Origin of the sequence: Pseudomonas sp. Je.1.5.c, from assembly GCF_051129895.1 — a bacterium.
Lineage (GTDB): Bacteria > Pseudomonadota > Gammaproteobacteria > Pseudomonadales > Pseudomonadaceae > Aquipseudomonas > Aquipseudomonas urmiensis.
On the sequence record NZ_JBCPSP010000020.1, the window covers coordinates 1 to 56548 of the forward strand.

At 62.7% G+C, this 56548-nt stretch carries 49 protein-coding genes and 1 pseudogene (1 of these 50 cut by a window edge); 28 read left to right on the top strand and 22 right to left on the bottom strand.

Annotation, left to right across the window (positions count from 1 at the left end):
• The 4 genes from lnt to AAZU54_RS15575 form a co-directional block, all read right to left on the bottom strand.
• Positions 1 to 1517, bottom strand: a 1517-nt coding sequence (lnt, locus tag AAZU54_RS15560; RefSeq protein ID WP_264236645.1) for an apolipoprotein N-acyltransferase, incomplete at its 3' end; no start/stop codon positions are given.
• An 8-nt stretch (positions 1518 to 1525) separates the two neighbouring features.
• A complete protein-coding gene (locus tag AAZU54_RS15565; RefSeq protein WP_186556679.1) occupies positions 1526 to 2365 on the bottom strand; it encodes an HlyC/CorC family transporter in 840 nt (279 codons plus the stop codon).
• Between the two features lie 5 nt (positions 2366 to 2370).
• Positions 2371 to 2859: an rRNA maturation RNase YbeY gene (gene ybeY, locus AAZU54_RS15570; protein WP_186556680.1), complete on the bottom strand. Its 489-nt coding sequence runs from the start codon at positions 2857 to 2859 to the stop codon at positions 2371 to 2373.
• Positions 2852 to 3850 carry a PhoH family protein gene (locus AAZU54_RS15575; RefSeq protein WP_186556681.1) on the bottom strand — a complete coding sequence of 333 codons (999 nt, stop codon included), beginning with the start codon at positions 3848 to 3850 and terminating at the stop codon, positions 2852 to 2854. The genes ybeY and AAZU54_RS15575 overlap by 8 nt, the downstream gene beginning before the upstream one ends.
• Positions 3851 to 4059: 209 nt before the next feature.
• On the opposite strand from AAZU54_RS15575, the gene AAZU54_RS15580 reads away from it, so the two are divergent.
• Positions 4060 to 4386, top strand: a complete 327-nt coding sequence (locus AAZU54_RS15580) for a DUF1820 family protein (protein ID WP_186556682.1) — start codon at positions 4060 to 4062, stop codon at positions 4384 to 4386.
• Positions 4387 to 4389: 3 nt separating this feature from the next.
• On the opposite strand, the gene AAZU54_RS15585 is transcribed toward AAZU54_RS15580, so the two are convergent.
• The 4 genes from AAZU54_RS15585 to AAZU54_RS15600 all read right to left on the bottom strand — a co-directional run bounded on the left by AAZU54_RS15585 (position 4390) and on the right by AAZU54_RS15600 (position 7934).
• Positions 4390 to 4947, bottom strand: coding sequence for a tetratricopeptide repeat protein (locus tag AAZU54_RS15585; RefSeq protein WP_186556683.1), 558 nt, complete (start codon positions 4945 to 4947; stop codon positions 4390 to 4392).
• Positions 4948 to 5191: 244 nt separating this feature from the next.
• Positions 5192 to 6475: a glutamate-1-semialdehyde 2,1-aminomutase gene (gene hemL, locus AAZU54_RS15590; protein WP_434727346.1), complete on the bottom strand. Its 1284-nt coding sequence runs from the start codon at positions 6473 to 6475 to the stop codon at positions 5192 to 5194.
• Positions 6476 to 6491: 16 nt separating this feature from the next.
• On the bottom strand, positions 6492 to 7115 hold the full coding sequence (thiE, locus tag AAZU54_RS15595) for a thiamine phosphate synthase (RefSeq protein ID WP_186556685.1): 624 nt from the start codon (positions 7113 to 7115) through the stop codon (positions 6492 to 6494).
• A gap of 21 nt (positions 7116 to 7136) precedes the next feature.
• A complete protein-coding gene (locus AAZU54_RS15600) occupies positions 7137 to 7934 on the bottom strand; it encodes a hydroxymethylpyrimidine/phosphomethylpyrimidine kinase (protein ID WP_264236650.1) in 798 nt (265 codons plus the stop codon).
• A gap of 266 nt (positions 7935 to 8200) precedes the next feature.
• Between AAZU54_RS15600 and AAZU54_RS15605 the strand changes: the two genes are divergently transcribed.
• The 4 genes from AAZU54_RS15605 to AAZU54_RS15620 all read left to right on the top strand — a co-directional run bounded on the left by AAZU54_RS15605 (position 8201) and on the right by AAZU54_RS15620 (position 14248).
• Positions 8201 to 10180 carry a sensor histidine kinase gene (locus AAZU54_RS15605; RefSeq protein WP_186556687.1) on the top strand — a complete coding sequence of 660 codons (1980 nt, stop codon included), beginning with the start codon at positions 8201 to 8203 and terminating at the stop codon, positions 10178 to 10180.
• Between the two features lie 144 nt (positions 10181 to 10324).
• Complete coding sequence (locus AAZU54_RS15610; protein WP_434727347.1) at positions 10325 to 11977, top strand: acyl-CoA dehydrogenase family protein; 1653 nt, start codon at positions 10325 to 10327, stop codon at positions 11975 to 11977.
• 144 nt (positions 11978 to 12121) lie between these two features.
• Entirely contained in the window at positions 12122 to 13609 is a 1488-nt protein-coding gene (gene amn, locus AAZU54_RS15615; RefSeq protein WP_186556689.1) for an AMP nucleosidase, read from the top strand.
• Between the two features lie 6 nt (positions 13610 to 13615).
• Positions 13616 to 14248, top strand: a complete 633-nt coding sequence (locus AAZU54_RS15620; RefSeq protein ID WP_405129719.1) for a pseudouridine synthase — start codon at positions 13616 to 13618, stop codon at positions 14246 to 14248.
• A 64-nt stretch (positions 14249 to 14312) separates the two neighbouring features.
• On the opposite strand, the gene AAZU54_RS15625 is transcribed toward AAZU54_RS15620, so the two are convergent.
• Positions 14313 to 14516, bottom strand: a complete 204-nt coding sequence (locus AAZU54_RS15625; protein WP_186556690.1) for a DUF2788 domain-containing protein — start codon at positions 14514 to 14516, stop codon at positions 14313 to 14315.
• 55 nt (positions 14517 to 14571) lie between these two features.
• The gene (locus AAZU54_RS15630; RefSeq protein WP_186556691.1) at positions 14572 to 15048 is read right to left on the bottom strand and encodes an Lrp/AsnC family transcriptional regulator; all 477 of its coding nucleotides are present in this window, start codon (positions 15046 to 15048) and stop codon (positions 14572 to 14574) included.
• 391 nt (positions 15049 to 15439) lie between these two features.
• On the opposite strand from AAZU54_RS15630, the gene AAZU54_RS15635 reads away from it, so the two are divergent.
• Positions 15440 to 16273: a DUF6515 family protein gene (locus AAZU54_RS15635; protein ID WP_392465910.1), complete on the top strand. Its 834-nt coding sequence runs from the start codon at positions 15440 to 15442 to the stop codon at positions 16271 to 16273.
• A 140-nt stretch (positions 16274 to 16413) separates the two neighbouring features.
• Here the strand turns inward: AAZU54_RS15635 and AAZU54_RS15640 are convergent, their stop codons facing one another.
• Together AAZU54_RS15640 and AAZU54_RS15645 are read right to left on the bottom strand one after the other, a co-directional pair.
• Positions 16414 to 17283 carry a cation diffusion facilitator family transporter gene (locus AAZU54_RS15640; protein ID WP_434727348.1) on the bottom strand — a complete coding sequence of 290 codons (870 nt, stop codon included), beginning with the start codon at positions 17281 to 17283 and terminating at the stop codon, positions 16414 to 16416.
• Positions 17284 to 17308: 25 nt separating this feature from the next.
• Positions 17309 to 17728 carry a polyribonucleotide nucleotidyltransferase gene (locus AAZU54_RS15645; protein ID WP_186556694.1) on the bottom strand — a complete coding sequence of 140 codons (420 nt, stop codon included), beginning with the start codon at positions 17726 to 17728 and terminating at the stop codon, positions 17309 to 17311.
• 117 nt (positions 17729 to 17845) lie between these two features.
• Here AAZU54_RS15645 and hrpB point away from each other — a divergent pair, with 117 nt between their 5' ends.
• Positions 17846 to 20374, top strand: coding sequence for an ATP-dependent helicase HrpB (gene hrpB, locus AAZU54_RS15650; RefSeq protein WP_434727349.1), 2529 nt, complete (start codon positions 17846 to 17848; stop codon positions 20372 to 20374).
• A gap of 28 nt (positions 20375 to 20402) precedes the next feature.
• On the opposite strand, the gene AAZU54_RS15655 is transcribed toward hrpB, so the two are convergent.
• The 3 genes from AAZU54_RS15655 to AAZU54_RS15665 all read right to left on the bottom strand — a co-directional run bounded on the left by AAZU54_RS15655 (position 20403) and on the right by AAZU54_RS15665 (position 22801).
• The gene (locus tag AAZU54_RS15655) at positions 20403 to 20894 is read right to left on the bottom strand and encodes a hypothetical protein (RefSeq protein ID WP_186556696.1); all 492 of its coding nucleotides are present in this window, start codon (positions 20892 to 20894) and stop codon (positions 20403 to 20405) included.
• Between the two features lie 109 nt (positions 20895 to 21003).
• Positions 21004 to 22083, bottom strand: a complete 1080-nt coding sequence (locus tag AAZU54_RS15660) for an endonuclease/exonuclease/phosphatase family protein (RefSeq protein WP_434727350.1) — start codon at positions 22081 to 22083, stop codon at positions 21004 to 21006.
• A 61-nt stretch (positions 22084 to 22144) separates the two neighbouring features.
• The gene (locus AAZU54_RS15665; RefSeq protein ID WP_186556698.1) at positions 22145 to 22801 is read right to left on the bottom strand and encodes a YciC family protein; all 657 of its coding nucleotides are present in this window, start codon (positions 22799 to 22801) and stop codon (positions 22145 to 22147) included.
• A 156-nt stretch (positions 22802 to 22957) separates the two neighbouring features.
• Between AAZU54_RS15665 and AAZU54_RS15670 the strand changes: the two genes are divergently transcribed.
• Both AAZU54_RS15670 and AAZU54_RS15675 read left to right on the top strand, forming a co-directional pair.
• Positions 22958 to 23695 carry a DUF2076 domain-containing protein gene (locus AAZU54_RS15670; protein WP_392465919.1) on the top strand — a complete coding sequence of 246 codons (738 nt, stop codon included), beginning with the start codon at positions 22958 to 22960 and terminating at the stop codon, positions 23693 to 23695.
• Positions 23696 to 23770: 75 nt separating this feature from the next.
• Entirely contained in the window at positions 23771 to 24250 is a 480-nt protein-coding gene (locus tag AAZU54_RS15675) for an NYN domain-containing protein (RefSeq protein WP_434727351.1), read from the top strand.
• A 100-nt stretch (positions 24251 to 24350) separates the two neighbouring features.
• Here AAZU54_RS15675 and AAZU54_RS15680 read toward each other — a convergent pair whose 3' ends face one another.
• A complete protein-coding gene (locus tag AAZU54_RS15680) occupies positions 24351 to 24809 on the bottom strand; it encodes an Lrp/AsnC family transcriptional regulator (RefSeq protein WP_186556701.1) in 459 nt (152 codons plus the stop codon).
• A gap of 157 nt (positions 24810 to 24966) precedes the next feature.
• Here AAZU54_RS15680 and yedA point away from each other — a divergent pair, with 157 nt between their 5' ends.
• The gene (gene yedA / locus AAZU54_RS15685; RefSeq protein WP_312152906.1) at positions 24967 to 25887 is read left to right on the top strand and encodes a drug/metabolite exporter YedA; all 921 of its coding nucleotides are present in this window, start codon (positions 24967 to 24969) and stop codon (positions 25885 to 25887) included.
• Positions 25888 to 25985: 98 nt separating this feature from the next.
• Positions 25986 to 27317: a DEAD/DEAH box helicase gene (locus AAZU54_RS15690; protein WP_186556703.1), complete on the top strand. Its 1332-nt coding sequence runs from the start codon at positions 25986 to 25988 to the stop codon at positions 27315 to 27317.
• Positions 27318 to 27608: 291 nt separating this feature from the next.
• On the opposite strand, the gene AAZU54_RS15695 is transcribed toward AAZU54_RS15690, so the two are convergent.
• A complete protein-coding gene (locus AAZU54_RS15695; protein WP_434727352.1) occupies positions 27609 to 28847 on the bottom strand; it encodes a TIGR03862 family flavoprotein in 1239 nt (412 codons plus the stop codon).
• Positions 28848 to 28996: 149 nt separating this feature from the next.
• Positions 28997 to 29911 carry a histone deacetylase family protein gene (locus AAZU54_RS15700; protein WP_392465926.1) on the bottom strand — a complete coding sequence of 305 codons (915 nt, stop codon included), beginning with the start codon at positions 29909 to 29911 and terminating at the stop codon, positions 28997 to 28999.
• Between the two features lie 130 nt (positions 29912 to 30041).
• On the opposite strand from AAZU54_RS15700, the gene AAZU54_RS15705 reads away from it, so the two are divergent.
• From AAZU54_RS15705 to AAZU54_RS15735, 7 genes are all read left to right on the top strand, one after another.
• Positions 30042 to 30611: a GNAT family N-acetyltransferase gene (locus AAZU54_RS15705; protein ID WP_405129713.1), complete on the top strand. Its 570-nt coding sequence runs from the start codon at positions 30042 to 30044 to the stop codon at positions 30609 to 30611.
• Positions 30612 to 30707: 96 nt separating this feature from the next.
• On the top strand, positions 30708 to 31577 hold the full coding sequence (gene tesB / locus AAZU54_RS15710; protein ID WP_434727353.1) for an acyl-CoA thioesterase II: 870 nt from the start codon (positions 30708 to 30710) through the stop codon (positions 31575 to 31577).
• Positions 31574 to 32164, top strand: a complete 591-nt coding sequence (locus AAZU54_RS15715) for an HAD family hydrolase (protein ID WP_186557732.1) — start codon at positions 31574 to 31576, stop codon at positions 32162 to 32164. The genes tesB and AAZU54_RS15715 overlap by 4 nt, the downstream gene beginning before the upstream one ends.
• 179 nt (positions 32165 to 32343) lie before the next feature.
• Positions 32344 to 33354 carry a zinc-dependent alcohol dehydrogenase family protein gene (locus AAZU54_RS15720; protein WP_434727354.1) on the top strand — a complete coding sequence of 337 codons (1011 nt, stop codon included), beginning with the start codon at positions 32344 to 32346 and terminating at the stop codon, positions 33352 to 33354.
• 163 nt (positions 33355 to 33517) lie between these two features.
• Positions 33518 to 34612 (top strand): ABC transporter substrate-binding protein, encoded by a 1095-nt coding sequence (locus AAZU54_RS15725; protein ID WP_405129712.1) that lies wholly within the window; start codon positions 33518 to 33520, stop codon positions 34610 to 34612.
• Positions 34609 to 35670: a FecCD family ABC transporter permease gene (locus AAZU54_RS15730; protein ID WP_186557735.1), complete on the top strand. Its 1062-nt coding sequence runs from the start codon at positions 34609 to 34611 to the stop codon at positions 35668 to 35670. The genes AAZU54_RS15725 and AAZU54_RS15730 overlap by 4 nt, the downstream gene beginning before the upstream one ends.
• The gene (locus tag AAZU54_RS15735) at positions 35667 to 36428 is read left to right on the top strand and encodes an ABC transporter ATP-binding protein (protein ID WP_312156149.1); all 762 of its coding nucleotides are present in this window, start codon (positions 35667 to 35669) and stop codon (positions 36426 to 36428) included. Before AAZU54_RS15730 ends, AAZU54_RS15735 begins: the two co-directional genes overlap by 4 nt.
• Positions 36429 to 36574: 146 nt before the next feature.
• Here the strand turns inward: AAZU54_RS15735 and AAZU54_RS15740 are convergent, their stop codons facing one another.
• A complete protein-coding gene (locus AAZU54_RS15740; RefSeq protein WP_186557737.1) occupies positions 36575 to 37288 on the bottom strand; it encodes a FadR/GntR family transcriptional regulator in 714 nt (237 codons plus the stop codon).
• A gap of 328 nt (positions 37289 to 37616) precedes the next feature.
• Here AAZU54_RS15740 and AAZU54_RS15745 point away from each other — a divergent pair, with 328 nt between their 5' ends.
• Positions 37617 to 38966 carry an MFS transporter gene (locus AAZU54_RS15745; RefSeq protein WP_434727355.1) on the top strand — a complete coding sequence of 450 codons (1350 nt, stop codon included), beginning with the start codon at positions 37617 to 37619 and terminating at the stop codon, positions 38964 to 38966.
• A 24-nt stretch (positions 38967 to 38990) separates the two neighbouring features.
• Positions 38991 to 40358 carry a glucarate dehydratase gene (gudD, locus tag AAZU54_RS15750; protein WP_434727371.1) on the top strand — a complete coding sequence of 456 codons (1368 nt, stop codon included), beginning with the start codon at positions 38991 to 38993 and terminating at the stop codon, positions 40356 to 40358.
• A gap of 132 nt (positions 40359 to 40490) precedes the next feature.
• Here gudD and AAZU54_RS15755 read toward each other — a convergent pair whose 3' ends face one another.
• Positions 40491 to 41375 carry a LysR family transcriptional regulator gene (locus tag AAZU54_RS15755; protein WP_434727356.1) on the bottom strand — a complete coding sequence of 295 codons (885 nt, stop codon included), beginning with the start codon at positions 41373 to 41375 and terminating at the stop codon, positions 40491 to 40493.
• 97 nt (positions 41376 to 41472) lie between these two features.
• Here AAZU54_RS15755 and AAZU54_RS15760 point away from each other — a divergent pair, with 97 nt between their 5' ends.
• The 3 genes from AAZU54_RS15760 (at position 41473) to gabP (ending at position 45901) form a co-directional block, all read left to right on the top strand.
• Positions 41473 to 42432 carry a 2-hydroxyacid dehydrogenase gene (locus AAZU54_RS15760; protein ID WP_434727357.1) on the top strand — a complete coding sequence of 320 codons (960 nt, stop codon included), beginning with the start codon at positions 41473 to 41475 and terminating at the stop codon, positions 42430 to 42432.
• 83 nt (positions 42433 to 42515) lie between these two features.
• Entirely contained in the window at positions 42516 to 43856 is a 1341-nt protein-coding gene (locus AAZU54_RS15765; RefSeq protein ID WP_434727358.1) for an MFS transporter, read from the top strand.
• A 650-nt stretch (positions 43857 to 44506) separates the two neighbouring features.
• Entirely contained in the window at positions 44507 to 45901 is a 1395-nt protein-coding gene (gene gabP / locus AAZU54_RS15770; protein WP_186556533.1) for a GABA permease, read from the top strand.
• Positions 45902 to 45962: 61 nt separating this feature from the next.
• On the opposite strand, the gene AAZU54_RS15775 is transcribed toward gabP, so the two are convergent.
• Entirely contained in the window at positions 45963 to 46829 is an 867-nt protein-coding gene (locus AAZU54_RS15775; RefSeq protein ID WP_434727359.1) for a LysR family transcriptional regulator, read from the bottom strand.
• Positions 46830 to 47397: 568 nt separating this feature from the next.
• Between AAZU54_RS15775 and AAZU54_RS15780 the strand changes: the two genes are divergently transcribed.
• On the top strand, positions 47398 to 48954 hold the full coding sequence (locus tag AAZU54_RS15780; RefSeq protein ID WP_434727360.1) for an MFS transporter: 1557 nt from the start codon (positions 47398 to 47400) through the stop codon (positions 48952 to 48954).
• A 241-nt stretch (positions 48955 to 49195) separates the two neighbouring features.
• On the top strand, positions 49196 to 49831 hold the full coding sequence (locus tag AAZU54_RS15785; protein WP_264236884.1) for a LysE family translocator: 636 nt from the start codon (positions 49196 to 49198) through the stop codon (positions 49829 to 49831).
• Between the two features lie 602 nt (positions 49832 to 50433).
• On the opposite strand, the pseudogene AAZU54_RS15790 reads toward AAZU54_RS15785, so the two are convergent.
• Positions 50434 to 50721: pseudogene (locus AAZU54_RS15790) on the bottom strand (hypothetical protein); the annotation flags it as partial.
• A gap of 611 nt (positions 50722 to 51332) precedes the next feature.
• Here AAZU54_RS15790 and AAZU54_RS15795 point away from each other — a divergent pair.
• The 3 genes in view from AAZU54_RS15795 to AAZU54_RS15805 are tightly spaced (at most 38 nt apart) and all read left to right on the top strand, a layout consistent with a single transcriptional unit that may run on beyond the window.
• Complete coding sequence (locus AAZU54_RS15795) at positions 51333 to 53954, top strand: sigma-70 family RNA polymerase sigma factor (RefSeq protein ID WP_434727372.1); 2622 nt, start codon at positions 51333 to 51335, stop codon at positions 53952 to 53954.
• A gap of 38 nt (positions 53955 to 53992) precedes the next feature.
• Positions 53993 to 55450, top strand: a complete 1458-nt coding sequence (locus tag AAZU54_RS15800; protein WP_434727361.1) for an ATP-binding protein — start codon at positions 53993 to 53995, stop codon at positions 55448 to 55450.
• On the top strand, positions 55447 to 56548 hold the 5' portion of the coding sequence (locus AAZU54_RS15805; RefSeq protein WP_434727362.1) for a Z1 domain-containing protein. The gene runs 1808 nt beyond the window's last position; 1102 of the gene's 2910 nt are visible here — the first part of the coding sequence; its start codon is at positions 55447 to 55449; the stop codon falls past the right edge of the window. Before AAZU54_RS15800 ends, AAZU54_RS15805 begins: the two co-directional genes overlap by 4 nt.

The window sequence follows — 56548 nt, forward strand, 5'->3', positions numbered from 1 at the left end:
CAAACGGTCTTGGCAATGCGCCCGGCCAGTAGCGCCCACCCCATCAGCACTGCGCAGAGAATCGCCAACGGCCAAGAGCGCCATTGCAGATAAGGCGTGAGCTGCTGCATCGGCACCACTTCGCCATACAGGATCGCCTGCTGGAACTGCGGGATCTGCGCGGTGATCTTGCCAAACGGGTCGATCAGCGCGGTAACGCCGTTGTTGGTCGCGCGGATCATCCAGCGGCCAGCCTCCAGCGCGCGCATCTGCGCCATCTGCAAGTGCTGCAATGGGCCGATCGAGGTGCCGAACCAGGTGTCGTTGCTGATGGTCAGCAGCAGGTCGCTGCGGGCGGCCAGGCTGGCGGCGAACTCGGGATAGACCACTTCGTAGCAGATATATGGGGCGATCTGGTAGCCCTTGGCTTGCAACAGCGCCTGGTCTTCAGGGCCGCGGGCGAAGTCCGACATCGGCAGGTTGAAGAACTCGATCGCCCCACGCAGCATGTCTTGCAGCGGCACGTACTCGCCAAACGGCACCAGTTTCTGCTTCAGATAAGTGCCGTCGCCTTCACCGGCCACAGTGATGCCGTTGTAGTAGCGGCGCTGCTTGTGGACGATTTCCCGCACCGGCACCCCGGTGATCAGCGCCGAATGCCGCTCGGCGGCGAACCCGCCCATCATGTCGATGTAGCCCTGGGCCTGGTCCTTGAGCACCGGTACTGCGGTTTCCGGCCAGATCAACAAGTCAACCGGCTTGGAGGTGAAGCTCATGTCGCGGTACAGCGCCAGCTGGGCATTGATGTGGGCGGGGTCCCATTTCAGGTCTTGCTCGACATTGCCTTGCACTGCCGCGACCGTGAGCGGCTCGCCCGCCGGGCGGGTCCAGGCGTGGTTCTTCAGGGCAATGCCGAGAATCCATGGGCCGACCAGCAACAGCACGCCAATGGCCAGGAACGACCGCCGCGCGCGCAGGCGGTGCAGGTTGCACAGCAGCGCTGCCGTCAAGGCCAGGGCAAACGAGATCAACCATACGCCGCCCAGCGGGGCCAGGCCGGCCAATGGCCCGTCCAGCTGGCTGTAGCCGGAGTACAGCCAGGGGAAACCGGTCAGGAACCAGCCACGGAAGGCCTCCTGCAGCAGCCACAGGGCCGCGAAGCACAAGGCATCGGCCAGCGGCGCCTCGTTACGGCGCAGCCAGCGCGCCCAGAGCCAGGCGGGCAGAGCGAAGAACCAGGCAATGGCTGCAAAAAACGCCACCAACAGCACGATCGCCAGCAGCGGCGAGGCGCCGCCGTAGGTGTTCATGCTGACGTAGATCCAGCTGGTGCCGGCGCCATACAGGCCGAAGCCGTAGCACCAGCCACGGGCCATGGCCTGGCGTGGGCTCAGCTCGCGCAGGCCGGCGTAGAACAGGCCCAAGGCGAGCAAGGCCAGTGGCCAGAAGTCAAACGGCGACAGGGCCAGCAGGGTAGACGCGCCGGCCGCCATGGCCAGCAGGTTACCGGGCCAGCCGGGGCGGGTGATCCAGCGCATGGTTTTCCTTAACGGGTAATCGGGGTCAGGCGCAGCAAGTGAACACGCCGGCTGTCGGCGTTGAGAATGCGGAAGCGGTAGGCGCCGATCTCAGTGGTTTCATTGCGTTTGGGCAGGTGGCCGAAGGCACTCATGACCAAGCCGCCCACGGTGTCGAACTCATCGTCAGAGAACTCGCTGTCGAAGAACTCGTTGAAGTTCTCGATCGGCGTCAGCGCCTTGACCAGGAAATCGCCGCTGGGCAGTGGCTTGATGTAGCTGTCTTCCTCGACATCGTGTTCGTCCTCGATGTCGCCGACGATCTGCTCAAGCACGTCTTCGATGGTCACCAGGCCTGCCACACCGCCGTATTCGTCGATGACCACGGCCATGTGGTTGTGGTTGGCGCGAAACTCGCGCAGCAGCACGTTCAGGCGCTTGGATTCCGGCACGAAAGTGGCCGGACGCAGCAGGTCCTTGATGTTGAAGCTGTCGCCATTCTCCTTGAGGATCAGCGGCAGCAGGTCCTTGGCCAGCAGGATCCCGAGCACATCATCGTGGCTTTCGCCAATCACCGGGTAGCGCGAGTGGGCGGCGTCGATCACCGACGGCAGGAACTCACGAGGCGACTGGCTGGCCTTGATGCTGATCATCTGCGAGCGCGGCACCATGATGTCGCGCACCTGCAGGTCAGCGACCTGGATGGCACCTTCGACGATGGTCAGCGCTTCGCTGTCGAGCAGCTTGTTCTGATGGGCTTCGCGCAGCAGCTCGAGGAGCTCCTGGCGGTTTTTCGGCTCATGGGCAAAAGCCTGGGTCAGTTTACCCAGCCAGGACTTTTGCCCGTTGCTCGATCGGTCTTCGCTCATGGCGGTTACTCGTGTTCCTTGCAGATATCGTGGTGAGGGAGTTCGTCGTCGGCGTAGGGGTCCGGGTGACCCAGTTCGGCCAGCAATGTTCGTTCCAGTGCTTCCATTTCCTCGGCTTCATCATCTTCGATGTGATCGTAGCCGAGCAGGTGCAGGCAGCCGTGAATGACCAGGTGCGCCCAATGCGCTTCAAGCGCCTTGCCCTGTTCGGCCGCTTCGCGCTCGACCACTGGCACGCAGATCACCAGGTCGCCCAGCAGCGGAATGTCGAGGAGCTCGTCCGGCACGTCGGCAGGGAAGGAAAGCACATTGGTCGCGTAGTCTTTGTGACGATAGGTGTGATTGAGCTCACGACCTTCGGCTTCATCGACCAGGCGGATGGTCATTTCCGAGTCGGCGCTGCGCTGGCGCAGGGCCAGTTCGCACCAGCGGCGGAAGGCGGCGTCATCAGGGGCGGCGGCATCCGTGGCCCGTTGCAGGTCGAGTTCAAGCATCGCGGGCAGGTGCCTCGGCCTGGGCCTGGCGGCCTTCGAAACGGTCATAGGCCTCGACGATGCGTTGCACCAGCGGGTGGCGCACGACGTCTTTAGGCTGGAAATGGGTAAAGCTGATGCCCGGCACGTCCTTGAGCACCTCGATCACGTGCGCCAGACCCGACTTGGTGCCGCGCGGCAGGTCGACCTGAGTGATGTCGCCGGTGATCACCGCGGTGGAGCCGAAGCCGATGCGGGTGAGGAACATCTTCATCTGCTCGAGCGTGGTGTTCTGGCTTTCGTCGAGGATGATGAAGCTGTTGTTCAGGGTGCGTCCGCGCATGTAGGCCAGCGGGGCGATCTCGATCACCTGGCGCTCGATCAGCTTGGCGACGTGTTCGAAGCCGAGCATCTCATAGAGGGCGTCGTACAGCGGGCGCAGGTAGGGGTCGATCTTCTGCGCCAGGTCGCCAGGCAGGAAGCCGAGCTTTTCGCCCGCCTCGACCGCCGGGCGCACCAACAGGATGCGCCGCACTTGTTCGCGCTCCAGCGCGTCGACGGCGCAGGCAACGGCAAGGTAGGTCTTGCCGGTACCGGCCGGGCCGATGCCGAAGTTGATGTCGTTGGCCAGGATCTCTTTGACGTAGCGCTGCTGGTTGAGGCCGCGCGGACGGATGTTGCCCTTGCGCGTGCGCAGCGAGACGCTGACTTCATTGACCGCCGGGTTGTCGATGTGCTCGACCGCCGACTCCTGTAGATAAAGGTGGACCGTTTCCGGCGACAGCTCGGTGGCCTTGGTCTCGCGATAGAGACGGCGCAGCAGCTGCTCGGCGGCGGAGGTGGCCTTGGGCTCGCCAAGCAGTTCGAACTGGTTGCCGCGGTTGCGGATCTCGATGGCCAGGCGTTGCTCGATCAGGCGCAGGTGCTCGTCGAACTGGCCGCACAAGTTGGCGAAACGGTGGGCCTCGAAAGGTTCGAGGATGAAACGATGAGGTTGTATGGGTGCGTTCAAGGTCGTTTTTGGCCGCTCGACGGCAATAGAGGTGAACCCAAGAATAACCCTTGATTGACAGTGGCGAAAGCACTGAAACGATCAAGGGTCGTTGCTAGCCAGGGTGCCTGAGTGCAGCTTGGCGGCGCAAGGGTGCTGGGGCACTGCGCGGCTGCCGTGGTCTGCTATGATGCGGCCCATTTTCAACCGTATGTGTCCCCACGCCGATCATGAGCAAACCTGAGCCTGCCATCTATAAAGTCATCTTCCTCAACCAGGGGCAGGTGTTCGAAATGTACGCCAAGCAGATCTTCCAGAGCGATCTGTGGGGCTTTCTGGAAATCGAGGAGTTCGTCTTCGGTGAGCGCACCCAGGTGGTGGTAGACCCCAGCGAAGAGAAGCTCAAGGCGCAGTTCGAGGGGGTGATCCGCAGCTTCGTGCCGATGCATTCGATCGTGCGTATCGATGAGGTCGAGCGACTGGGTACGGCGAAGATCAGCGAAGCGAAGAACACCGGCAATGTCATGCCGTTCCCGATGCCGATGCCGGAGAAGTAACGCTTAAGGCAGGGGAGAGAAGGGGCTGCGCCCTTCGGCGTTCTGCAATTCGAGCAGGTATTTGCGGAAGATCTGCCCCAGCACCTGGGTGGCATGCTCGAGTTCGTCGCGGGGCATCTGCTCGGTGACTTCGTCGGCCATGTCCAGCGCGTCTTCAGCGCCGTTGACCGCAGCCATCTTCAGCAGGATATAGGCCTGTACGTTGTTGGCCTTGACCCCTTCACCATGGAAGAACATCGAGCCGAGGCGGTACTGGGCTTGTGCGTGGCCTTGCAGCGAGGCTTTCTGGAACCAGTTGAGCGCTTTGTTCAGATCACGCGGGGCCTGATCGCCGCTGCCGGTGTAGTAGAACTCACCCAGCTCGTACTGCGCCTGGGCATCCCCAGCCTCGGCGGTTTGCTCGCAGGCCTTGACGGCGGTTTGCAGGTCTTCGGGTTGAGCGCTCAGGGTGCAACGCCCCGTCGCTGGAATCAGCAACGAGTTACCGCCCTCCGCCAGGGCCAGCAGGGGCTGAAGAAGCAACAGGCAGCCCAGGGTAAGGGCGCGGCCGGCGCGGTTCATGGGGATCGACTTACCTCTGCAAAGCTGCGTCCGATGTCTCTGGTGGCACATTATGGGATAAGCAGCGCCAACCTTACAAAGTTTTACTCGAATTTCTGCACAGGTGGGGATTTGCTGGCGTGTGGTCTGGCGGTGTGATGCAGATCACACTAGCCCTCATCGCAAGGCAAGTCCGCTGCCACGAGGCAATGTGACGCGTCGTGGCAGCGGGCTTGCCCCGCGATGAGGCCGGTATGAGCGCCGGTTACTTCAGCTTGGCAAACGCCCGCTCAGCCGCATCGAGGGTGATCTTCAGCTCGGTCTCGCCATGCACGATCGAGGTGAAGCCTGCCTCGTAGGCGCTCGGCGCCAAGTACACGCCGCCTTCGAGCATCAGGTGGAAGAAGCGCTTGAAGCGTTCCACATCGCTGGCCATCACATCTTCGAAGGTGACGATGTCATCGGCGCCGGTGAAGTACAGGCCAAACATCGCACCCGCTTGAGTGGTGACGAACGGCACGCCAGCGGCATCGGCGCGCTGTTGCAGGCCGTCCAGCAGCTTGCTGGTGAAGGCGCTCAGCTCATCATGGAAGCCTGGGCGGCTGATCAGTTTCAAGGTAGTCAGGCCGGCGGCCATGGCCAGCGGATTGCCCGACAGGGTGCCGGCCTGGTAGACCGGGCCCAGCGGCGCGATGCATTCCATGATCGCGCGCTTGCCGCCAAAGCAACCCACTGGCATGCCGCCGCCAACGATCTTGCCGAACGTCGACAGGTCAGGGGTGATGCCGTAGTGGCCTTGGGCGCCGCCGAGCGAGACGCGGAAACCAGTCATCACTTCGTCGAAGATCAGCACCACGCCATGCTTGTCGCACTGCTCGCGCAGGCCTTCGAGGAAGCCCGGCGCCGGGGGCACGCAGTTCATGTTGCCGGCAACCGGCTCGACGATGATGCAAGCGACGGTCTGACCGACGTCGGCCAGGGTCTTCTCGACCGCGGCAATGTCGTTGAATGGCAGGGTCAGGGTGTGTTTGGCGAAGTCTGCCGGCACCCCGGCCGAGCTTGGCACGCCCTGGGTCAGCAGGCCGGATCCGGCCTTGACCAGCAGGCTGTCGGAGTGGCCGTGATAGCAGCCTTCGAACTTGATGATGGCGTCGCGACCGGTGTAGCCACGGGCCAGGCGGATAGCGCTCATGGTCGCTTCGGTGCCGGAGCTGACCATGCGCACCATTTCCATCGATGGCACCAGCGAGCAGACCAGGTCGGCCATCTCGGTTTCCATGGCGGTCGGGGCGCCATAGGACAGGCCGTGCTCCAGCTGCTTGCGCACCGACTCCAGCACGTCAGGATGGCTGTGGCCGAGGATCATCGGCCCCCAGGAGCCAACGTAGTCGACGTAGCGCTTGTCATCTTCATCGATGACGTAGGCGCCTTCAGCGTGCTTGAAGAACAGCGGGGTGCCGCCAACGCTCTTGAACGCACGCACGGGCGAGTTGACGCCACCGGGGATGTGTTTCTGGGCTTGGGCGAACAGGGTTTCGGAACGGGACATGGAAATCTCTCTCGAATCAGGAAGCGAACAGGGCGTTGAAGGCGCGGGCGCGGCGGGTTACTTCCCGGGCGTCGTCGGCACCAAACAGGCCATGGATCACCGCCAGCAGGTCGGCGCCGTGGGCGACCAGCGGGGCGGCGTTGTCGAGGGTGATGCCACCGATCACGGCGATCGGCAGTTTCACTTGGGCGCGGGCCTGCTCCAGCAGCTCGAGGCTGGCGGCCGGCGCGCCGGGCTTGGTCACGGAATTGAAGAAGCGGCCGAAGGCCACATAGCTGGCGCCTTCAGCGGCGGCCTGCGCGGCCAGGTCGAGCTGGGCGTGGCAGGTCGAGCCAATGATCGCATTGCGCCCAAGCAATGCCCGGGCGGGTGTCAGCGGCCCATCGGTTTGCCCCAGGTGCAGGCCAACGCCCAGGCGCGCGGCAAGCTCGGCGTCGTCATTGATGATCAGCTCGGCGGCGTAGCGCTCGCACAGCGCTTTGAGCGCCTCGGCCTCACGCAGGCGCTGGGCCTGGTCGCTGCTCTTGTCGCGGTACTGCAGCAGGCGGACACCGCCTTCGAGCGCCGCTTCGACATGGGACAAAAACCGGCCGGCGAGCAGCTGGCTGTCGGTGATCGCGTACAGACCGCGTAGCTTCATTTCAAGCCTCGTGTGCGTCAATCAGGAACAGAAGTCCAAGGGCAGTCGGCGTGGCACGAACTGGCCGCGACCTAGTTGCTCGGCGTCGCGCAAGGTCCGCCAGGTGTAGTCCAGGGCGCTGCGTACGGCACTCTCAAGCTGCTCGCCAAGGGCTAGGCGACCGGCCAGGGCGCTGGCCAGGGTGCAACCGGAGCCATGGTAGCTGCCAGGCAGGCGCTGGCATTTCCAGGTATGGCTCTGGCCGTCGCGGCTGTACAGGCGGTTGTGGATTTGCTCTTCATCGCCGTGACCGCCGGTAATCAGCAGGTGTCTACAGAACGGCAGGAGTTTTTCCGCGCACTGGTCGGCAGTGCCTTCGGGCAGTTCGGCGAGGATGCGTGCTTCGGGCAGGTTCGGCGTGGCGATGGTCGCCAGCGGCAACAGTCGCTCACGCACGGCATAGCCGACTTCGTCCTTGCCCAGGCGGCCGCCACCACCGGCGCGCAGCACCGGGTCGCAGACTAGCGGCAAGTGCGGGTGCGCAGCGAGCAGCTCGGCGACCGTGTCGACCATCTCGATCGAGCCGAGCATGCCCAGCTTGACCGCAGCGACCGTGGAGTCGGCGAGAACGGCGTTGGCCTGGGCCAATACCCACTCGCGGTCGAGCACGCGGAAGTCGGAAACGTTGACGGTATCCTGGACGGTCAGGGCAGTCACGGCGGGCGCGGCGTGACAGCCTTGAGCGATCAGGGCTTCGATATCTGCCTGCAGGCCGGCGCCGCCACTGGGGTCGTGGCCGGAGAGACAGAGGACAACGGGGCGGGAGCTGTAGGTATTCATGGTCGGCGAGCTTACCACCAAACCTATTTGCGCGAAGCGCCCTGCATGTGGATTTTGTTGATCAAGTGGTCAGGATTGTTTTTTGTTCTGGCTTGAAAGTATTGATTTAGAGCCTTTCTGGTAAATTTACCAGTGGCTGATGGCCACCCCGGGAAGCTATGCTAGAGTGCACGGATAACTCGATAAACAGGCTCTGCCGCATACCGTCGTCTCAAAGGGAAGGGAGGCCGCCGCGACGCGACCGGACAGACCATGCTGGGGCTGTAATGCGCTATTTGCTGATTGTGCTTCTGGGCTACTGGCCCGTGCTCGCCGGAGCAGTCGATTTCGACGACGCTACCCGGCGTCTGCCTTTGGGCAAGGTCATGCAGGTCTTCGAAGACCGCGCAGGCAACGCCAGTATTGCCGAGGTCAGTTCGCCGGCCTGGGCCAATCGTTTCCACCAGCACCAGGATGATGTGCTCAACGCCGGTTATTCGACCTCGGTGTTCTGGCTGCGCATCGACTTGCGCTACAACGCGCCTACCACGCAAAGCAGCCGCCCATGGTTGCTGGAGCTGGCCTATCCGCCGCTCGATCACCTGGAGCTGTATTTGCCTGATGGCCAGGGCGGTTATCGCCTGGCGCAGCGCACTGGCGATGCCTTGCCCTACGCGACCCGACAGATCCTGCAAAACAACTATCTGTTCGAACTGCCCATGCAGCCGGGGCAGGCGACCACGGCTTATCTGCGCCTGCACAGCCAAGGCTCGATCCAGGCGCCGCTGACGCTGTGGTCGGTCAATGCCTATATGGAAGACCAGCCAACCCGGCTATATGTGCTGGGCATGATCTACGGCGTGCTGCTGGTGATGTTGGTGTACAACCTGTTCATCTACATCAGCGTGCGCGATGTCAGCTATCTGTATTACATCCTCTATATCGCTTCGTTCGGCATGTACCAGGTGTCGGTCAATGGCGCCGGGGTCGCGTATTTCTGGCCTGACAACCCGTGGTGGGCCAATGCGTCTACGCCGCTGTTCATTGGCGCCGCTGGGTTGTTCGGCTGTCAGTTCGCCCGCCACTTCCTGCGCCTGGGCAGGCTCAGCCGAGGGTTCGATCGTCTGCTGCAGTTGTTGATGCTCGGTGGGGCAGTGGTCATGGTGCTGGCCGTGACCTTGCGTTATGGGGTGGCGCTGCGCATGGCCACGGTGCTGGCGCTGTTGTTCACGGTGAGCATCTTTACCGCTGGGCTGTACGCCTGGTGGAGCGGTTTGCGCGTGGCGCGCTGGTTCATCATTGCCTGGACGGCGTTTCTGCTCGGCGGGCTGGTCAACACGCTGATGGTGCTTGGCTACCTGCCCAACGTATTTATCACCATGTATGCCAGCCAGTTGGGTTCGGCGCTGGAAGTGGCGCTGTTGTCGCTGGCCCTGGCCGACCGCATCAACAGCTTGCGTGAGCAGCAAGCCCAGACCTTGCGCGAAACTGGCCGTACGCTTGAGCAGTTGAACCAGCAATTGGCCAGGAGTAACCGCCTCAAGGACGAATTCCTGGCCACGGTCACCCACGAGTTGCGTACGCCGATGAATGGTGTGATCGGCTCGCTGGAACTGATGCATACCCTGCCGATGAACGCCGAGCATGCCCAGTACCATCGCACCGCCGCAGGTTCGGCGCAGGACATGATGGCCATGGTCGACGACATTCTCATCCTCACGGAGCTGCAAGCCGGGCGCTTGCGAGCGCAGAACGTACCCTTCAGCCTGCGTCGTCAGCTACAGGACTTGCGCGCCGGATTTGCCGGACAGGCCTTGGGCAAGGGCCTGTACCTGAGCCTGGATATTCCGGCTGACCTACCTGACGAGTTGCTTGGCGATGCGCAGAAGCTGATGCGCTGCCTGGCGTGCCTGGTGGATAACGGCTTGAAGTTCACCCATCAAGGTGGGGTGATGATCCAGGTCCGCGGACGCCGGGTAGGGCCTGATAGCCTGGCGGTGTCGTTCATCGTCAGTGACAGCGGGATCGGCTTCGATGATCTGGACCAGGCGATTCTTTATCAGCGCTTCTTCCAGGTGGATGGCTCGATGACCCGACGTTATGGCGGGTTGGGGATTGGCCTGTCGATCTGCCGGCAATTGGGCGAGTTGATCGAGGGCAGGTTGTCGCATGAGTCGACGCGCGGGTTGGGCAGTCGGTTTGAGTTGAGCCTGAATCTGGCGGTGGCGCAGGTGCAGTTGCCTTCTGGGCGGGTGGCACGGCTTTAGAGTGTTGGGGCCGCTGCGCGGCCCATCGCAGCGGTTCGGCGCCCCGACAAGGCAGCTCCTACATAGGCATTTTTGTCACTTTGACTGAAGGCCAAGCGGTGCTTCACTGGGACTCTCAGGCCCACCCGGATCCAGGAGCCCCCGATGACCCTGCACCAGTACGCCGAAACCCACGAAGTGACCAACCAGCCGCCTTCTCTGGATGGCGCCAACCTCTACCGCCTCGACCTACCCTTGCAGCAATGGTCGCGGCATTTCGGTGCCGGCTGGGCCGAGTCTCGGGTCGATGCCTACGGCGCCCTGGCGGGCGGCCCGCTGATGGCCGCAGGCTTTTTGGCCAACGCGCACAAACCCGAATTCAGCAGCCACGACCGCTACGGCCATCGCATCGACCTGGTCGAGTTTCATCCCGCCTATCACGAGCTGATGCGCACCGCGGTCGAACATGGCCTGCCGTCGCTGCCCTGGGCTGAGCCTCGCCCGGGCGCTCACGTTGCCCGCGCGTCGATGACCTACCTGCACAGCCAGGCCGAAGCCGGCACCGGTTGCCCACTGACCATGACCTTCGCCGCCGTGCCGGCGCTGCGTCTGCAACCTGAGTTGGCCCAGTACTGGCTGCCCAAGGTGCTGGCGCGTGAATACGATCCGCGCAATGTCGGCGACCGGCACAAGGCTGGGGTCACCCTGGGCATGGCCATGACCGAGAAGCAGGGCGGCACCGATGTGCGGGCCAATACCACTCGGGCCTATCCGGTGGGTGCGCCTGGGCCGGGCCAGGCCTATGAACTGGTCGGGCACAAGTGGTTCTGCTCGGCGCCGATGTGCGACGCCTTCCTCACCCTGGCCCAGACCGACAAGGGCCTGAGCTGCTTCCTGCTGCCACGCCACCGGCCGGACGACAACCGCAACCAGTTCTATATCCAGCGCCTGAAGAACAAGCTGGGCAACTGCTCCAACGCCTCCAGCGAAGTCGAGTTTCGCGGCGCCTTGGCCTGGATGATTGGCGAAGAAGGCCGCGGCGTGCCGACCATCATCGAGATGGTCGCGATGACTCGCTTCGACTGCATGGTCGGCTCCAGCGGCCTGATGCGCCAGGCGCTGACCCAAGCGGCGCATCACTGCGCCCACCGCAAGGTGGGCGGGCGGGTGCTGAGCGAGCAGCCATTGATGCAGAACGTGCTCGCCGATCTGGCTCTGGAGAGCGAAGCGGCGTTGGCCCTGAGCCTGCGCATGGGCCAGGCGCTGGATCAGTTGGACGATCCACAGCAAGCGCACTTCGCCCGACTGGTGACGGCGGTGGGCAAGTACTGGATCTGCAAGCGGGCGCCAGCGATGATCAATGAAGCCGCCGAGTGCATGGGCGGCGCAGGCTATGTCGAAGACAGCATCCTGCCGCGGCTGTACCGCGAGGCGCCGGTCAACTCCACGTGGGAAGGCTCGGGCAACGTGCAATGCCTGGATGTGTTGCGGGCGCTGTCCAAGGAGCCTGGGGTGCTCGATGCACTGTTCGTCGAACTGGGCGATGGCCATGGGGATCCGCGCTTGGCGGCGCATATCGGCAATCTCAAGGGCGCGTTTGCCGATAGCGGCGATATCCAGTACCGGGCGCGCCAGCTGACCGAGGATATTGCCATCGCGTTGCAAGCCAAATTGCTGCTGGAGGCCGGCAATAGCGTTGTCAGCGATGCGTTTATCGGTAGCCGGTTGGGTGGCGGAGGGCGGGTGTATGGCGCGCTGCCGCGTGGGATAGATGTCCAGGCGTTGGTGGCGCGGGCTACGCCAGTGTGGTCGGCCTGAGTCGCCTGTATCGCGGGGCAAGCCCGCTCCCACGCAATTCACAGGCTATAGAGGGTGCGTGGGAGCGGGCTTGCCCCGCGATGAGGGCGAACAGACTTGCGGGGATGTAATTGCTCGCGAAGGCAGGCAAGATGGAAGCCATGCATGTCAGAAGACAGGAAGCCCAGCGTGAGCCAAGCGTTTGTAGTCGTTGATACCCCCGAACAGGCCGTCGACCGTCTGGCGGCTTTGCATGAACAGGCCACCGGGGCCCTCAGCCAGGCCCTCAAACGTTACCTGAAAGATCGCACCGAACCGGATGCCGAAGAGCGCAATCTCTACCGCTATCCCGCGCTGCGCCTGACCTACTACAGCCATGGCGAAGTCGCCGCGACCACCCGCGCCTATGCCAAGGTCCAGGTCGCCGGCACCTACAGCGTTACCATCACCCAGCCAGCAGCGTTTCGCGGTTACCTGCTCGAGCAACTGCGCCCGCTGATGCACGACTACACCGTGACGGTGGAAGTCGGCGTCAGCGAACAGAACATCCCGTACCCGTATGTGGTCGAGCAGGGTGACGAACTGGCCGGCACCGGCATTACCGCCGCCGAACTTGCGCGGGTGTTCCCCAGCACCGACCTGTCGGCTGCCACCGACAACATCGCCGATGGCCTGTGGGACTGGGGCAACGCCCAAACACTGCCGCTGGCCTTGTTCGATGCCGCCCGCGTGGACTTTTCCCTGCGTCGCCTGGTGCACTACACCGGTAGCGACTGGCGCCACGTACAGCCGTGGATCCTGCTGACCAACTACCATCGCTATGTCGACCAGTTCATCGGCCACGGCCTTGAGCAACTGCGCGAAGATCCACGCTTCGTGCGCATGGTCCTGCCCGGCAACGTGATCATCGAAAAGGGCATGGATGACGGCGAGACCCAAGCGCTGGTCGCCAGTGTGGTCTGGCACCGCTACCAGATGCCGGCCTACCACTTGATTGCCGCCGATGGCGATGGCGTCACCTTGGTCAACATCGGCGTCGGCCCATCCAACGCCAAGAACATCACCGACCACCTGGCGGTACTGCGCCCGCATTGCTGGCTGATGATCGGTCACTGTGGCGGCCTGCGCCAGTCGCAGACCATCGGCGACTACGTGCTGGCCCACGCCTACATGCGCCGCGACGGCATTCTCGACCGGGTGGTGCCGCCGAACATCCCCATTCCGGCCCTGGCCGAAGTCCAGCTGGCGCTGCAGGAAGCTGCCGCGCAAGTCACTGGCGAGCGTGGCGACGAGCTGAAAAAGCGCCTGCGCACCGGCACCGTGCTGACCTACGACGACCGCAACTGGGAGCTGCGCTGGGCCCAGGAGCGGCCGCTGATCAACCTGTCGCGGGCGGTGGCGGTGGACATGGAAAGTGGCACCATTGCCGCCCAGGGTTATCGCCTGCGCGTGCCGTACGGCACCTTGCTGTGTGTGTCCGATAAGCCGCTGCACAGTGAAATCAAGTTGCCGGGCTCGGCCAACGCCTTCTACAACCGGGCGGTCAGCCAGCACCTGAAGATCGGCATTGCCGCGCTGGATCTGCTGCGCACCGAGCTCAATTCGCTGCACTCGCGTAAACTGCGCAGCTTCGATGAGCCGCCGTTCCGCTGAGGATCCATGCCCCTGCCACCCCGTTCCAAGCCGCGCCGCCCCCAGGCGCGGCCTGCTGCCGGCCCGCGTCGCCAAGCCAAGGCGCCGCCGGCCGAGCCGCGCCTGATCCTGTTCAACAAGCCATTTGACGTACTGACCCAGTTCAGCGACGGCGAAGGGCGCGCGACGCTCAAGGATTTCATCGATATCCCCGGCATTTATCCGGCCGGGCGGCTGGATCGCGACAGCGAAGGGCTATTGCTGCTGACCAATGACGGCCGCTTGCAGGCGCGCATTGCCGACCCTAAGCACAAGCTGGCCAAGACTTATTGGGTGCAAGTGGAGGGCGAGCCGACCGAGCAGCAGCTCAAGCAGCTGCGCGAGGGTGTTGAACTCAATGACGGCATGACCCTGCCGGCCGAGGCTCGGCAGTTGCCTGAGCCGCAGCTGTGGCCGCGTAATCCGCCGGTGCGGTTTCGCAAGAGCGTGCCGACCAGCTGGTTGGAGCTGGTGATTCGTGAGGGGCGTAACCGGCAGGTCAGGCGCATGACGGCGGCGGTTGGCTTGCCGACCTTGCGCCTGGTGCGAGTGCGCATTGGCGATTGGACCCTGGACGGGCTGGATCAGGGCTGTTGGCGTGAGGTTGCGGCGAAGCTGTAGGTGTCGTGCCAGTGCTGGCGCTATCGCGGGACAAGCCTGCTCCTACAGGGGGGCAGTCTGCCCCTCAAACGCCTTCGATCATCCCCACCACGATGGTCTTGATGATAAACGCCAGCACCCCGAGCCCTAGCACGAAGAACAGGATCAGCGTACCGAAGCGCCCAGCCTTGGACTTTTTCGCCAGGTCCCAGACGATGAAGCCCATGAAGCCGATCAGGAGGGTGACCAGGGTGATCATCATCCACTCTTCGAATTTTGCAGGATCCATCGGTGCTCTCCGGGCAGGCTGAAGCGGCGGATTATACGCCCGGCTTCAAGACCTGTTAACGCAGGTGGGTCAATGGCAGCTCAGTGCTGGCCAGCACCTGATTGAGCACGAAGCTCGAACGCACGCTGGTGACGCCTTCAATACGGGTCAGGCTGCCTAGTAGTAATTTCTGGTAGTGGTCCATGTCCGGTACCACAACTTTGAGCTGGTAGTCGGCGTCCATCCCGGTAACCAGGCTGCACTCGAGCACCTGCGGCAGGCTGCGCACGGCAGTCTCGAAGGTTTCGAAACGCTCAGGGGTATGTCGGTCCATGCCGATCAGCACGTAGGCGGTCAGGCTCAAGCCAAGCTTCTTGCGGTCCAGCAGCGCCACCTGGCGCGAGATGTAGCCGTCGTCTTCGAGCTGCTTGACCCGACGCGAGCACGGCGAGGGCGACAGGCCGATGCGTTCGGCCAGTTCCTGATTGGAGATGCGCGCATCGCGCTGCAATTCGGCAAGGATGCTCAGGTCGTAGCGGTCGAGTTTGCTCATGAAAGGGGCCTTTTCTGTTCGGATTGCGGTGAATTATCAATCCAGGGTTAAAAATTGCGCAAGTGCTATTTATCTGAGCAATCTTAGCAATCCCCTGCTGGTGCCTTGCCGGTATCTTTATCACCAGAATCACTGCCCGGACATCAGTCCACGGCGACCGGCCCAGGAGGCCGCTCGCGGCCCGCCATCCAACAGGATCCGCCGGCCCCCGGGCTACACACGGTTTACCAGACCGAGTGAGGTGAGCCGGCGTCACAAGCGCCGAGCACGGACGACAATTCGCAAAGGGAGGCCATTGGCCTCCCTTTTTTCATGTCTGGATTTTCATCTGCCTGCCAGGAGGTCGCGGTAGACTGCCAGCAGGTTCATTGCCGTATTCGAGAGGGACAACATGAGGTCGCGCATCTGGCAGTTGGCAGGTGTTGGTTTGCTGGGCATGGGCGTCAGCCTGGGGGTGCTGGCCCAGGGGCCGGGCGATGGGCACGGTGGGCACGCACCGCAGGATCCGAACTCCGGCAGCGCTGGCAGCTCGCCGCTGAACTCGCGAGACGAAGCGCGCCAGACCCAGCCTGCGCGCCAGGGTTATTACCAGGACATCCCTCGGCGCAATGGCGATAACCGCTACTGGCAGGCCGGTGGTCCGGGGCAGCGGCCAGGCGATAACTGGCCAGGGCGGCCGGATGGCCATGGCAATGGCTGGGGCCCAGGGCCGCAGTATCGGCCTGGGCAGGCGATCGAGCATTTCCCGGATCGCTACTGGAAGGTGCCGTACCGCGGGCAGGATTACTTCTACTCAGGCGGCTACTGGTACCGGCCGCATGGCGCTGGCTATGTGGTGGTGCGTCCGCCCTATGGCGTGCGGGTGACTTACCTGCCGTCGTATGCCCAGGAGGTCTGGCTCAGTGGCGCGTTGTTCTTCCTGGTGGCCGACACCTACTACCGCTACCAGGCTGATAGCCGTGAGTACGTGGTGGTCAGCCCGCCTGCCAGTGTGCCGATGCCAGCGCCACAGGCAGGCAATGGCTACGATGTGATCGCCTATCCCAGCTATGGGCAGACGCCGCAGCAGCAGGATCAGGATCGCTACCAGTGCCATCGCTGGGCGGTGGAGCAGTCTGGATTCGATCCGGCGCAGGCCAGTTATGCACCGGCGGCCAATGTCGCCGATACCTATCGGCGGGCGCTGGGGGCCTGCTTGAGTGGGCGCGGCTACAGCATCAACTGAGTGCGCTATCGCGGGGCAAGCCCGCTCCCACGCTGTTCAGTCGAAGTCGATCCTGTGTGGTTCGCTAATCGCGGGGCAAGCCCCACGTTGTTCAGGCGAAATCGATTGGCGTGGGAGCGGGCTTGCCCCGCGATAGCGAATCACACAGGATCAGCATGCACCATCACATCGGCCTGTGGATAACGCTGGCGGATCACCGCTGAAGCCTGCACGCACAGCTCATGGGCATCATGCAGCGCCAGCTCGCCAGGCAACTCCAGGTGCAACTGCACGAACCAGTAACTGCCAGACACCCGCGTGCGCAAATCATGCGCACCGCGCACGCCGGGAATCGCGCAGACCAACTCCAGCATCCGCTCACCCACGTCTGCCGGCAGCTCCTTGTCCATCAGAATCGCAGTACTTTCCCGAGCGATCTGAATCGCGCTCCAGAGAATGTACAACGCGATTCCCAGGCCAAACAGCGCATCCAGCTGCGGCCAACCAAAGCCTGCCAGCAGCAGCGCCAAGAGAATGCTGCCGTTGAGCAGCAGATCGGAGCGGTAGTGCAGCGAGTCGGCGCGCACCGCAGTGGAGCCGGTGGCGCGGATGACCTTGCGCTGAAACGCCAACAACGCCAGGGTCAGGACCAGTGACAGCACCATCACCGCAATACCCGCCGCAGTATCCCCCAGCGGCTGTGGTGCGCGCAGGCGCTCCACCGCCTGCACGCCGATCAGCACCGCACTGAAGCCAATGAACAGCGCCTGTGCCATCCCCGCGAGCGCCTCGGCCTTGCCGTGGCCAAAGCGATGATCATCATCAGCCGGGCGCAGCGCGTAGTGCACCGCCAGCAGGTTGAGCAATGACGCCACTGCATCGAGCGCTGAGTCGGTCAGCCCCGCCAGCAGGCTGACCGAGCCACTCAGCCACCAGCCCACGGCCTTGCTCAACACCAGGATACTGGCCACTGCCAGCGAGGCGTGGGTGGCCAGGCGCAGCAGGCGTTGCTGTTCTGCGGTTGGGGTCATGCGGGCGGCAAAGTCCTTGTGCGAATCAGGCGGCCGGTACCAGGCCGTAGGCAGCCAGTTGCTCGACGCTGCCGCGATGCTGGATCAGTCGCGGGTCGTTCAGCGGCAGGCGCTGGCCCAGTTCGCTTTCGAGGATAGCCTGCAGCTTGGCGTTGTCGACCTTGCCATCGGCATCGATCGCCGGCTTGAGCTTGGCCGGATCGACCTGCGCGGTAGTGCCGCCAGGGTAGTAGATGGCGCCGGTCGCGAAGTCGATGCCAAAGGCGATCAGCCCCGGGATCACGTAGAACAGGATGCCGATGGCGTCGAGGGCGGCGACCACCGGGTCGATCTTGCCTTCGATCTGGCCGCGGCGGTCTGGATAGAACAGCGTGCCGCAGGCCGTCAGCTGGGTCAGCAGGGTGGCGACTAGAACGCCACCGATGACACGGGATGGGATGCGCATGTAAATCTCCGATGGAAAGTCGCAACGATCGCGGCAAACGGCCGCTATCGAACATTATGACCATGATAGGTCCTGGCCGGTTCGCCGTTATACTCGGCGGCTCGTTCGAGGACCACCATGATTTCATTACCAATCGATGCCGTATTGCCCGCGCTGCGCCAAGCGCTCAGCAGCCGCCACGAAGCCGTGCTGGAGGCGCCGCCCGGCGCTGGCAAGACTACCCGCGTGCCGCTGGCGCTGCTCGATGAGCCGTGGCTGGCGGGGCAGCGCATCGTCATGCTCGAGCCGCGCCGACTGGCTGCACAGGCGGCAGCCGAGCGGCTGGCCAGCGAGCTGGGGGAGAAGGTCGGCGAAACGGTCGGCTACCGGATTCGGCTGGACAGCAAGGTCGGCCCCACTACGCGTATCGAAGTGGTCACCGAAGGCATCCTTACCCGCCGCCTGCAAGCGGATCCGGCCTTGGAAGGCGTTGGCCTGCTGATCTTCGATGAGTTTCATGAGCGTTCGCTGGATGCTGACTTGGCGCTGGCGCTGAGCCTCAATGGCCGCGAGCTTTTACGCGACGATCCGCCGCTGAAGATCCTGCTGATGTCGGCGACCCTGGAAGGCGAGCGCCTGTCACGGCTGCTGGATCAGGCACCGGTGGTTAGCAGCGAAGGACGCATGCACCCGGTGGATATCCAATGGGGGCGGCCGTTTCAGCCCGGTGAGTTCGTCGAGCCACGGGTAGTCGACTGCGTACTGCAGGGGCTGGCCGAGCAATCCGGCAGCCTGTTGGTGTTCTTGCCCGGGCAGGCCGAGATCCGCCGGGTGCATCAAGCTCTTCAGGACGCGCTAGGCGAGCGGCCAGACATCCTGCTGTGCCCGCTACATGGCGAACTTGACCTCAATGCACAACGGGCTGCCATCGAGCCTGCGCCCGCAGGCCTGCGCAAAGTGGTGCTGGCCACCAATATCGCCGAGACCAGCCTGACCATCGACGGCGTGCGGGTGGTGATCGACGCCGGCCTGGCGCGGCTGCCGCGGTTTGATCCGGGGAGCGGCATGACCCGCCTGGACACCCAGCGTATCTCCCGCGCCAGCGCCACCCAGCGCGCCGGACGGGCTGGGCGGCTTGAGCCAGGCGTGTGCTACCGCTTGTGGTCCGAGGCCCAGCATGAGCAATTGGCCGCGCACGGCAGCGCCGAGATCCTCCAGGCAGACCTGGCAGGCCTGGCCCTGCAACTGGCGCGCTGGGGTGTGACACCCGAGCAACTGCGCTGGCTCGATCAACCACCGAGCGCCGCCTACGCCCAATCGCAAGACCTGCTGGCGCGCCTTGGTGCGTTCAAGCCCGGCAGCCGCGACAGCCTGAGCGAGCATGGCCAGGCGATGGCTGAGTTGCCGGCCCATCCGCGCATCGCCCATCTGTTGTTGCGCGGCCAGCACCTTGGCCTGACTGATATGGCCTGCAATGTTGCCGCATTGCTCGGCGAGCGCGATATCCAGCGCGGCGGCGGCGCCGACCTGCATACTCGACTGGCGCTGCTCAGTGGCGAAAGCAAGCTGACACGAGGCGGCCAGGGTGGGGTACAACGTGCTCGTCAGCTGGCTCGCCAATACCGTGGCCTGCTGCGTGGCAACCCGGTCACCCCTGTGGCTGACCCTGAGCATCCGCGCTGGCTGGGCGCCTTGCTGGCGCTGGCGTATCCGGACCGGGTCGCCCAACAACGGCGCGAAGGCGGCGCCGAGTATCGCCTGGCCAACGGCCGCGCCGCGCTGTTTGCTGAAGTCGATGGGTTGATGAAGTGCCCATGGTTGGTGATTGCCGATCTGGGCAGCCGCCAGGGCCAGCGCGAAGAGCGGATCTACCTGGCGGCCGAATTCGATCCTGGCTTGTTCGAAGAGGTGCTCGCCGAGCAGGTCGAAACCCTCGATATCCTCGACTGGGATGAGCGCGAACAGGTGTTGCGCGCCGAGCGTCAGCGCAAGGTCGGCGAGCTGGTGCTCAGCCGTGAAGCGTTGCCTGGCCTGAGCGATGAGGCTCGGGCGCGGGCCTTGCTCGGCTTGGTCCGGCGCAAGACCTTGGCGCTGTTGCCGTGGACGCCAGCGCTCCGCCAGTGGCAGGCCCGCATTGCCTTGCTGCGCCAGTTGGATCTGCACAAGAGCGTGGAGAGTGAATGGCCAGATCTGTCTGACGAAGCGCTGCTCGCGAGTCTTGAAGACTGGTTGCAGCCTTATTTGGGCAAGGTCTCGCGGCTGAGTCACTTCGCCCAGTTGGACCTGTCATCGATCCTGCGCAACCTGCTGCCCTGGCCGCTGCCGCAACGCTTGGATGAGTGGGCACCAGAGCACCTCAATGTGCCATCGGGCTCCAACATCCGCCTGGACTACAGCGAAACCCCACCGATTCTGGCCGTGCGTCTGCAAGAGCTGTTCGGCCTGGCCGACACGCCGCGCATCGCCCAAGGCCGCCAGCAGGTCAAGTTGCACCTGCTGTCGCCCGCGCGACGGCCGGTGCAGGTGACGCAGGATCTGGCCAACTTCTGGCGCACGACCTACGCCGAAGTGAAAAAAGACCTCAAGGGCCGCTACCCCAAACATTACTGGCCGGATGATCCCTTGGTCGCGGAAGCGACGGCACGCGCCAAGCCCCGCGGCCGCTGAAAATCAGCTGCGGGGACCTTGGTATTGACTAATGGGAACGGACGATCAAAAACTCAAGCGGTACACCATCACCGATGGTCAGGTGGGCCATTTTTTGCTCGGAGACATGTTCGATTTTCACCTGGTGACCCTGATTATCACGGATCAGGCAGCGCAGCTCATCCTTGGACCATTCCACCGGCTGCAGCTTCCAGTAATCTAACTCGTCTGTCTGGTCGTACAGCCCCAGGTAGCCATTGTCGCTGATACCCAGCTTGCGGCGGCTGTTGGAGGCCAGAGCGACCTTGAAATGCAAGCGATTCTCGCCTCTTGAATGGAATCGAAAGAGAAACAACGAAGGACCTGCGCTGCCGCCGACCTTGAGCCAGCCATCGTCGACATGGATATCGACGCCAAAGCTCAGGTCGTGATGGGTCTTGAAGGGGTGGACTGGGTAGCGTTTGCCATCCTCTAGCAAGTAGATGCTGCCGATAAAAGACTGACCATCGGCCCAGTGGTTGCTAGGTTGCGGTTCGTTCATAGCCTGCGTCCCTGTGGATGAATGTCGCCACGGTAGACGAGGGACATGCAGGGCAGCAGGCTGAACGATTTCTCCGGCGGGCTGCTTTTCCTGGGCAGCGCTGATTGGCTTAGCGCGCTTTGGGCAAGACCAAACGTGCGGTGATCGGCAGATGATCGGAGATCTGCAGCGTATCTGCCTGCAGCACACGCGCCTCCAATCGCTGCAGGCGCGGACTGTGCAGCAGGTAGTCGAGCGTGCGGTCAGGTCCGCTCACGGCCGGGTCATTGGGGAAGTGGGTGAGCCAGGCGTCGCGCTCGGCGCCGCTGGCTTCGGCATTACTGGGGATCATCGGGTACTTGTCCCACAGCAGGTGCAGGTCGCTGTCGGCCGGGTAGTTACCGCGCTGGGCCGGTGGCAGGCGACGGTACTGGCCCAGCGGCAACAGGTTGAAGTCGCCACCAATCAGCCATGGGGTGCCCTGGGTTTCCAGGCGATCGAGCACTTTGCTGACGTGCGCCACTTGCCGTCGTTGCAGGTCGCTGCCTGGCCGGTAGGGCGACAACCGCGTATTGAGCACCGCCAGGCGGCCGCCGTCGGCCAGCGGCAGATAGCTGACCAGCAGGGCCGGTTGCGGCTCCAGCAGGCGGGCCAGGGCGTTACTGGCGGTATTGGGCAATTGCAGGCGCTCGGCCTTGGCGATCGGGTACCGGCTGAGGGTTGCCAGGGTGCGGCCGACGCTGCCGGCGATGTGCCGGTCGGGGACGAAACCGGCTTTCCATTCGTCGGTCTGCATCGCGCAGGGGTACAGGTCGGCCAGACGCTCGCGCAGCAGGGCCAATTGGTCCTGGTAGTCGCTGGCCTTGGCGTCCTTGTCCAACTCCTGCAACAGGACGAGATCGGGCTGTTCGGCGCGGATCACGCGCGCCACTTCATCGAGGTTGAACGCCAGGTCTTCACGGGTGGGGCGGGTGTCGTTGCCGCGGCCTTGGTCGTACCAGAACACATAGCGCTTGCCGGCCAGGTACTGGACGTTCCAGCTCATCACGCTCAAGGTCTGCCCGGGCTGCAGCGGCTTGCCGGGGCCTTGGCAGGCGACTGCCACGGGTTCGCGGGGGGAGGGCTGCCAGCTCAGGTGCTCAGCGAGCAACCAGAGCAAGGCCAGCATCAGCAGCAGGAACAGCAGGACGTTGCGCAGTAGTCGGGTCATCGGCTCGGCTTGTCGGTGCGGATCGCGCCAGCATAACCGAGCCGTTCGTCGCCAGGCCAGTTCAGGCGCCGGCGTCGGCTTCCAACAACATGAAGATGCGGAACAGCACCACGCTGCTGAACAGCTGCAACAGGCCGCTGAGGCTGTCCATGGCCAGTTGCACGCCAGGTTGTGGCTGTGGGAAGGCCATCATCAGCAGGCCGTCGAGCAGCCACACCGGCGCCAGCGAGGCGAACACGCAGACCAGGATGCGCATGAAGTGCCCAGTGGTCATTCGCGCGCTCTCGCGCATCGACTGCACCACGGGCAAGCCGCGCAGCACCAGCAGGTATTCGGCGAACACCAGGTTGATCATGATCCAGATGCCGGGAAACACGAACAGCGCCAGGCCCGCCATGATCAGCAGGGTACTGATCATGATCAGCAAGGCCAGCTGCGGCCACAGCTGCAGGGCGCGGGCGAACAGGTTGCGCTTGAGGATGTCCTGGCCCTGGGTGCGGGTGTCGAGGTAGAGGATCAGCGCCGCGCTGTACAGCGGATACAGCAGCAGGCTGACCAGCATGCCGTAGGCCGGCGACGCCTGTTCGCCCATCTGGCGGTACAGCAGCTGGGTGAGCAGGGCCTCGAGCACGATCAACGGCAGGCAGAGCTGGATGATGCTCGCCAGGTGACGGCGGAAAAAGTACAGGGAGTCGCGCAGAACGCTCAGCGGATTCATCAGTCAACATCGCATGGCTGTAAAAGCAGGGGCGTAACTTTAGCCCACTCAAGGCCTGGCTGAAAAAAGTTTCACGCGCCCGCTGATTGAATCCCGCGCCTGCGCCCCCCATCTTTGACGCTGTCCGATGTCCCGCTTGCCCGCACGAGGTAGCCCATGAATACTGAAGAACAAACCCTGATCGACGGCCTGTTTGGCCGCATCAAGCAAGCCGAAGACCCCAGCCAGCCGCGCGACGCGCAGGCCCAGGCGTGCATCGAGGAACATGTGCGCCAGCAGCCGGCGGCGCCTTACTACATGGCCCAGGCGATCCTCGTCCAAGAGGCAGCGATCAAGCGCCTCGATGAGCAAAACAAGCAGCTGGAAAACGAACTCAAGCAGGCCCGCGCTCAGCTCGAGGCCAGCCGTGGGGCTAGCAATGGCGGCGGCTTCCTGTCGAGCATCTTCGGTGCCGGTAGCCGCGCACCTGCCCCGCAACCGCAACGCTCTGTCGCACCAGGTGCCAGCGCTGGTGGCTGGCGCGAGCCGTCGGCACCGGGTTACGCGCAAGCGCAGCCACAGCAGGCTTCGGCCTTCAACGCCGCGCCCGCGCGCAGTGGTGCCAGCAGTTTCCTCGGCGGCGCCATGCAGACCGCTGCCGGGGTCGCGGGTGGGGTCTTGCTGGCACAAGGCCTCAGCAGCCTGTTCAACCATCATTCGCAACCTGAGGAAGTGGTTGAAGTGATCAAGGAAGAGCCAGCCCCGGCCAGCGATTCGGGCGGCTGGAATGACCAGGCCGGCCAGCAGCAGGTGGCCGACAATGGCGGCTATGCTGGCGATCAGGGCGGCTTCATGGACAGCGACTACGGCAACGACGACGGCGGCTTCTTCGCTGACGACGACACCTTCGTCTGAGGCCTCTGGCATACTGCTGGGCTTGTGGGGTTGTACGCCAACCCCTTTCTCGCAGGATTACCCAAGGGTTGTGTGGTGAAAAAGATCGCGCTGTTCGCCGATGTGCAGAACCTCTACTACACCGTCCGCCAGGCCCATGGCTGCCATTTCAACTACACCGCACTGTGGGCCGAGGTCAGCCGCCAGGGGCAGATCGTCGAGGCGGTGGCCTATGCCATCGACCGCGGCGACAGCAAGCAGCAGCAATTCCAGCAGATCTTGCGCAACCTGGGCTTCGAGGTGCGCTTGAAACCCTACATCCAGCGCAGCGATGGCTCGGCCAAGGGTGACTGGGATGTGGGTATTACCCTGGATGTGATCGAGGCGGCGAGCCGGGTCGACCAAGTGGTGCTGGCCTCGGGTGATGGCGACTTCGACTTGCTGCTGGAGCGAGCGATCCAGCGTTATGGGGTCGAGACCGTGGTGTATGGCGTGCCCGGGCTGACGGCGTTGTCGCTGATTCGCGCGGCCACTGACTATGTGCCGATCGAAGGCTCGCTGCTGCTGCGTCATTGATTGAGCACGCTATCGCGGGGCAAGCCCGCTCCCAGGCAGAGCCAACTTGGCGTGGGAGCGGGCTTGCCCCGCGATAGCGTCAGGCCAGACACCGCAGGTCTCAGCTCTTTTTGCCATTGCCCGCGAGTTGCTGCAACGGCACCCGCCGCTCCACCGCACTTGAAAGAATGATCGAGGTCTTGCTGAAGCCCAGCTGCGATACCCGATTGATCAGCGCCTCCAGCTCACTCATCGACCCCACTGCCGCCTGCATGATCACGCACGGATCGCCCGTGACCCGATGACACTCAGTGAGCTCGGGAATCCGCGCCAGCTCATCGTAAGCCTGCTGGTTGCCATGGCTGGCCAGGCGCAGCTCGATCACGCACTGGATCGGCAGGCCGATCTTTTCCAGGTCCACCTTGGCCGTATAGCCGGTGATCACCCCGCTGGCCTCAAGCTTGGCCACCCGCTCGGCCACCGCAGGTGGTGAAAGGTTCACCTGTCGCGCCAGCTGCGCGTAAGTGGCCCGGCCGTTTTCCAACAGGGCGGCGAGGAGCATGCGGTCGTACTTGTCCATGACGGGTTTCGCTCGTTTCAAGCAATCAACGGCAAAGGCAGCAAATAACCATTCATTGCAAAGTGTGTGGGTGATTTAAACGTGTTTTGTAACTTAAGTTTGCGCAAGGCCCTTTCTAAACTAAGTCACCCGTAAACGGATTTCGAGTGTTTTCCCCATGCCTGCCTCCCGTCGTGTTCCCTGGTTGCTCATCGGTGCCTTTCTTGCCCTGTATCTGGTCTGGGGCTCGACCTACCTGTTCATCCGCATTGGCGTCGAATCCTGGCCGCCGATGATGATGGCGGGGATTCGCTTCGTGATCGCCGGCAGCCTGTTGTATGGCTTTTTGCGCTGGCGCGGGGTGCCGGCGCCAACCTGGCCGCAATGGCGCGCGGCTGGGGCGATTGGCTTTTTGCTGCTCAGCTGCGGCAATGGCGGGGTGACCCTGGCCGAGCATGCGGGCGTCGCCTCAGGAGTAGCAGCGCTGGCGGTGGCCACGGTACCGCTGTTTACCCTGGTGTTCGGTCTGTTGTTTGGCCATCGCAACTCGCGCCTGGAATGGGCGGGCATCTGCCTCGGATTGGCCGGCATCGCCATGCTCAACCTGGGCTCTAACCTGCAAGCCAGCCCGATGGGCGCGGCGCTGATCCTGTTTGCCGCCGCTGCCTGGGCGTTTGGCTCGGTATGGAGCAAGAGCCTGCCGCTGCCCCAAGGACCGATGGCCAGTGCAGCCGAGATGTTGGTTGGCGGCGCGGCGCTGCTGATTGGCAGTGCGGTCAGTGGCGAACGCTTGACCCAGATGCCAACCGCTGCTGGCTGGGGCGCGTTGGCGTACCTGGTGTTGTTCGGCTCGATCCTGGCCTTTAGCGCCTACATGTACCTGCTCAAGAACGTACGCCCGGCGGCGGCCACCAGCTATGCCTACGTCAACCCAGCCGTAGCAGTGCTGCTCGGGATCGCCTTCGCCGGTGAAACCATTGGCGCCGAAGAATGCGTGGCGATGGCGGTGATCATCGGCGCGGTGGTGCTGATCGGCCTGCCGCAGTGGCGCAAGGCGCCCGAGCAGCCGGCGCCGCTGAAGGGCGAAATGTGCAAATAGGCACGCGTCTGTGGGGCTGCGGGTGCGGCCCTATCGCGACACGAGGGTACTGGCGCAGGTAAACTGCCGCCTTCGCTGAACCCCCTGACGGTATTGCCATGAATTTCGCCAAACTCGGCCTGATCGAACCTTTGCTGCGCACCCTGCAGCAGCTGGACTACACCACCCCAACCCCGGTCCAGGCCCAGGCCATCCCCGCCGTACTGGCCGGCCGCGACCTGATGGCCGCGGCCCAGACCGGCACCGGCAAGACTGCAGGCTTTGCCTTGCCAGTGTTGCAGCGCCTGGCGTTGGAAGGTGAGAAGGTCGCCAGCAATTCGATCCGCGCCCTGGTGCTGGTGCCGACCCGCGAGCTGGCCGAGCAGGTGCATGCCAATATCCAGGAATACGCCGAGAACCTGCCGGTTTCCACCTATGCGGTCTACGGCGGGGTAAGCATCAACCCGCAGATGATGCGCCTGCGCCGGGGTGTCGATTTGCTGGTGGCCACCCCCGGTCGCTTGCTCGACCTGTTCCGCCAGAACGCGGTGAAGTTCGGCCAGGTGCAGACCCTGGTGCTCGACGAAGCCGACCGCATGCTCGACCTGGGCTTTGCCGAGGAGTTGCAGTCGGTGTACGCCGCGCTGCCGCGCAAGCGCCAGACCCTGTTGTTCTCCGCCACCTTCTCCGATCAGATCCGCATGCTCGCGGGCCTGGCCCTGAATGATCCGCTGAGCATCGAAGTCAGCCCCCGCAATGCCACCGCCAGCACGGTCAAGCAGTGGCTGGTGCCGGTCGACAAGAAGCGCAAGGCCGACCTGTTCTGCTACTTGCTGCGCAAGCAGCGCTGGAGCCAGGTGCTGGTGTTTGCCAAGACCCGTAATGGGGTCGATCAGTTGGTCGAGCGCTTGCTGGGCGAGGGGGTGAATGCCGATGGCATCCATGGTGATCGCCCGCAAGCGACTCGCCAGCGCGCGCTGGACAGCTTCAAGGCACGCGAGATCCAGGTGCTGGTGGCCACTGATGTCGCTGCACGCGGGCTGGATATCGACGATCTGCCGCTGGTGGTCAACCTCGACCTGCCGATCGTCGCCGAAGATTATGTGCACCGCATCGGCCGTACCGGCCGGGCGGGCAACAAGGGCGAGGCGATCTCGCTGGTGTGTGCCGATGAAGTGCAGATGCTCTCGGCGATCGAGACCCTGATTCGCCAGACCCTGCCACGCCATGAAGAGCCAGACTTCATCCCTGATCACCGGGTGCCGATGACCGATGCCAGCGGGCAGGTGATCAAGAAGCCGAAAAAGCCCAAGAAGCCCAAGGAAAACAGCGCCAAACGCGGTTTGGGCAAGTGGATGGACAGTACCGAGTCGGGGACTTCGGCGCCGACCGTCAAGGCGGTGCGCAAGGTGCCGAGCTTCAATGGTGGGCCGCGTAAGCGTAAGCCTTGAGATCCGGCCCATCGCAGGCTCCCTCAGCGCCTACAGAGGGTGGTGAAGCAGCAGTGTGTCAGTGCAGGACCCTTCGCGGGCAAGCCCGCTCCCACAGGGGCTTGTGCTGGTAGGGCGGGTTTAGTTGTGTCAGTGCCAGCCAGCAACGGCAGGTGCTGACACAACCGGGAAGTGGCTCCACCCGAAGCCGGTGCTGACACAACAAAACAGTTGATACACCAGCAATCCCTGTGGGAGCGGGCTTGCCCGCGAAGAGGCCGTTCCTGGCACCCTCGGGGCAGGGCCTTGCTTCTAGGCTTGCTTAAGCCAATCCGCTGCCGCCCGACCTGCGCGCAGGCCGCTGGCAAAACATGCGGTCAGCAGATAGCCGCCGGTCGGCGCCTCCCAGTCGAGCATCTCGCCTGCACAGAACACCCCTGGCAACTGGCGCAGCATCAAGCCCTCATCCACCCCTTCAAAGCGCACCCCACCGGCACTGCTGATCGCCTCATCCAGTGGCCGCGCGCGCAGCAGTTCGATCGGCAACGCCTTGATCGCCGCGGCCAGTGCCTGCGGATCGGCGAAGGTCGCCTGATCGGTCAGCTCACGCAGCAGCGCCGCCTTGACCCCGTCGATCCCCAGCTGGCTGTGCAGATGCTTGGCCATCGAGCGTGAGCCGCGAGGCTTGGCCAGGGCCTGGGCGATTTTGTCCACAGGCCGGTCAGGTAGCAGATCCAGCAGCAGCGTAGCTTTGCCCGCGCGATTGATCGCTTCACGGACCTGCGCCGACCAGGCATACACCAAGCTGCCTTCCACGCCTTGCGCAGTGAGGATGAACTCACCCTTGCGCGCAGCACTGCCGGGAACGCTCAGGGCAATGTTCTTCAACGGTGCGCCGGCGAACTTGTTGACCAGCAGTTCGCTCCAGCCCGCAACTTCAAAACCGCAGTTGCTCGCTTGCAGCGGTGAGATATCCACAGCCCGTTCGGCCAGCAATGGCACCCAGGCGCCATCGGAACCCAGGCGTGCCCAACTGCCACCACCCAGCGCCAGTACCAGTGCATCGGCGCGCAGGTTCAACTCACCCTGTGGATAAGCGATCCGCAGCGATCCATCATCGTTCCAGCCCAGCCAGCGGTGGCGCGTGTGGATAACTACCCCGCTGTCGCGCAGGCGCTTGAGCCAGGCGCGCAGCAGCGGCGCGGCTTTCATGTCGCAAGGGAATACCCGCCCTGACGTGCCAACGAAGGTTTCGATGCCCAGCCCGTGGATCCACTGGCGTAGCGCCTGGCCATCGAAGTCGCGCAGCAGCCCATCGATCTCGCCGCTGCGCTCGGCGTAACGCGAGACGAAGGCCGGGTACTGCTCGGAATGGGTGATGTTCATGCCGCCGACCCCGGCCAGCAGGAACTTGCGCCCCACCGAAGGCATGGCATCGAACACCTGCACCGTCATACCGGCCGCAGCCAGCGCCTCGGCGGCCATCAGCCCGGCAGGGCCGCCACCGATCACGGCGACAAGGGGAGGGGAAGCGGGGCGTAGTTCAGGCATGGAGGGCGGCAGGCTGTGGAAAAGAGCTGGCATTCTACCCCAGCGCACCCCGTCGAAGCACTGTGCAAAAAATGACCAGTCCTTTGTAGCTCAGGCAGTTAGCGGTCTGTAGCCGCTTTCACTCAGGTTATCCACAAGCGGTTCCACAGTCATTGTGAACAACTGATGACCTTTGCCGCGCTGTGATGAAGGATACCGTGGCGTTTGGCTAAGGCTGCGCGGTCCTTGCTGTAGCCGCCGCCGATGACGCCGACTACCGGAATGTCGCGGCCCAGGCAGTGGCGCAGCACGCTTTCATCGCGAGCGGCCAGGCCTTCATCGGTCAATTGCAGGTAACCGAGGGCGTCGTCCTTGTGTACATCGACACCGGCGTCGTACAGCACCAGGTCAGGCTGGTACAGCGCCAGCAGGTAGTTCAGTGCATCATCCACCACCTTGAGGTACGCCGCATCGCCCATGCCTCGCGGCAGGGGGATGTCCCAATCGCTGTGGGCTTTGCGCGCCGGGAAGTTCTGCTCGCAGTGCAGCGACACAGTGATAGCTTCAGGGGTGTCATGCAGGATCCGCGCGGTGCCATCGCCCTGGTGCACGTCACAGTCGAAAATCAGCACCCGATGCACCCGCCCGGCTTCGAGCAGGTAGCGGCTGATCACGGCCAGGTCGTTGAAGATGCAGAAGCCGGCCGGGTGGTCGTAGTGAGCATGATGCGTGCCGCCAGCGAGGTGGCAGGCGATGCCGTCGCGCAGGGCCATTTCGGCGGTCAGTAGCGAGCCGCCCACGGCGCGCACGGTGCGCCGGGCCAAGGCTTCGCTCCAGGGCAGGCCGAGGCGGCGCTGGTCTTCGCGCGACAAGTCGCCGCTCAGGTAACGCTCGATGTAGTCGCGGTCGTGGGCCAGGGCGAGGATGTCGTTGGGGCAGAGCTCGGGGCGCAGCAAGGCCTGGTCCGTGGTCAGGCCAGTGTCGACCAGGTGGTCGCGCAGCAAGCGGAACTTGTCCATCGGAAAGCGATGCTCGGCGGGAAACTCCGGGCTGTAGTCATCGTGGTAGATCAGCGGCAACGGCATGGTCGGTTCGCGGTAAGGTTCAGTGCTGATAGTGCCAGTTGGGTTGTTTATGCGCTATTGCTGGGGCCGCAAAGCGGACCCAATTTCGCCTAATCTAAAGCGTGCAGGACAAACACCCGGAGCTCACTCGATGACGCCAATTCTTCACCTGGAAAGCGCCCGCCTGACATTGCGCCAATGGCACGATGACGACCTGCGCGAGTTCGCTGCGATGTGCGCCGACCCGCAGGTGATGCGTTACTTCCCGGCGCCGCTGACGCGCCTGGAAGCGGCCGCGCTGATCGGCCGGATTCGCGGGCATTTCAATGAATACGGCTTTGGCCTGTGGGCGCTGGAGCGCAAGGACAGCGGCGCCTTCATCGGCATGACCGGCTTGCTCCACGTCAATTTCGACGCCCCGTTCGGCCCAGCCGTAGAGATCGGCTGGCGCCTGGCACGGCGTCACTGGGGGCTGGGCTTTGCCAGCGAGGCGGCGTGGACCTGCCTGCGTTGTGCTTTCGCCCAATTGCGCCTGGATGAGGTGGTGTCGTTCACTAGCCAGAGCAACCTGCCATCGCAGAAAGTCATGCAGGCGATCGGCATGCTGCACGACCCGGATGGCAGCTTCGAACACCCCCGCCTGCCGCCCGGCCACCCCTTGCGCCCCCACGTGCTGTACCGGATCAACCGCGCGCATTGGCAACAAACCCTGCGCGGCTGAATGGCTGGGCATGCGCGGTACTGATGACAAACCCTGTATCATTCTTCGTCTTAAAAGTGCTGTAGCGCCGTGATGCCTTGCTAGGAGAAAACCCCCATGAGCCATGTGTTGGACGACCTGGTCGACCTGCTGAGCCTCGAAGCGATCGAGGAGAACCTGTTCCGCGGACGCAGCCAGGACTTGGGCTTTCGCCAGTTGTATGGCGGCCAGGTGCTCGGCCAATCGCTGTCGGCGGCTAGCCAGACGGTCGAAGACGCCCGTCATGTGCATTCGCTGCATGGCTACTTCCTGCGCCCAGGCGATGCCAGCCTGCCGGTGGTCTACTCGGTTGACCGGGTACGTGACGGCGGCAGCTTCAGCACCCGCCGGGTCACCGCGATCCAGAAAGGCCACACCATTTTCACCTGCAGCGCCTCGTTCCAGTACGACGAGGAAAGCTTCGAGCACCAGGCGCAGATGCCTGATGTAGTCGGGCCGGAGAACCTGCCCAGCGAAGTCGAGCTGGCCAGCGCCATGGCCGATCACCTGCCTGAGCGCATCCGCGATAAAGTGCTGTGCGCCAAGCCAATCGAGATTCGCCCGGTGACCGAGCGCGATCCGTTCAACCCCAAGCCGGGCGATCCGGTGAAGTACGCCTGGTTCCGCGCCGACGGCAACCTGCCGGACATCCCGGCGTTGCACAAATACCTGTTGGCCTATGCCTCGGACTTCGGCCTGCTGACCACCTCGTTGCTGCCGCATGGCAAGTCGGTGTGGCAGAAGGACATGCAGATCGCCAGCCTCGATCATTCGCTGTGGTTCCACCGCAACCTGCGTGCCGACGACTGGCTGGTGTACGCCACCGACAGCCCCTGGGCCGGTAATGCTCGTGGCTTCTGCCGCGGCAGCATCTACAACCGCGCCGGCCAGCTGGTGGCCTCGTCGACCCAGGAAGGCTTGATCCGCCATCGCAAGGACTGGGCATGAGCCTGAGTGACGTGCGCAACTGGGTGTTCGACATGGACGGCACCCTCACCGTCGCGGTGCATGATTTCGCCGCGATTCGCCAGGCGCTGGGCATCCCGCCCGAGGACGATATCCTCACCCACCTGGCGGCGTTGCCGGCCGCTGAAGCGGCAGCCAAGCATGCCTGGTTGCTGGAGCACGAGCGCGACCTGGCGATGGCCTCGACCGCCGCCAGTGGTGCGGTCGAGCTGGTGCGTGAGCTGGCCGGGCGTGGTTGTCGGCTAGGGATTCTCACCCGTAACGCGCGAGAGCTGGCGCATGTCACGCTGGAGGCGATTGGCCTGGCCGATTGCTTTGCGGTCGAGCACATCCTGGGGCGTGACGAAGCGCAGCCCAAGCCCAGCCCTGATGGCTTGTTGAAGATTGCCCAGGCCTGGGAGGTGGCGCCGAGCGAGCTGGTGATGGTTGGCGATTACCGGTTTGATCTCGACTGCGGCCGGGCTGCCGGGGCGCGTACAGTGTTGGTGAACTTGCCGGATAACCCTTGGCCTGAGCTGGTGGACTGGCATGCGGCGGATTGCCGGGCATTGCGCGCCATGTTGGGTTGAGCGCACCGGCCTCATCGCGGGGCAAGCCCGCTCCCACGCAAACCGCGCCCTAAGCACGCCTCTGTAAAACACGAACTTGCGTGGGAGCGGGCTTGCCCCGCGATGACGGCGGCCCATGCAACGCCAGCTCTCATCTAAGCTGCATTGCACTTCTTGCCCACCATTAAAGGAATCCAGCCATGTCCAGCAAGGCCATCTACGTTCAACCCGGCGGCGGTTACGACAAGGTCCAGGTCGGCACCCGCGAGGCTGCCGCGCCACAGGCGGGTGAGATCACCGTGCGCCTGCACGCCAGCTCGCTCAACTACCACGACTTCGCCGTGGTCAGCGGTATGTGGGGGCCGAGTGAGCGGCGTATTCCCATGGCCGATGGTGCTGGCGAGGTAATCGCGGTTGGCGCTGGGGTCAGCGAATTCAAAGTCGGCGATGCCGTGGTCAGTACCTTCTTCCCCGATTGGCTGGACGGTCAGGCCCAGGTCGAAGGCTTTGCCAGCGTGCCCGGCGATGGCATCGACGGCTATGCCCGCGAGCAGGTAACCGCCCGCGCCACTTCATTCACCCTGGCGCCCAAAGGCTACAGCCACGCCGAGGCCGCGACCCTGACCACTGCAGGCCTCACCGCCTGGCGTGCGCTAATGGCCGATGATCGTTTGAAACCTGGCGACAGCGTGCTGGTGCAAGGCACTGGCGGGGTGTCCATCTTCGCCCTGCAATTCGCCAAACTGGCGGGCGCTACCGTGATCGCGACCTCGTCCAGTGACGCCAAGCTCGAACGGCTGAAGTCGTTGGGCGCCGATCACTTGATCAACTACCGCAGCACCCCGGCGTGGGGCGAGAAAGTTCGTGAGCTGACCGATAACCGCGGGGTTGATCATGTCATCGAGGTGGGCGGCCCGGCGACCCTTGAGCAGTCGATGATCGCTGCGCGTATTGGTGGGCATGTTTCGTTGATCGGGATTCTGACCGGCGTGGCTGGGCAGTTGCCGCTGGTGCAGGCGTTGGTCCGGCAGATTTGTCTGCAAGGCGTGCTGGTGGGCAGCCGCGCCCAGCAGCAGGCCATGGTGCGGGCGATCGATGCCAATGGCTTGCGGCCGGTGGTGGACAAGCATTTCGAGCTGGAGCAGATCGTCGAGGCGTTCCAGTACCAGGAGAGCAACAAGCATTTCGGCAAGATCTGCCTGACCTTCTGAGTCCATGGTTTTTGGGGGCTGCGAAGCAGACCCCAAAGCCAATTTCAAAGATGTAATGGATTGTGTTGGAAAGCCCCCCGAGCAATACATTTGCGCACACCGGAGAGGCAGACCTGCTCGCTAAAATGCCGCGCTTCGATTCCCCGCAAGAGGATTCCCTCCGATGCGCCGCGCGCTCCATGCCTTGCTGTTACTTGCCATCTGCCTGGGCTTCGCCCACCCCGCCAGCGCCATTGAAGTCACCGACGTACTCGGTCGCAAGGTGTCGATGGACCACGCGCCGCAGCGCATCGTCCTCGGTGAGGGGCGGCTGTTTTTCGCCCTGGCGCTGCTCGACCGTGACAATCCGTTCCAGCGGGTAGTCGGTTGGCAGAACGACATGCGCCTGCTTGACCCGCACACCTACCAGGTCTACGCCGAGCAGTACCCACAAATCGCCAAGCTGCCGCTGATTGGCCAAGCCTCGGAGCAGAGCGTCAGCGCCGAACAGATCCTGGCCCTCAAGCCCGACCTGGCAATATTCAGCATCGCTGGCGAAGGCCCGACGCAGCACAGTCCAGTGGCCGACCTGCTGGCCCAGGCGGGCGTGCCGGTGTTGTTCATCGACTTTCGCGTCCAGCCAATTCGCAACACCCGCGTCAGCCTGCAAGCGCTCGGCCAACTGCTGGGCCGTGAGCAGCAGGCGCAGGACTACCTGAAGCTGTATGACTGCCACCTGGCGCGGGTCACCGAGCGGGTTGTCGGGCTCAAGGAGAGCGAGCGGCCCAAAGTCTTCCTGGAACTACTGGCGGGGGTCTGGCAGGCCCCTGGGCACACCACCGGCAAGAGCGGCCTGGGCAGCCTGGTGCAGGCGGCGGGCGGGCATAACATTGGCGCCGACGTGGTGCCCGGGGCGCTCGGTGATGTCAGCGTCGAGTATGTGTTGCAGGCCGACCCGGATGTCTATATCGCTACCGGCAATCGCGCACCAGGGGTGTTGCTGGGTGCAGGCGTTTCAGCCGACACCGCCCGGCAAAGCCTGTCGCGTATCACCGCCCGGCCAGAGTTCGCGCCATTGCGGCCAATCCAGGCAGGCCAAGCTCACGCCCTTTGGCATGACTTCTACAACTCGCCGTTCAACATCCTGGCGCTCGAAGCCATGGCGCGCTGGATTCATCCCGAGCGCTTCGCCGATGTCGACCCGCAGGCAACCATGGATGACATCAACCAGCTGTTGCGGGTAGGCCTTGCCGGCCATTACTGGATCGACGCCAAGTGACCGCGCTGGTGCAAGACGGCGCGACGCTGGCGGCCTGGCGCTACCGTCGACTGCTGTGGCGCCGGGCCGGGCTGGTGGCCGGGCTGGCGCTGTTGCTGCTGCTGGCGGTAGTGGGCGATCTGGCCAGCGGCTCGTCGGGGATGGGCCTGGGGCGCCTGCTGCAAGGGGTGTTCGAGCCACACAGCCTGAGCGCCACCGAGCAGGTGATCATCTGGAATGTGCGCTTGCCCTACGCCCTGATGGCGGTGCTGGTTGGTTCGGCGCTGGCCCTGGCTGGGGCCGAGATGCAGGCGATCCTCGATAACCCGTTGGCCAGCCCGTTCACCCTGGGGGTGTCCTCGTCAGCGGCGCTCGGCGCCTCGTTGGCCATTGCCTATCCCGTGAGTGTTGCCTGGTTGCAGCCGAGCGTGCAGGTGCCGCTGATGGCGTTCGTCTTCGCCTGCTTGTCGGTGCTGCTGTTGCAGGCCATGGCGCGCTTGCGTGGGGCGGGGGTCGAGAGCCTGGTGCTGTTCGGCATCGCCCTGGTGTTCAGCTGCAACGCGCTGGTGTCGCTGTTGCAGCTTCTGGCCAGTGAAGACGTGTTGCAGCAACTGGTGTTCTGGACCTTGGGTAGCCTGGCCCGGGCCACGTGGCACAAGCTGGCGATTCTTGCAGCGGTGCTGGCGCTGGTGCTGCCGTTCTCGTTGCGCGCGGCGTCGGCCATGACCCTGTTGCGCATGGGCGAGGAGCGCGCCCGCAGTTTTGGCGTCGATACCCGGCGTTTGCGGATTGCGTCGTTGCTGCGCATCAGTCTGCTCTCGGCAACTGCCGTGGCGTTCGTTGGCACCATCGGTTTCATTGGCCTGGTCGGTCCGCACATTGCCCGCCTGTTGGTGGGCGAGGACCAGCGTTTTCTGCTGCCGGCCAGTGCGTTGGTCGGGGCGCTGCTGCTGTCGCTGTCATCGATTGCCAGCAAGCTGATTTTGCCGGGGCTGATCGTGCCCGTCGGGATCGTCACGGCCTTGGTCGGTGTGCCGGTGTTCGTCGCCTTGGTGTTTAGCCGGGGGAGGCGTCTATGAGCCTGCTGATCAACGATCTATCGGTGGCCTACGGGGCGCGCACGATTATTCACAACGTGAGCTTGCCGGCCTTGCCGGCCGGCAGTCTGGTGGCGCTGGTCGGCCCCAATGGTGCCGGCAAATCGACCTTGCTGCGGGCGATTGCCGGGCTTGAACGGATGCAAGGGGAGATCAGCCTTGCCGGTGAAGACGTCAGCCGACTGGGCTTTGCCGAACGCTCGCGGCGCTTGGCCTACATGCCGCAGCAACTGCCGCCGGGGCTGGCGCTGGGGGTGTTGGAAAGTATCGTCGCGGCGTTGCGGGTGAGTGGCGTCGACAACCTGTTGGCACTGGCCTATGAGGCGCTGGCCAGTCTGGGTATCGAGCATTTGGCCGAGCAGCCGCTCAATAGCCTTTCTGGAGGGCAGCGCCAGTTGGTGGCGTTGGCGCAATTACTGGCGCGCAATCCGCAGGTGTTGTTGCTGGATGAACCGACCAGTGCGCTGGATTTGCACTACCAGCTGCGGGTGATGGATACGGTGCGGGAGCGGGTGGTCGCGCATCGTTTGCTGGCGGTGGCGGTGTTGCACGATATCAACCTGGCGGCCAGCTACGCCGACTGGCTGGTGGTGCTGCACCAGGGCAGGGTGGTGGCCTGTGGTACGCCGGAGCAGGTGCTGGAGCCGGGAATGCTGGCTGAGGTGTATGGCGTCCAGGCTCGGGTGGAGCGATGCTCGCAGGATCGTTTGCAGGTGTTGGTGGATCGTGCGTTGGTTTGAATATGGGTCGGGGCAGTGGCGGCCTCTTCGCGGCGGTTCGGCGCCCCGACAAGCCCGCTCCCACAGGTATTGTGTGGACATGAAGATTGTTGAGTGTCAGTGGGGGATTGTTTGAGAGGCCGGTGCATACAGCACACCGGCAGCAGTCACTCCGGCAACAACCGATCCCGGCTATTGGACAGGTGCAGACAGATCGCCGCCCGCGCGGCATCCGGGTCCTGGCGGCGGATGGCGTTGAGGATCGCTTCATGTTCGAGGTTGGCCAGGTACGCATGCCGGGCCAGCTTGGACCCTGAGCGTTCATCCGCGGCCAGCTGGTTACGCGGAATCAGGCCACTGCCCAACTGCGCCATCATCTGGGTGAAATACACATTGCCAGTGGCCTCGGCGATCAGCAGGTGAAAGCGCCGATCAGGTTCGATGCAACTATCCCCGGCTGCCGCCAGGTCCTGATGATCGTCCAGCGCCTGGCGCATGCGCTGCAACTGCTGCTCGCTTCGGCGCAACGCCGCAAGCGCCGCAGCCTGGCCCTCCAGGCCGATGCGCAGTTCAAGCAGGTCGCGCACGCTGGCCGCATTCTCGGCGCCCACGCGCAGGCCCGACTGGGCCTGACGTTCAATCACGAAAGTACCAATCCCGTGGCGCGGCTCGACCAACCCTGATGCCTGCAATTTCGACAGTGCCTCGCGCACCACGGTGCGGCTGACGGCATGCTCGCGCACCAGGCTGTTTTCCGAGGGCAGTTTGTCGCCAGGTTTGAAGGTGCCCAGGAGAATCTGCTGGGTCAGGCTGGAGACCAGGTCATGGGCGCGGCTGTGACCGCGTTTACGCAAGGTTTCGAGGTTGTCGGCTGAGGTCATGGCGCTGCTCGCGAAGGTGATCGTACAAGTGCGGCGTGATTAGGGCCGAGATTAGCACCCTGGCTTGTATGACAAGTAATTTTTTCAGATTTTTTCTACCCGCGTATCCCTGAAGTGTCGCCCCCTGGTTTTTCGCATATCTTGCTATTTCACCGATTTTTGCAGTTTTATCAGCTTGTATTTTGTTTTTTGACGACAGGTTGCGTTCTTGTCGTACAACTGCGCAGGGCATATTCTCTTGCCACTGGCATGTCAGACAACCAGGCGGACTGCCTCCCGCCGCGACATCCATCGACCCGCACAAAAACAATTAGTGGGAGATTCCACAGTGAACGACACCCTCGATCCGTCCGCCCGGCGCGACGATGTGTTGGCAAGCGCAGTGGCCAAGGTCAAACGCCATGTCCTGCCGCTGTTCGTCATCATGTTCATCGTCAACTACCTGGATCGCGTCAACATCGGCTTCGTCCGCCCGCATCTGGAAAGCGACCTGGGCATCAGCGCCGCCGCCTATGGCTTCGGTGCTGGCCTGTTCTTCATCGGCTACGCGCTGTTCGAAGTCCCCTCGAACATGCTCCTGCAACGTGTCGGCGCACGTGTGTGGCTGACCCGCATCATGTTCACCTGGGGGCTGGTGGCCACGGCCATGGCCTTCGTCCAGACCGAGACCCAGTTCTATGTCCTGCGCTTTTTGCTCGGTGTGGCTGAGGCAGGATTTTTCCCGGGGGTGATCTACTATTTCACGCGCTGGCTGCCCGCCGCCGAACGGGGCAAGGCAATCGCCATCTTCCTCAGTGGCTCGGCGGTCGCCTCGCTGATTTCCGGCCCGCTGGCTGGGGCGTTGATGCAGATCCAGGGCCTGGGCATGCACGGCTGGCAGTGGATGCTGTTCATCGAAGGCATGGCCTCGGTGTGCCTGTGCTTCTTCGTCTGGTTCTGGCTCGACTCTAAGCCGCACGATGCCAAATGGCTGAGCCGTGCCGAGCAGGATGCGCTGGTTGAGGTCATCGACCGCGAGCAGCGTGAGCGCGAAGCGGTCGGGGTCGTCAAGACTTCCTCCTGGAGCCTGCTCAAGGACCGCCAGATCCTGCTGTTCTGCGGCATCTACTTCTGCATCCAGCTGACCATCTATGCCGCGACCTTCTGGCTGCCGAGCATCATCAAGCGCATGGGCGATCTGTCTGATCTGCAGGTCGGCTTCTTCAACTCGATCCCGTGGCTGATCTCGATCATCGCCATGTATGCCTTCGCCGCCGGTTCTGCGCGCTGGAAGTTCCAGCAGGCCTGGGTCGCTGGCGCATTGGTCATCGCCGCCATCGGCATGTTCATGTCCACCACCGGTGGGCCGGTGTTCGCCTTTGTCGCGGTGTGTTTCGCCGCCATCGGTTTCAAGTCGGCCTCGGCGTTGTTCTGGCCAATCCCCCAGGGCTACCTCGACGCCCGCATCGCTGCGGCGATGATCGCCTTGATCAACTCGGTGGGCAACCTCGGCGGCTTTGTCGCGCCCACCACCTTCGGCTTGCTCGAACAGCACACCGGTTCCATCCAGGGCGGGCTGTATGGCCTGGCCGTGACCTCGGTGCTGGCGGCGATCGTGGTGTTCTTCGTCCGCACCCGCCCCAAAGACAGCGCCTCCAATGACCTCAAGCCGCAGTCGGCGTTGAGCCAGACTCACTGAACCTGCAGGACAACCCAGATGAATATGCACAGCACCCAAGACTCCTTCAGCGCCAGCCAGGTGCAGACCGGCACGCCGGTGGTGACCGAGCTGCGCGTGATCCCGGTGGCCGGGCACGACAGCATGCTGCTCAACCTCAGCGGCGCGCACGGGCCGTTCTTCACCCGCAACATCGTTGTGCTGCGCGACAGCGCCGGCAACACCGGCCTGGGCGAAGTACCCGGTGGCGAGACCATTCGCCAGACCCTCGAAGATGCCCGCAGCCTGGTGATGGGCCAGCCGCTCGGGCATTACCAGCGCGTGCTCAACGCCATGCGCCAGACCTTTGCCGGGCGTGATGCCGCCGGCCGCGGCCTGCAAACCTTCGACCTGCGCATTACCGTTCATGCCGTCACGGCCATCGAATCGGCGCTGCTCGATCTGCTCGGCCAGCACCTGGGCGTGCCGATGGCGGCGCTGCTCGGCGAAGGCCAGCAGCGTGAAGCGGTGAAGATGCTTGGCTATCTGTTCTACATCGGCGACCGCCAGCAGACCGATCTGGCCTACCGCAACGAAGCTGAGGCCGACGATGACTGGCTGCGCCTGCGCCACGAAAAGGCGCTGACCCCGGAAGCGGTGGTGCGCTTGGCCGAGGCCGCCAAGGCGCGTTATGGCTTCAGCGACTTCAAGCTCAAGGGTGGCGTGCTGCGCGGTGAAGAAGAAATCGAAGCGGTCACCGCCTTGGCCGAGCGCTTCCCTGAAGCACGCATCACCCTCGATCCGAATGGCGCCTGGTCACTGAAGGAGGCGATCGCCCTGTGCCGTGACCAACACCAGGTGCTGGCCTACGCCGAGGACCCCTGTGGGGCGGAAAACGGCTACTCGGGCCGTGAGGTGATGGCCGAGTTCCGCCGCGCCACCGGCTTGCCCACCGCCACCAACATGATCGCCACCGATTGGCGGCAGATGGGCCATGCGATCCAGTTGCAGTCGGTGGACATCCCCCTGGCCGACCCACATTTCTGGACCTTGCAAGGCTCGGTGCGGGTCGCGCAGATGTGCCATGACTGGGGCCTGACCTGGGGCTCGCATTCGAACAACCACTTCGATATTTCCCTGGCCATGTTCACTCAGGTCGCGGCGGCGGCGCCGGGTGAGATTACCGCGATCGACACCCATTGGATCTGGCAGGATGGCCAGCGCCTGACCCGCGAGCCGCTGCGCATCGTCGACGGCCATGTGCGCGTGCCGCAGCGGCCGGGGCTGGGCGTGGAGCTGGATGAAGACCAACTGGCCAAGGCCCATGAGTGCTATCGCAACATGGGGCTGGGCGCGCGCGACGACAGCGTGGCGATGCAGTTCTTGATTCCGGGCTGGAGCTTCGATAACAAGCGGCCTTGCCTGGTGCGCTGAAGCTATTGAACATGGCCTCTTCACCTGCGAAGAGGCCATGTTTGACTCACCACAGAACGCGGGTCTCACGCCACCACCTGTGGGAGCGGGCTTGCCCGCGAACAGGCCAGTAAAGCCACTACACAATAGCGCTCAAGCAAAAAAACGCCGGGCCACTTCGACAAACTCCGCCAACACCGTATTGGGGTTATCACTGCAATATGCCAAGAACATCTCCGCCTCCTGCTCAGTCTGCACCAGCGGCCTGAACACCACCTGCTCCATATGCAGTGCCTGCGCCGACGCAGGCACCACCGCGATCCCCAGCCCGACATTGACCAGGCCAATGATCGAGTGCGTCTGCCCCAACTGGTGAATGTACTGCGGCTGCACCTGATGGCGAGCGAACAGGTTGGCGATGCGGTCATGGAAATAGCGCCCCTCGCTCTCGCTGTACATGATGAACGGCTGCTGATCGAAGTCGTGCGGGCCGAGTTCTGCCTTGGCTGCCAGTGGATGACCAGCGGGCAGCGCTGCGACGAACGGCTCACGGTGAATCAGCACGTATTCGACTCGGGCGCTGGGCATCACCTGGCGCACGAAACCGACATCGATCATGCCCGTCTCTAGCGCATGCACCTGGCCGAGCGAGACCCGTTCGCTCAACTCCAGGTCGATGCCGGGCAACACTTCAGCAGCATGCACCAACAGCTGCGGAATCAAGCTGTACGCGCCGACTGCGGTAAAGCCCAAGGTCAGCCGCCCGGCTTCGCCGTGGGCGATACGCCGGGCCGACTGACTGGCCGATTCGGCGATTTGCAGAATGCGCCGGGCATCCTCCAGAAAGTTCTGCCCCGCTGGGGTCAGCCGCGCCTGACGATTGGTGCGCTCCAACAGCAACACGCCCAACGAATGCTCGAGTAGCTGAATCTGCCGACTCAGTGGTGGCTGGGTCATGTGCAGACGAACGGCCGCGCGGCCGAAATGCAGCTCTTCGGCAACCGCCACGAAGCAGCGCAGTTGGTGCAGTTCCATCATTCAATTTCCGTATTATTCGATCCACTATCTATATTAGACCTGTATCGATCGCGGTCCTAGCATCGGAGTCATTCACCTCCACTGCCGGACGCCAACGATGCCTCACGACAATCGCGCAACCATCGACCTGCTGCTGACCCAACCCGTCCCCGACGCCATCGACGACGTGCTGATGCGCGAGTACCGCGTGCATCGGCTGTATCAGCATGCGCATCCCCAGCGCCTGCTCGATGAAGTCGGTGGGCGGATTCGCGGCGTGGTCACCGGCGGCGCCAAGGGCCTACCTAACGCACTGATGGATCAGTTGCCAGCGCTGGAGATCATCGCCATCAGTGGCATCGGCACCGATGCGGTGGACCTGGCCCGCGCCGCCGAGCGCAACATTCATGTCACCACCACCCCAGGCGTGCTGACCGATGACGTGGCCGACATGGCGATCGGCTTGATCATCGCCACCCTGCGTCGCCTCGGCGAGGGCGAGCGATTGGTCCGCGATGGGCTGTGGGGCACGGTCAACTTGGCGCTGGCGCGCAAGGTCAGCGGGATCGACCTGGGCATCGTCGGCTTGGGCCGGGTAGGGCAGGCGATTGCTCGGCGTGCGGCGGCCTTCGACATGCGCATCGCTTACTGCGACCGGCAAGAGAAGCCCGAATCCGGCTACCGCTACGTCAGCGATCTGCGCGAGCTGGCGCGCTCGGTGGACGTTCTGGTGCTGGCCGCCTCGGCCGACGACGGCAAGGCCATCGTCACCCGTGAAGTGCTCGAAGCGCTGGGGCCGCAGGGTTACTTGATCAACGTCGCCCGCGGCAAGTTGGTGGACGAGCAGGCGCTGGTCGAGGCCCTGTGCGAGCAGCGCATTGCTGGCGCCGGTCTGGATGTGTTCGTCGACGAACCGAACGTGCCGCCAGCCTTGCGTGATCTGGCCCAGGTCAGCCTGCAGCCGCATCGCGCCAGCGCCACGCTGCAGACCCGGCAGGAGATGGGCCAGATAGTGCTCGACAACCTGGCCGCGTGTTTCCGTGGCGAGTTACCGCCGCAGCGAGTCACCCGTACCTGAGGCCGCCGCAGACACCCCACAGCCTCCGGGCCGTTCACCTCCCGACAAGAACAATCGCTTCCGCCGAGAAGCAAGAGGTCATCATGAACAGCAAATCCGCCGCCGCCCCGCTGGTGCAGGCCAGCGTAGGCCGTCATCGCTTCCTGGTCCTGGCGCTGATCTTCGTCATCACCGTGATCAACTACGCCGACCGCGCCACCCTGTCGATCACCGGCACCGAGGTGCTCAAGGACCTCGGCCTGGACCCGGTCATGCTCGGCATGATCTTTTCAGCCTTCGCCTGGGCCTACGCCCTCGGCCAGGTGCCCGGCGGTTGGCTGCTCGACCGCTTCGGCGCACGGCGGGTGTACGGCATCAGCCTGATCCTCTGGTCGCTGTTCACCCTCATGCAAGGCACGGTCGGCTGGATGGGCCTGGCCGGTGCCTCGGCGGCGGTGGCGTTGTTCTCCATGCGCTTCATGCTCGGCCTGGTCGAGTCGCCGGCGTTTCCGGCCAACTCGCGGATCGTCAGCTGCTGGTTCCCGACCCGCGAGCGCGGCACCGCTTCGGCCTTGTTCAACTCGGCGCAGTACATGGCCGTGGTGGTGTTCGCGCCGCTGATGGCCTGGATGACTCACGCCCTTAGCTGGGAGCAGGTGTTCATCTGGATGGGGGTATTGGGGCTGCTGTTGAGTGTGGTCTGGTTCCGCCTCTACCATGAACCGCACAGCGCGCCAGGGTTGAGCCGCGAAGAGCTGGAGTACATGCGCGAGGGCGGCGCGTTGGTCGACCTGGAGCGCGAGCGCAAGACCGCCAAGAGCAAACCGACCCGCGCCGAGGTGCTGCAGCTGTTCACCAGTCGCAACCTGTGGGCGGTGTACCTGGGCCAGTACTGCATCACCGCGCTCACTTACTTCTTCATTACCTGGTTCCCGATCTACCTGATCAAAGGCCGCGGCATGACCATCATGGAAGCCGGCTGGGTTGCCGCGTTGCCTGCGATCTGCGGGTTTACCGGTGGCATTTTGGGTGGGGTCATTTCCGACTGGCTGATACGCCGTGGCGTACACCCTTCCCGGGCGCGCAAGACCCCGTTCGTGATCGGCATGGCGCTGTCGACCAGCCTGGTGCTGGCCAACTATGTCGATGGCAATGCTGCGGTGATCATGCTGATGACCCTGGCGTTCTTTGGCAAAGGCCTGGCAGCGGTGGGTTGGGCGGTGCTGTCGGACGTAGCGCCGAGCAAGATGGTCGGCTTGTGTGGTGGCGTGTTCAACGGCATCGGCAACATCGCCGGGATCATCACCCCGTTGGTGATTGGCTACGTGGTGGCCAGCACGGGTTCTTTCGATAACGCTCTCTGGTTCGTCGCCGCGCACGGCGTGCTGGGGATCCTCGCTTACCTGTTGCTGGCCCGGCGCTTCGAGCGCACCGGACAGGCGTAGGCAGACGCCTGAGCAACGGGGCCCCGGGAGACCGGGGCTTTTTTATGGGTGCGGCAGTCAGATCGGTGTTGGCTTCTTCGCGGGCAAGCCCGCTCCCACAGGTCCCAGTCTTGACTCAACACACCTACTGCGAACCTCGCGAACCCTGTGGGGGACCGGGGCTTTTTTATGGGTGCGGCAGTCAGGTCGGTGCTGGCTTCTTCGCGGGCAAGCCCGCCCCTACAGGGTCTGTAGGGTTTGCAGTGGGTGTGTTGAGTCAAAACTGGCTCAACGCTGGGCTGAAATCTGCGCGGGACCTGTGGGAGCGGGCTTGCCCGCGAAGAGGCCAGCACAAACTCCCCAGCACACCCAGTTGAAAAACAGAACCTCCAAACAGCCCCATGCCGCAAACAGACACGCCATTGGCGACATCTGGCGCGATTGAGCAGCCCCTGTCGTGATCGCGCACCTCTGAGGCGTTCTCGAATAATTTCCACCCGCCCCAGGCGGCTTAAATGGACCCGGAATTCAGCTGGCGCGTTGCTCGATAAAGCGTGTAGAAGGTCAACAACAGAGCGCGAGTTACGTGCCTACCCATTGTTTGCAAAGGAGATTATTTTCGCCTACGCCTGCCCCCTTTTCCTTGTGTCAGCAAAAAGAGAACAAGATCAATGAACACCGTGGGATCTGATGGTAGTAACCTCGCGCAAGGGTTCAAACCACGCCATGTAACGATGTTGTCCATCGCGGGCATTATCGGTGCAGGGCTTTTCGTCGGCTCCGGACATGCCATCGCAGCAGCCGGCCCAGCCACCATAATCTCTTACTTCGTGGCCGGGACTTTGGTCGTCCTGGTCATGCGCATGCTCGGCGAAATGGCCGTGGCCCATCCCGACACCGGTTCATTCTCCACCTACGCTGACCAGGCCATTGGCCGCTGGGCCGGCTACACCATCGGCTGGCTGTACTGGTGGTTCTGGGTGTTGGTGATTCCCATCGAAGCGCTGGCCGCCGGGCATGTGCTCAACGCCTGGTTCCCCCAGGTCGACAGCTGGATCTTTGCCTTGCTGTCGATCGTCTTGCTGGCCGGGACCAACCTGTTCAGCGTGGCCAAGTACGGCGAGTTCGAATTCTGGTTCGCGATTCTCAAGGTGGCGGCGATCCTCGGCTTCATCAGCCTCGGTTTCGCTGCCCTGATGGGCTGGTTGCCCAACCGCGAAGTCAGTGGCTTGAGCACCCTGGTGGACGAATACGGCGGCTTCGCGCCCAAGGGCTGGTCGGCGGTAATCGGCGCGTTCATCACCGTGATGTTCAGCTTCATCGGTACAGAAGCGGTGACCATCGCCGCCTCCGAATCTAGCGACCCTTCGCGCAACATCGCCAAGGCCACCCGCTCGGTGATCTGGCGGATCAGCACCTTCTACATTCTGTCGATCTTCGTGATCATCTCGGTGGTGCCGTGGAACGATCCACAGTTGGCGGTGGTGGGCTCCTACCAACGCGCGCTGGAAATCATGAACATCCCCAACGCCGCCTTCATGGTCGACTTCGTGGTGCTGGTGGCAGTGGCCAGCTGCATGAACTCATCGATCTACATCGCCTCACGGATGATGTACTCGCTGGCCAAGCGTGGTGATGCCCCGGCGATGCTGAAAAACACCTCCAAGGTTGGCGTGCCTCGCGCCGCCGTGTTCGGAAGCACGTTGATCGGCGCGGCCATCGCCATCCTCAACTACTTCGCTCCCAAGGGCGTGTTCGAGTTCCTGCTGGCCAGCTCCGGCGCCATCGCCTTGCTGGTGTACATGGTCATCGCCATCTCCCAGCTGCGCATGCGCCGGCGCCTGGAGCGGGAGAACGCCGAGCTCAAGTTCCGCATGTGGCTGTTCCCCTGGCTGACCTGGGCGGTGATCATTTTCATCGCTGGGGCCTTGAGCGTGATGATGTATACCGAAGAGCACCGGGCGGAAGTGACCGCCACCTTGAGCCTGGCGATCTTCATCTCGTTCCTCGGGATCGTGACGACCCGCGGCCACCAACGAGCAGTGGGCGTGCGCTCGGTCGGCTAGAGCGGCGTTGAGACCTAGGAGGGCATCTGGCGACAGATGCCCTTTTTTTGCATCTGCCGTTTCACAGTTGGCGTGCGCTGTCGATATAGCGCACCACCGCTGGCGCCTTCTCGAAACGCCGGTGGATCAGGCTCAGCCACGAGCTGGCCTGGCACTGCTCCACCGGCCGGTAGTTGACCTGCGGCAGGCGAATCCGCGCCACCACCGACTCCGGCACGATCGCCACCCCCTGGCCCAGCGACACCAGGGTAATCACCGCCACCAGGCTTCCCGGCTGCGGCCCCAGGCGCGGCTCGAAGCCACCCAGGGCGGCCACTTCGAGGGTGCCGGAAATCTGCTCGGGGAGAATGAACGTCTCCTCGGCCAGGCGCGAGGCGGGGATGCTCTTCAACTCATTGATCCGCGAACTGGCTGGCAGCGCCAGGACGAAACCTTCCTGATGCAGGGCGATTGCGTCCAGCTCATCCGGCAACTCCATGGGCGAGCGCACGTAGGCGATGTCCAGTTGGCCATCGCGCACCTGGGCCGGCAGATCGACCATTGGCGTTTCGCGGATGTTCAGGCGCACGTTGGGGTGGGCGGCGCTGAAGCGCGTCACCTGCGCCTGGAGTATCCCCGAGTAGGCGGCAGAGGCCACGTAGCCCAACTCGATCAAGCCACTCTCACCACGCCCGGCGCGTTGCGCGCCCAACTGCGCCGCATCGAACTGGCGCACCGCCTGCTCGGCCTCAAGCAAGAGTGCCTGGCCTGCCGCCGTGAGGTTCACCTCGCGCTGATTGCGCTCGAACAACCGCACGCCCAGCTCGCGCTCCATGTCCTGGATTTGCCGGCTGAGGGTGGGCGGGGCAATGCCCAGCTGCTCAGCGGCCCGGGTGAAATGGCCATGCTGGGCGACGCAGAGGAAGTAGCGGAAGTGGCGGATTTCCATGAAGGCTCGTTACCTGTTGGGTAATGACACAGCGCGCGGCGGCTAACAAACAGGACGACGCACAGCGCTATGGTGAAGCTAACACTACAAGGCTGGAACCGTGGCGGCAAAGCCCGGCGACCCGCCGCGTTGATTGGTGCATTGCTATCGCGGGGCAAGCCCGCTCCCACGAAGGTGTCCCAGCGAGTTCGAGCGAACTTACGTGGAAGCAGGCGCTGTGAAAGCAGGCCCTGTGGAGTGGGCTCTCGTGGGAGCGGGCTTGCCCCGCGATAGCGTCCCAGCAGCTTATCCAGTCCAGGAGCCACGCAAGCCCACTCAAGCCCGGTACACCCTCGTGGGAGCGGGCTTGCCCCGCGATAGCGTCCTTGCAGCTTATCCACTCCAGGAGCCACGCAAGCCCACTCAAGCCCGGTACACCCTCGTGGGAGCGGGCTTGCCCCGCGATAGCGTCCTTGCAGCTTATCCAGTCCAGGATCCATGCAAGCCCACTCAAGCCCAGTACACCCTCGTGGGAGCGGGCTTGCCCCGCGATAGCGTCCTAGCAGCTTATCCAATCCAGGAGCCATACATGCCCACCCCAGCCTCCGCCCGCTTCACCCTGTTCACCGCCTCGGCCGTTTGCGCCCTGATCATCCTCGACACCAACATCGTCGCCGTCAGCCTGCCGAGCATCGCCCGCGACCTGTCCGGCTCGTTCGCCGACATCGAATGGGTGGTCAGCGCCTACCTGCTCGCCTTCGCTGCCTGCCTGCTACCCGCCGGCAGCCTGGCCGACCGCTTCGGCCGACGACGCATGCTGATGCTCGGCCTGGCAGTATTCGGCATCGCCTCACTGGCCTGCGGCGCCGCCCCCGACTTGCTGTTCCTCGACCTCGCCAGGGCCGCCAAAGGTGTCGGCGCAGCCATGCTGCTCACCGCCGCCTTGGCCGCCATCGGCAACCGCTTCCATGAACCCGAAGCACGCATGCGCGCCTGGGCCTTCTGGGGCGCCTGCATGGGCGCGACCATCACCTTCGCGCCCCTGCTCGGCGGCCTGATCGCCAGCACCCTGGGCTGGCGCTGGATCTTCTACATCAACCTGCCGCTGGTGGTAATACTCGGCGCGATGGTCATGCACAGCGTGGAGGAATCGCGTGACAGCGCCGCAGCCCGCCTCGACCCCCTCGGCAGCCTGACCTTCGCCGCCAGCCTGGGCTGCCTGATCTGGGCGCTGATCGACGCCAACCAAGTCGGCTGGGACAGCGCCACCACGCTCGGCCGCCTGCTGATTGCCGCCGTGCTGTTCGCCCTGTTCGTACTGGTAGAGCGCGCCCAGGCCAGGCCTATGATCGACCTGCGACTGATGCGCAGTGGCCGCTTCATCGGCGCCTTGCTCGGCATGTTCGCCTACGCCGCCTGCGCCCAGGTGATGATGACCCTGCTGCCGCTGTACCTGCAGAACGGCCTGCAGATGTCGGCTCTGGCTGCTGGCGCGGGAATGCTGCCGTTCGCGGTGGCGATGCTGCTGACCCCGCGCTGGGGGATGCGCCTGGCAGCGCGAATGGCGCCAGCTGATGTGTTCGCGCTGGGGTTGGTGTTGGTGGGCGCAGGGAACTTGCTGTGTGCCTGGGCGGCGGGGCAGGGCGGTTATCTTGGCTTTGCCCTGGCAAGCGTGGTGCTGGGGGCTGGTGCGGGGCTGCTCAATGGCGATACGCAGAAAAACATCATGGCGTGTGTGCCGCGTGAGCGAACCGGGATGGCGTCAGGGTTGAGTACCACTACGCGGTTTGGCGCGATCGTGTTGGCGATTGGCGTGCTGGGTGGGATTTTGGCGGCGCGCAGTGGGCAGTTGCTGCGCGAGGCGATGGCTGGGGTGGCGCCGCAGGCTTTGGATAAAGTCGGGGAGATGGCTACGCGAGTGGCAGCGGGGGATCTGCCGGCGGCGTTGGCTTTGCTTGAGCCTGGGTTGCGCGAGGTAGTGGCGCCGGTGGCTCGGGGGGCGTTTGTGGGTGGGTTTGAGGCGGTGTTGCTGACGGCAGGTGTTGCTGCCCTGATCTTTGCCGTGGTGGTCGGTGTGCTGTTGCGACGGCCGTTGCCGCAGGTGAACGAGCCCTGCTCGAACGCACGCCAGTCTGCAGCTAGCTGAAGTGCAAGCAGGCTGGCGCTTAAATAGACAAGGCCATTTACCCTAGCGTGAGACGTACGCTGACTGGGCAGCATGGGGCACTGGTGATAGTGTCTAACGCTGAATTTGCGGCGCATGTGAAGACTGACGAAATTATGATTCGGCCAGCCGCCCAGCGCGCCCAACACCTCTTCTAGCGGGGTGAAAAGTGGCGCGAGGCGCCGACGGTGGCCGATAAACCCAAGGATGAGGGAGTACGTTGATGATGCCAATCGAGAGCCTGGTTGGGGTGGCGATCATCGCCCTGGGCATGGTCCTGTCACCAGGGCCGAATATGGTCTACCTGACCTCCCGGGCGATTTCCCAAGGGCGCCTGGCAGGGTTGATTTCGCTTGCAGGCGTGGCCCTGGGCTTCGTGTGCTATCTGGTCGCGGCGGCGCTGGGGCTGGCGGCCTTGTTCAAGGCCGTACCGCTGGCTTATGACGTAGTGCGAGTCGCCGGGGGGATCTATCTCGGGTATCTGGCCTGGAACATGCTCAAGCCCAATGGCGGCTCACCGTTCCAAGCACGAGAGCTGCCCCCGCATTCGCCACGGCGGCTGTTCACCATGGGTTTGGTCACCAACCTGCTAAACCCCAAGATCGCCTTGATGTACTCGGCACTGATTCCGCAGTTTATCGACCCCTCTCAAGGCTCGACCTTGCAGCAGTTTCTGCAGCTGGGGTTGGTGCAGATTGTCATTGCCGTGACGGTGAACGGGCTGATCGTACTGGCGGCTTCGAGGGTCAGTCGCTTCTTGGCAGAGCGGCCATCGGCTATGCGTACCCAGCGATGGGTTTCGGGGACGGTGCTGGGGGTTTTTGCGGTGGATATTTTGTTGCGTAAGCCGATGGCTTGAGGGCGCCGCACCTGAGGCCTGAAAACGCCCGATGCCGCGCATCGGGCGTTTTGTTTTTCAGGGGGTGTATGGCTAATGACTGACTTGAATTGTCAGTGGGCTAATGGCCATCATGGCGCCTATCACGTCATCAAGAAATCCCCTCCCAAGCCGATGACCTCAGCCAGACACTGCGCAAGCTTCAACAGGAGTAGTTGATGAAAGCCCCCCTGATCAAAGACATGGAAAATGCGCTAGCTGGCGTGCTCAAGATCTCAGCCGAACTGAAGACCCGGAGCAACCCCAGGCCTGCGCTGGTCTCGATCCTGCGCAAGCTGCGCATCGCCCGTGAGCTGTCTTCGGTCTACTACATCTGCGTAGCGGGCAGCCAAAGCGCTGGCAAAACGCGTCTGGTGCGCGAGCTGTACCAGCTCGATGAAGGCTGGCTGGCCGACAACCAAGGCCGCGGCGAGCGCGTACCGGTGTTCATCCTCGAGAAGGAATGCGACGCGCCCTATGCCGTTGTCGTCAAATACGATGGTCAAGGCAACGAGCAGGAAGAACAGATCAGCCAGGACGCGTTCCGAGCCTTGATCAGCGGCTACGACAACTCCGGCAACCTGGAGGTTGTGGGCCAGCACATGACGGTCGAGTTTTTCACCAAGCTGAGCGCCCATCGCACAGCCGCCAGCAGCACCAACCAGGCCGCTGAGAATTGCAGAAGACAGGGCATTGAGGTTGACGTTGGGAGGTTTGGCTAGGCCGTTACTGGTAACGGCCGGGCCAGTGAGCAGGATGGTGCCGGCACCACGCAGCGCACCGCCCAGCATGCCGATGAAGGCAGCAATCCGCATGGCGGTGAGGTGCGTGGAGACCTGAGGAGAGCCGCAGCTCGGGCAGTGCAATGACATGGTTGAAGACTCCATAGTGGGGATGTCATTGCGGTGATGTGTGGCTGAGATTTTTTTGATTCTGCCAGAAGGCTTTATCTGCATAGATACCCCACGGGTTGATGGGGTCAATAGCGAGGCAAACATCTTTCAGATTGCCCACGGGATGTATTGGCCAAGAGTGAGCCTTGCCTCATCAATCCCCTTCGTGAGGCGGTTCTTGGGAGCATCCGTTTACCGCTTGTGCGAATTGGGCTGGGTTCCCGTAGTTCGAGTTACCTGAATCGCTGGCCAAAATATGAGCAAAGGTACAGAAAATTCTGGCCATTCGCTTGTCAGGCTTTACCTAGGTAAGACCGGTGGATATTGTGACCACGGTATCATTACGGCGTTTTGCTGTAGCCCAACGTAGTTGTTGCTGGTTCGTTTTAATTTCCTCTACGGGCATGTCGATCATGTGCCGCCCTTTTCGGTTTGAGTCTGGTTACCCGGGAGGCTGAGCACGACTTTTAATGCCGTTTTGGACAGGATCATGGACAAGGAGTCACCCCTGAAAATAGTCGTATGCAGCCAATCCGTTTACTTTGCTCGTATCCTTGGCGTGTCCCTATGAAGGTGGCACGATCGTGACTATGAACCCCCTACTTCGCATGGCATGTATTGCCGGCGTTGAGGTTGCCGTCAGGCTCCATATCGCTAGGGGCGATGACCTAAACGCCCGTGACAATGCAGGTGCCACTCCTCTGATGCTTGCCGCCGCAAGAAGAAAAAAGGGTGTTGTGCGTCTTCTTTTGACTGCTGGAGCAAATCCGGAGCTGCTCGACTCTCAAGGGGTGAGCACCCTGGCCTACGCGGAGAAGGGGGGATGTTCTGATTGTATCGATCTGTTGCGAAACGCTCTGGATATTCTGGACCCGATAAAAGCGAGCGAGGTGCCCGGAGAGGTTTCATCCCTGTCGAGTGTGTCGACCCAAGCCAATGTCCCAAAGGCATATACCATCCAGGCCTTCCTCTCTAGAGAGCTTGATTCCTGCAAGGCAGAGGGTGAACCGGTCTGTATGGAAACTCGGCCCAGAAAAGTAGCTGAAGTTGATGGCCGTTTCATTCCTAGACCTTCTGCCTCTGGTGAAGTGCCTTTTCTGAAGGTAGAGGAGTCGCTCACCGTCAAACAAGCTTTACCCGTCGATATGGGAAGGTTGTCAAACCTAATCGATATTGACGATGAGCCTCTTGATTCCGGATTCGAAAGTGACTGGTTGGCGGAGTCGGAGGCGGTTGCCCCGAAGGGTGACGATACCGTTTCCAAGGGCACCAGAGAGCTTCAGGAAGCGATCGGTCGGCACAAAGCTATCGATACTGATATGGAGTGGGACGACATTGATCTGTTCCTTCCGGCAAAGGCGCTTCCGGTGGTGCGTGACGAGGGCGAAGGCGTCCGTGGTTTGCTACTCCAGGCGCTGCGTGAGGGGGTTGTATCCGAAGTCGATCTTATCGAGGTCTGTCGAGGGGCTGACGATGGTCGCGATGAAGAGTCTGAGCGATTGCTGGCCTTTATTTTGGGCGATTTGGGGGGAGTGATCGACGATTCCGGGGCGTGGGCTTGTCAGTTGGATCTGACTGAGCCGACGGCCGAAGAGGAGTTTTTATTAGTTGAGGCACTGGAGTTTGCGGAGGATCTGGCGTCCGGTCGTAACGACCCTTTGCGATACTACGTGAAAGGACTAAAAGCCGACCTGCTTCGGGCCGAAGAAGAAGTTTCTTTGGGCCGTGAGATGGAGGAGGCTGGGGCTCAGGCGCTGGACGCGCTTTCTGGCTGGCCCGCGGGCCTTTCTATGGTTTTCGAGGCTGCTGATAGGGTTGCGCGCGGAGAAACTGATTATGGAGAATTTAGTTCCGAGATTGCGCCCGGTGAGGGAGAGGAAGAGAGCACTGGGGCAACGGCAATTGAGGACGATGCTGAAAAAGATGAAGAAGTAGCCTCTGATCCAAGGGGGGCAGCTTTCCTCTCTGCAATCTCAGCGGCAAGATCTGCGGGTGGGGATCAAGTCCGAGTGCGTTCAGCACTTGCAGCTGCGTGCCTTTCAAGAGGTTTCCTGTTAGAGCTTGCACGTAAAGCAGCCGATCCAGCGGGCGAGACTTTCGTATCTGCAGTTCGGCGCCAGGTCGTTGCAAGGGAGCGGATGACCCTCGCTAACCTGCGCTTGGTGTACTCCACTGCCAGGAAATATATGTGGTCTGAGCTTCCCTTCGATGATCTGGTGCAGGAGGGAAATATCGGTCTGATCAAGGCCGTTGAGCGTTATGACTGGCGAAAGGGATTTCGATTTTCCACTTATGCAATGTGGTGGATACGTCAGCAGATATCTCGCGCAATAGACAACAAGTCTAGGACTATTCGCGTTCCGGTGCACGTTCACAAAGAAGCATTGCCTATCCTGCGCCAGAGGGCGCTATATGAAAACAAGACAGGGCGCCCTGAAACCGAAATCGAGACGTCGCGTCGGATGGGGATACCCATCGATAAAGTCAGATTTTTTCTAGCAGCTTTTAGTGATGTCGTCTCCTTGGATGAGGTCAGCAGAGATACTGGACTTCCTCGTATCGACACCTTAATGGAGTTTGAGACTTCGGATCCTGCTTCTGTAGTTGAAGAGGACTCTCTTCGGGAGCTCCTTCTCAAGATTATTGATAGCCTTGATGAGCGTGCCGCTGAGGTAATCAAGCTTCGCTTTGGTCTTGGGGCCGAGGAACCCATGACTTTGGAGGAGGTGGGGCTTCGATTCAATGTTACTCGCGAACGAATTCGACAAATAGAATCAAAAGCCTTGGGGAAATTATCCACCCCTGCAAGGAAAGAAAAACTTGCCCTGTACATGGGCGATCAATTTGAGTGGAAGCGTCCCCCGCCCCCTCCCTCCTCAGCGGAAATGCCACAATCGTCCGAAGATAAGCATGCTCGAGAGGTGACGTGTGCTCAACAGTTCGCTGATCCGTTGAAGGATGTTTTCCAATCGGACGAGCAATCTGCGTCGGCGAGAAGCCCTAAGGTAGTATCTGAGCGTCAATATGAGCTGCTTTCCGAGCTTCTCGAAGAGGCTCGAATGTTAGGGCTTACGGTAGAGGACGCTCGTCCCCATGGCGGACAAATCCGCGTGTCGTTTGCGGCACGATCAGATGCCGCTATTCGCAGTATTGCCCGGAAACTCATGAATGCCGGATTTGCTCTTCATTTAGGAAATACCTACGTCAAATGAACGTGAGAACCCGACTTGCTCCGCCACGAGCGGGGGCGATGCTGGAAGCCCTGCGTGGGCTCGGTTATTCGACAGCAGCTGCTTTGGCAGATGTGATTGATAACAGCGTTTCCGCTGGAGCATCAGTGGTTCATGTGAAATTCGACTGGGATGGTGAGAAAAGTCGGATTTCCATCTTGGACGATGGTCGAGGAATGGATGACGCTGAGTTGGAGACTGCGATGACGCTGGGAGCCAAGAGCCCTCTTGATGAGCGTCAGCCTAGTGATCTCGGCCGATTTGGAATGGGGTTAAAAACTGCATCCTTTTCTCAGTGCCGCTGTCTCACTGTCGCGTCTCGAAAGGCGAGTGGCCCCGTATCCTGTCTGCGTTGGGATCTCGATGCTATTGCTGCTGCACCGGATGATGGGTGGAAGATGTTTGAGGGGCCGACTCTTGGTTCCGAAGCTTTCGTTGAGCCGGCCGAAACACTCTGCTCTGGAACAATAGTTCTGTGGGAGCGGTTGGACCGAATCGTTACACCTGGTTATGACCTCGACCACTTTGCAGACTTGATAGACGATGTCGAGCTACGCTTGGCAATGATTTTCCACCGCTTGCTGGAGGCGCCAAATCCGGTTTTTCGGCTGTTCATAAACGGCAAGCTGGTGAGCCCTTGGGATCCCTTTATGACAGGCCACCCTGCGAAGCCGTGGCATTCGCCAGTCGCCCAGATCCTTACACCCTCAGGCCTTGTTGAGGCCCAATGCCATGTACTGCCGCACAAGGATCGAATCTCCGAGGAGGAGTACCGTAAGGCCGGTGGGCCAGAGGGGTGGACATCCCAGCAGGGATTTTACGTTTATCGCAACCGGCGTTTGCTTCTGGCAGGCGGATGGCTCGGGCTGGGGCAGGGGCGTGCATGGAACCGAGAGGAGCCTCAAAGGCTTGCCAGAATCAGGTTGGACATTCCTAACACTGCCGATGCCACTTGGAAGATCGATGTCAAGAAGTCAACCGCACGGCCTCCAGTGGCTGTACGCCCATGGCTGACGAAACTAGCTGAGGATACGAGAGAGCGGGCTAGAAGAGTCTTTGCATTTCGTGGATCGCCAATGCCAGGCCCAGGAGGTCTCAAGGTTGAGCAACAAGCATGGCGTGTCGAGCGACTTAAAGGTGGTGTGCGCTACCGCATCGACGAGGGGCATCCGGCAGTGGCTGCGGTAATCGAGTCGGTTGGCGGAAAAGCTGACCTTGTCCGGGCAATGCTGCGGGTCGTCGAGGAAACGGTACCTGTCCAGCGGATATGGCTCGATACAGCCGAGAATAAAGAAACACCGCGAACCGGCTTCGATGGCGAGCCCAATGCAGCCGTGATCGAGGTGGCAAGCGTACTGTTCAACGACTTGATCGAGCGTAAAGGCTTGAGCGTCGAAGAGGCTCGCAAGTCGATGCTCAGGACGGAGCCATTTCAAAATTACCCAACGCTGGTCGCCAAATTAGGGGAGAACCAATGACCTCAGCGGAAGAGGCAGCAGCGCAAGCTGAACTGCTGGAAAATGTTATTGCCACCGCACAGCGATTGGTGAAGGCCGAGAAGGACAAATCCAAGATTACCCCGACCTTCATTGCCGAGAAGGTTCAGCTTGCGACGGCAATGTTTGCAAGCGATTCACCGCAAGCTGTAGATCAGGGCAAAGCCGTTGCCACTCTGATCCAGCGCTTCAGCCATTGGATCGGCAAATCGACCACGCTCAGAGACAACGTGGGCCACATTGACTGGCTCACTGCGGCTCGCAAGCGCGACTGGCACTACTGGCGACGCTACGGGGACTTCTTGGAGTCCAAGTTATCCGACACGGTAGTCGAAGGGCTCGATGAGGCCACCGACGACATCCTTGGCCTGCTAGAAGACCCACAGCGGGGAGATGATTGGGATCGCCGGGGACTTGTCGTTGGGCATGTGCAATCCGGCAAGACCAGCAATTACTCCGGGCTTATCTGTAAGGCCGCCGACGCAGGCTACAAAATCATCATTGTGCTTGCTGGTATGCACAACAACTTGCGCTCGCAGACCCAGATGCGGCTAGAAGAAAGCTTCCTGGGATACGAGACGACTATCGATCGTGATCCGGGTATGCCCATTGGCGTGGCCGAGTTCGGCGAAGACTTGAAGACCAATTCTGCAACTACACGCGCGGAGAACGGTGATTTTAGCAAGGCCATTGCCAAACACTTTCACGGCATTTCGCCCGAGGAGCGGCCATGGCTTTTCGTCGTCAAGAAGCAGAAAACGGTCCTTACGGCCCTGCTGAACTGGATTCAAACGCGTGTGGCTGATAGTACCAGCGCGAGTGATGGTCGTAAGCTGGTGACGAAGCTTCCATTGTTGATGATCGACGATGAGGCGGACAACGCGTCCGTCGACACGGGCGAGCAGATGTTCAATGATGACGGCACGCCGGACGAAGAGCATCAGCCCAAGACCATCAACAGTCTCATCCGTCAAGTCTTGCACGCCTTCACGCGTAAGGCCTACGTCGGCTACACGGCAACACCTTTCGCCAATATCTTCATCCATCATAAGGGCGCGACGGCCAAGGAAGGCCCGGATC

Bases quoted from the DNA above. Each gene is read 5' to 3' on its own strand.
- AAZU54_RS15780 (WP_434727360.1), top strand. From the start codon at position 47,398: ATGCCCACCCCAGCCTCCGCCCGCTTCACCCTGTTCACCGCCTCGGCC.
- AAZU54_RS15670 (WP_392465919.1), top strand. From the start codon at position 22,958: ATGAATACTGAAGAACAAACCCTGATCGACGGCCTGTTTGGCCGCATC.
- AAZU54_RS15735 (WP_312156149.1), top strand. From the start codon at position 35,667: ATGAGCCTGCTGATCAACGATCTATCGGTGGCCTACGGGGCGCGCACG.
- AAZU54_RS15690 (WP_186556703.1), top strand. From the start codon at position 25,986: ATGAATTTCGCCAAACTCGGCCTGATCGAACCTTTGCTGCGCACCCTG.
- AAZU54_RS15625 (WP_186556690.1), bottom strand. From the start codon at position 14,516: ATGGATCCTGCAAAATTCGAAGAGTGGATGATGATCACCCTGGTCACC.
- gudD (WP_434727371.1), top strand. From the start codon at position 38,991: ATGCACAGCACCCAAGACTCCTTCAGCGCCAGCCAGGTGCAGACCGGC.
- AAZU54_RS15645 (WP_186556694.1), bottom strand. From the start codon at position 17,728: ATGCGCATCCCATCCCGTGTCATCGGTGGCGTTCTAGTCGCCACCCTG.
- AAZU54_RS15800 (WP_434727361.1), top strand. From the start codon at position 53,993: ATGCTGGAAGCCCTGCGTGGGCTCGGTTATTCGACAGCAGCTGCTTTG.
- AAZU54_RS15600 (WP_264236650.1), bottom strand. From the start codon at position 7,934: ATGAATACCTACAGCTCCCGCCCCGTTGTCCTCTGTCTCTCCGGCCAC.
- AAZU54_RS15755 (WP_434727356.1), bottom strand. From the start codon at position 41,375: ATGATGGAACTGCACCAACTGCGCTGCTTCGTGGCGGTTGCCGAAGAG.
- AAZU54_RS15695 (WP_434727352.1), bottom strand. From the start codon at position 28,847: ATGCCTGAACTACGCCCCGCTTCCCCTCCCCTTGTCGCCGTGATCGGT.
- AAZU54_RS15795 (WP_434727372.1), top strand. From the start codon at position 51,333: ATGAACCCCCTACTTCGCATGGCATGTATTGCCGGCGTTGAGGTTGCC.
- AAZU54_RS15760 (WP_434727357.1), top strand. From the start codon at position 41,473: ATGCCTCACGACAATCGCGCAACCATCGACCTGCTGCTGACCCAACCC.
- AAZU54_RS15725 (WP_405129712.1), top strand. From the start codon at position 33,518: ATGCGCCGCGCGCTCCATGCCTTGCTGTTACTTGCCATCTGCCTGGGC.
- AAZU54_RS15705 (WP_405129713.1), top strand. From the start codon at position 30,042: ATGACGCCAATTCTTCACCTGGAAAGCGCCCGCCTGACATTGCGCCAA.
- hemL (WP_434727346.1), bottom strand. From the start codon at position 6,475: ATGTCCCGTTCCGAAACCCTGTTCGCCCAAGCCCAGAAACACATCCCC.
- AAZU54_RS15605 (WP_186556687.1), top strand. From the start codon at position 8,201: ATGCGCTATTTGCTGATTGTGCTTCTGGGCTACTGGCCCGTGCTCGCC.
- tesB (WP_434727353.1), top strand. From the start codon at position 30,708: ATGAGCCATGTGTTGGACGACCTGGTCGACCTGCTGAGCCTCGAAGCG.
- AAZU54_RS15740 (WP_186557737.1), bottom strand. From the start codon at position 37,288: ATGACCTCAGCCGACAACCTCGAAACCTTGCGTAAACGCGGTCACAGC.
- AAZU54_RS15640 (WP_434727348.1), bottom strand. From the start codon at position 17,283: ATGACCCCAACCGCAGAACAGCAACGCCTGCTGCGCCTGGCCACCCAC.
- AAZU54_RS15655 (WP_186556696.1), bottom strand. From the start codon at position 20,894: ATGAACGAACCGCAACCTAGCAACCACTGGGCCGATGGTCAGTCTTTT.
- AAZU54_RS15765 (WP_434727358.1), top strand. From the start codon at position 42,516: ATGAACAGCAAATCCGCCGCCGCCCCGCTGGTGCAGGCCAGCGTAGGC.
- AAZU54_RS15585 (WP_186556683.1), bottom strand. From the start codon at position 4,947: ATGAACCGCGCCGGCCGCGCCCTTACCCTGGGCTGCCTGTTGCTTCTT.
- AAZU54_RS15715 (WP_186557732.1), top strand. From the start codon at position 31,574: ATGAGCCTGAGTGACGTGCGCAACTGGGTGTTCGACATGGACGGCACC.
- yedA (WP_312152906.1), top strand. From the start codon at position 24,967: ATGCCTGCCTCCCGTCGTGTTCCCTGGTTGCTCATCGGTGCCTTTCTT.
- AAZU54_RS15635 (WP_392465910.1), top strand. From the start codon at position 15,440: ATGAGGTCGCGCATCTGGCAGTTGGCAGGTGTTGGTTTGCTGGGCATG.
- AAZU54_RS15785 (WP_264236884.1), top strand. From the start codon at position 49,196: ATGATGCCAATCGAGAGCCTGGTTGGGGTGGCGATCATCGCCCTGGGC.
- hrpB (WP_434727349.1), top strand. From the start codon at position 17,846: ATGATTTCATTACCAATCGATGCCGTATTGCCCGCGCTGCGCCAAGCG.
- gabP (WP_186556533.1), top strand. From the start codon at position 44,507: ATGAACACCGTGGGATCTGATGGTAGTAACCTCGCGCAAGGGTTCAAA.
- thiE (WP_186556685.1), bottom strand. From the start codon at position 7,115: ATGAAGCTACGCGGTCTGTACGCGATCACCGACAGCCAGCTGCTCGCC.
- AAZU54_RS15700 (WP_392465926.1), bottom strand. From the start codon at position 29,911: ATGCCGTTGCCGCTGATCTACCACGATGACTACAGCCCGGAGTTTCCC.
- AAZU54_RS15680 (WP_186556701.1), bottom strand. From the start codon at position 24,809: ATGGACAAGTACGACCGCATGCTCCTCGCCGCCCTGTTGGAAAACGGC.
- AAZU54_RS15565 (WP_186556679.1), bottom strand. From the start codon at position 2,365: ATGAGCGAAGACCGATCGAGCAACGGGCAAAAGTCCTGGCTGGGTAAA.
- amn (WP_186556689.1), top strand. From the start codon at position 12,122: ATGTCAGAAGACAGGAAGCCCAGCGTGAGCCAAGCGTTTGTAGTCGTT.
- AAZU54_RS15620 (WP_405129719.1), top strand. From the start codon at position 13,616: ATGCCCCTGCCACCCCGTTCCAAGCCGCGCCGCCCCCAGGCGCGGCCT.
- AAZU54_RS15580 (WP_186556682.1), top strand. From the start codon at position 4,060: ATGAGCAAACCTGAGCCTGCCATCTATAAAGTCATCTTCCTCAACCAG.
- AAZU54_RS15775 (WP_434727359.1), bottom strand. From the start codon at position 46,829: ATGGAAATCCGCCACTTCCGCTACTTCCTCTGCGTCGCCCAGCATGGC.
- AAZU54_RS15720 (WP_434727354.1), top strand. From the start codon at position 32,344: ATGTCCAGCAAGGCCATCTACGTTCAACCCGGCGGCGGTTACGACAAG.
- ybeY (WP_186556680.1), bottom strand. From the start codon at position 2,859: ATGCTTGAACTCGACCTGCAACGGGCCACGGATGCCGCCGCCCCTGAT.
- AAZU54_RS15660 (WP_434727350.1), bottom strand. From the start codon at position 22,083: ATGACCCGACTACTGCGCAACGTCCTGCTGTTCCTGCTGCTGATGCTG.
- AAZU54_RS15665 (WP_186556698.1), bottom strand. From the start codon at position 22,801: ATGAATCCGCTGAGCGTTCTGCGCGACTCCCTGTACTTTTTCCGCCGT.
- AAZU54_RS15610 (WP_434727347.1), top strand. From the start codon at position 10,325: ATGACCCTGCACCAGTACGCCGAAACCCACGAAGTGACCAACCAGCCG.
- AAZU54_RS15630 (WP_186556691.1), bottom strand. From the start codon at position 15,048: ATGAGCAAACTCGACCGCTACGACCTGAGCATCCTTGCCGAATTGCAG.